Source organism: Neoroseomonas rubea (assembly GCF_016106015.1).
Taxonomy (GTDB): Bacteria; Pseudomonadota; Alphaproteobacteria; order Acetobacterales; family Acetobacteraceae; genus Neoroseomonas; species Neoroseomonas rubea.
Map to the genome: position 1 here is coordinate 1 of NZ_JACADQ010000002.1, position 57671 is coordinate 57671.

A 57671-nucleotide genomic window follows, 5' to 3' on the forward strand; every position below is an offset into this window, starting at 1 on the left:
CGCGCTCGCGCCGCTCGGCTTCGCCGCGGCGGTGCGCGACGGCGTCCCGATGCTGGCGCGCGGGGAGGACCTCGCCATGGACTTTGCCCGGCGTCGCAACCCGGAGGCGCTGGGCGGCGGCATGGGCCTCGCGCTCCGCCTCGCCGCGCCGGCGCCGGGCCTGCTGCTGGCGACCCGCGACTGGGCGGAGATGGACGAAGCGCTGGCCGCCGCCGCGGGGCAGCGGACCCTGGCGGAGACGCGCGAAGTTGCCGCCCTACTGCGTGGCGCGGGCGGCGGGGAGGATGGCGGCGGCCTCAGCCAGGCCATCATGCTGACGCCGGAACTCTATTTGCCGGACGGAGCGACGGTCCTCGGCCTCGATCCGTCGCGGCCGGCCGACCCGGCGCGGGAGGCGGCGGCGATGCGGGATCGGCTCGCAGCGCTGACCGCCGCCGACTTGCCTCCCATGCCGGCCTGGAGCTTCGCCATGCTGGCCGATCGGCGGGAGGGACCGGCGGTGATCACTCGCTTCGTGCTGCTGTTCGAGGCGCAGGAAGCCGCCGGCGCCGCCGCGGCGGCTATGCTCGCGCGGCTCGCGGCCATGGAGGCGGGGCCCCGCCGCCTTGGGCTTTCCAGCCTGCGGACGGTTGCGGAGCCGAGCGGGGTGGCCGAACTGCATCTCGCGGTGGTTGAGGCCCGGCTGCCCGCTAACGCCCCGCGCGCTCTGGCGCGGGAGGTGCTGGACCGGGTCTTCGGCCGCAAGCCGTCGCCCATGGCGATCGGACAGGTTCCGCGCGCGGTCGTCGCGGATCCGCCCTGACCCACGCATCACGATCCGGCGTGGTGCGGCGCAGCGGCGGCGGGTAGAGTGCCTTCATGAGCCGCCCCTTCGCGCCGCGCCGCCTCGCCTTCCTTGCCGTTGCCCTCCTCGGCGCCTGCGCCGCGGCGGAGGGCACGCCTGGCCAGGCGGGCTTCAGCCCCTCCCCGAGCAACGCCTTCGGCGCCTACCTGGCCGGGCGCTTCGCGACGTCGGAGACCGATACGCGCGTGGCCGCCGATGCAATGCTCGCGGTGCTGCGCGCCGACCCCGACCAGCCGGAGGTGATCCAGCGCGCCTTCATCGCGACGCTGCTCGACGGCCGGCCGGAAGCCGTGCGGCTGGCGCGCCGCCTGCCCGACAACCCGCTCGCCGCCATGCTGATCGCCGGCACCGACGCCCAGGCCGGGCGCTGGGACCGCGCGGAGACGCGCATCCGCGCCCTGCCGCGCCAGGGGGCCTCCCAGTTGCTGCAGCCGCTGCTGCTCGCCTGGACGCTGCATGGCAAGGGGCAGACGGATGCGGCGCTCGCCCTGCTGCGACCGCTCGCGGAAAGCGGGCGGCTGCGGACGCTCTATGCCATGCACGCCGCGCTGATCGCCGACCTCGCCGGCCGTTCGCGCGAAGCCGAGCGCTTCGTCCGCATCGCCATCGGCGATGGCACGCCGCCGACGCTGCGGCTGGTGCAGATCGCCGGCGGCATCCTCGCCCGCGGAGGCAAGGAGGAGGAGGCGCAGCGCCTGCTCGAGATGCTCGGCCGCGGGCAGGACGAGCTGATGCTGCCCGCCGGCGCCGCGGCGCGGCGGGATTTCTTCGCGACGCGCCCGGTCGCCTCCCCGGTTGAGGGCATGGCCGAGGCGCATCTCGCGCTTGCGGGCGCGCTGCGCGGGCAGGGGGCGGCCGAATTCTCGCTGGCCCTCACGCGCCTGTCCCTGCGGCTGCGGCCAGGATTCGCGCCCGCCATGCTGCTGGCCGCCGATGCACTGGTGGATGAGAGGCAATACGCCGCCGCGCTCGCCATGCTGGACCAGGTGCCGGCCGATGACCCGCTCGCCGCCACGGCCGGGCTGCGGCGCGCCACCGTGCTCGACCGGATGGACCGGGTCGAGGACGCGGCCGCGCAGCTGCGCCGCATCGCCGAGGCCCGGCCGGCGGCGTCGCAGCCGCATGCGCGCCTGGGCGACCTGTTCCGCGCCCGCAGCCGGTGGGACGAAGCGGTCACCGCCTATGACGAGGCTCTCCGCCGCATCGCGACCCCCGCCCCGGCGCAATGGCCGTTGTTCTACAGCCGCGGCATCGCGCTGGAGCGCGCTGGCCGCTGGCCGCTGGCCGAGGCGGATTTTCGCCGCGCGCTCGAGCTTAGCCCCGAACAGCCCTATGTGCTGAACTACCTCGGCTACACCTGGGTGGAGCGCGGCGAGAACCTGGCCGAGGCGCGCAGGATGCTGGAACGCGCCGTGGCACTCCGCCCGCAGGACGGCAACATCGCCGACAGCCTCGGATGGGCGCTGTTCAAGCTCAACGATCTGCCGGGCGCGATCCGCTGGCTGGAACGCGCCGTCGAGCTCGAACCCCGCAGCAGCGTCATCAACGACCACCTCGGCGATGCCTATTGGGCGGCGGGCCGCCGGCGGGAAGCGCAGTTCCAATGGCGCCGCGCGCTCGCCCTCGGGCCCGAGGGCGAGGAGGGGCCGAAGATCGAGGCCAAGCTGCGGGACGGCCTGCCGCAGAACCCGGTCGCGGAGAACCGCCGCTGAGCGCCTGGGCTGCCGAGGCCGCCCCGGCCAAGGTCAACCTTCACCTTCACGTCACGGGCCGCCGGCCGGACGGATATCACCTGCTCGACAGCCTGGTGGTCTTCGCCGGGGTGGGCGACGTGGTGCGGGCCGGCGGTGTCCGGGAGGGCTTTTCCGTCGCCGGGCCCGAAGCGGGCGCGCTAGCGGCCGAGGGCGACAATCTGGTGCTGCGCGCCGCCCGCGCGCTGGCGGAGGCGGCCGGCCTGTCCGCCCCCGTCGCCCTTGCGCTCGACAAGCACCTGCCGGTCGCATCCGGGATCGGCGGCGGCAGCGCGGATGCCGCCGCCGCGCTGCGGCTGCTGAACCGCGTCTGGGGCCTTGGCTGGCCGGAAGCGCGGCTCGCCGCGCTCGCCCTCCCGCTCGGCGCCGATGTGCCGGCCTGCGTCGCGAGCCGCCCCTGCCGCATGGGCGGGATCGGGGAGGCGCTGTCGCCCGCCCCCCGGCTGCCTGCCTTCGGCCTGGTGCTGGCCAATCCGCGCGTGGCGCTGGCGACGCCCGCGGTCTTCCGCGCGCGGTCCGGGGATTTTTCCGCCCCCGCCGCGCTGCCGCCCGGCTGGGAGGATGCGGCGGCGCTGGCGCGGGACCTCGGCGCGCTGCGCAACGACCTGGAGGCGCCGGCGGTCGCGCTATGCCCGCCGGTGGCCGGGGTGTTGGGTGCGCTCCGCGCCCTGCCGGGCTGCCTGCTGGCGCGCATGAGCGGGTCGGGGGCAACCTGTTTCGGCGTGTTCGCGGAGGTGGCAGCGGCCGAGGATGCGGCGCGCCTTCTTCCCCCTGCCTGGTGGCGCTGGGGCGGGGGGCTTCACGCAGCACCCGGCTGAAGGCTATGACGCGCGCGGATGGGGCGTCGCCAAGCGGTAAGGCAGCGGTTTTTGGTACCGCCATTCCCAGGTTCGAATCCTGGCGCCCCAACCACGCAGTCGCGGTGTCGCAGTGCGTCCAGGAAATCTGAGGCTTTCCTGGGTGGTCATGGAACAGGACCCATGGCCATGCTGGCGACCGAGCCGACCTTCCACCACAAAGCGCGCCACGGAGCGATTCGGCCAAACCGAGACGCTGACGAGGCTCCCTGCACGCAGCACCATAGCGGAGGTGATCCGCTACGCGCTGAACCACCGTGAAGGCCTGCTGCGATTCCTCGAAGAGCGCGCCCCAGCGAGCCCGACGCCAACCGCGTCGAGCGCGCTGCGCTGCCCCTGGCGCTCGGCCGCAAGAACGCGCTGTTCGCCGGCTGCGACGAGGGCGCCGAAGCCTGGGCTGCCATCGCCGCGCTGATCGAGTCCGCAAAGCTCAACGGCGTCGACCAGCAGCCATGCCTCAGCGACTTGCTGACCCGCCTCGCCGCAGGCTGGCAGCAAAGCCGCATCGATGAGTTGATGCCGTGGTGCTAGGCGAAGCTTGGCCAAGCCTGAACGGCCACGCGGACAAGGGCAGCAGAGCAACGCTTCCGCTCATCATGACGTAACGCGACATGCACCGCGACGGTTCGCGGCGCGGATCCGAAGAGTTCGACCACGGGATGCAGGCTCAGCTCCGCGCGACCCACTCACGGCTCGCGCAAAAGGCGCGAGTGGGCGATGTCGCGCGCAACCCTGCCCAAGGGCGTACGTTGACGCTTGCTTGAAATCCTGCAGCCGCTTCGGCCCACTCGTTGAGCCATCCTGCTCCGCCGACATCGGACAATGGACGCCGGCAACTCCTCGGAGGTGGCGCAATTGCGCAATGGGTGGGGTCGCCGGGATGAGAGGTCGAGGTCGTCGCGCAGCGCCCCGTAGCAACCATCCCGAGCGTGGCGCGTTCAGATGCCGATGACCGGACGGGAGACCAGCACGATGAAACCGCATCCTGGCCCGAAGGCGAAGTCGAATGACGGGGTCGTCGGAGGGCTCACGATCTTTCTGTCGGACACATACCTGCTCATGGGCAAGTCCCAGGCCTGCCATTGGAACGTCACAGGCCCGAACTTCTACAGCCTGCACACCCTGTTCGAGAAGCAGTACAACGACCTTTTTGCGGCGGTGGACGTGCTGGCCGAACGCCTCCGCGCGCTGGGCAGCCCCGCGCCGATGACGGTCGAGGGAATGCTGGCCAACGCGACGCTGGAAGAGCCCCCGCGGATCCCCGACGCGTCGGGCATGGTACGCATGCTCAGCGAGGATCACGAGACGCTCTCGATCGCGGCGGCCACGCTCGCGGCGAAGACCGAAGACGACCTCGCCACGCATGACCTTCTGGTGGCGCGCATCGCGGCGCATGACAAGGCCGCATGGATGCTGCGCAGCCATCTCGCCTGACCCGCTCCCTCCTTCGAGGAAGAGAACAAGATGTCGTCCAATGCCAACACCATCTCCGCCATCGGCGGAGCAGCGTCCGGGCTTGCCCGCACCGCGAAGGAGGCGGCCAGCACCGATATCGCCGCTCTGCGTGATCGGGTCGAGGCGCTGATGCGCGATCGCATCAGTCCGGCTCTGGCGGATGCCGCCGACCGGACGGAGGATGTCGCTCAAGGTGCAGTAGATTCGGTTCGCCGACAGGGTGGCGCGCTGTTGGCCGCCGTGCGTGTGCAACCGGTTGCTGCAATTGGCGCGGCGGCACTTGCTGGCCTCGCCTTGGGCCTGCTTCTGCGGCGCTGAGCTCCCCGCGCGATCGCAGGGTCGGCAGCACTGCTGTCGGCTTGCCCCGGCCGGCTGCTCATTGACCGGGTCCATCGGACAAATCCGTTGAGATCGCAGACCTGCTGATCGGAGCTCGGCGCCTCCGCCCGCAAGAGCTGATCTTGGAGCGAACGTCGCGCATCCGCGAAGTCGCGATGGGGAAGCATGCGGTCCGTCGCGACGCGGCGGAGGTTCGGCAGCCCCGACTTATGCGGAGATGGCTCGATGCCGCGGCCGACAGACGCGGTGATCGCTGCGATGCGTCGTTCAACCCAAGGAGATCCTCATGAACCCCATGATCGAGCGAGTGCGCGAGCACATGGCTGTTGTCGACAGCGATGGCGTGCGCATAGGAACTGTCGACCGCGTCGAGGGCGGGCGCATCAGGATTGGGCGGCGAGACGCCTCCCATCCTGACGATGGCGTTCACCAGTTCATCCCGCTGATTTCGATCGTGAGCGTCGACGAGGATACGGTGACGCTCGACGGCAAGGCGGACGCGATCCGCGAAGTGGAAGAATCCCGTGATGCGGATGTGCCGGACAAGATCGAGAAACCATCGACGTATTTTGCTGCGCCAATCGATGTTGTGACAGACAGCGAGTTGTCCGATGCGCAGAAGCACGACGCCCTTGGCACACTCGAGCAGGATGCGCGCCAGATGTCCGAGGCAACCGCCGAAGGCATGGCGGGTGGCGAACACAGCAACCTCGATGAGGTGCTGGACGCGAAGGCAAAGCTCGCGAGCCTGAACGAAGAAGCAACGCACCCTGATGATGCCCAGACCAATAAGCTGGTCTGGATGATCCAAGCGCATCCCTTTTCGAGCCTAGCGATGGCTCTTGTCGCGGGGATTGGCGTCGGTATGGCAGTCAAGCGCTGAACAGATGCGTGAGTGGCCACGATCAGGGTGAACGCGCGCGAAGGCGCAAACCGAGCGCACTCACTCTAGGGGCAGGAGCCTGGTCTGGCGGAGCAACTTGTTGCTGGCAGGACCGTTAGGCTCGTGCCACCAGAGCCCCGAAAGGAACATGGACCATGAACTTCGTCTTGAAGTGTGTGGGAGTTGCGGTCATCGCGGCGACGCCGTCGCTGGCGATCTCGCAGCCGGCGCCTCGGCCCGATCCGTCGACGATGCCGCAGGCAACGGTGCCGGCCCCAAGGACAGGAGCACCGATGGCGTCGGCGCAGGCGCGGCGTGCCAGCCAGATCATTGGCGCGAATGTCGTCAACGAGGAGAACAGGACCGTCGGTGAAGTCCACGACCTGATGATCATGCCGGAAGGCGGAGCCATCACCGCCGTGCTCTCGGTCGGTGGCTTCCTCGGCATGGGTGAGAGATACGTCGCCGTACCGCTCGCCGATCTGCAGTGGAGTGCTGAACGCAACCGTTGGACACTGCCAGGCGCGACGGTCGATACCTTGAAGGCAAGGGCTGCATTCACCTACCCGGAACGCGGCTGAGCATCGCTTCGGATGCCTGCGCCGGCGAGCCACCCGCTCGCCGGCGCGCCGTGGCTCTCCGCGACGCGCCGGTCCGTGAACGTGCGCTTCGCAAGATCGATCCCGACCGGGCTTCCATCATGAGGCGCATCGCGCCGCGATTTCGTCATCCTGCCGCGGCGCGTAAGCCAACATACTGCGAAGGGGCAGTACTCTCTACGCGTGTTGATCAGTATGGTGACCGTCCTAGCGCGGCTTGCCGGCCAGGGTGCGCGCACCCTGGCCGGCGGCACGACGCATACGCTGTTTCCGCCTCGTCCCTGCTGGCCTGGCCTGCAGCGATCGAGCAGCTTCGACCTAGCGAGCGAAAAGGGTCCTGACGGGGCCACCGCACGTTGCCGCCCGCGGAGCCTATCTTAGGGAGGAAACGGCACCAGTGGAACCGCCCTCGCGTCACCCAGGCGCGATGGCGAGGTCGATCTGCCGCACTGCGTCACCGCGATCGCGCCGTTGAACGGCTTCGCGTGCCAGGGTGATGTGCCTAAGGCGCGCATCGTGCATCGGCTGGGCCGCCATCGAGGGGACGACACTACGGCTCAGCATCCGGGTCGCCGCACGTTCCAGAAGTTCATTTGCCAGACCCAGGTTGCCCTCGTTTACGGCGGCCCGCGCCTGGTCCAGCCACTGCCGCGTGTCGACCCAATCGGCATCGCGCGCATCGGCCATGGCGCCTTCGCGGTTCTGCTCGGGAACTGCCGGAATGCCAGGATTGGCCTGCTGGCGCTGCATCTCGGTGATGGCGGCATCTCCCGTGGCCTTCGTCGGCGGCGTCTGCGCCGCGATCGGCAGAGCGACGGCCAGCGCACCCAGGGCGATAAATCCCCGCATTGTCATGGTCATCATGAATCTCCTTCGTGCGTGACGGCCCCTGCCTGCGGTGCGGATTGCGCCGCACCGCAGTGACGGATGTGATCAACGAGGCTGGACGTAGACGGTTGCGGCCTCGCTCGAGGCAGGGGGCGTCACGATCATCGTCGTCGTCGCCGGTGCCTGACGAACCACGACCTGATCCGGCGGCCGGTTGTTGACCGTGCATCCCCCGAGCAACAAGGTTCCGAGCGCCGCGACATGTGCCGCACGGATGGAGATGTGCATGTCAGGTTCTCCGTAGTGGCCGAACAGCGCCTGTCGATGTGCAGTCGGGCCATGGGTGGCTGTCCCGCTCGGGGTCGAGCGTACAATCAATGAACGCACCAGTGATTGACTGGTTGCCGGTATTTGCCTTTGAAACGCCTGCCAGGCCCGGACGGCGCGCATGACCTGCCCGCGACATGTGCGTCTGGGCTCTGGAAGATGGTGATTGCGCTCGGTCAGCTGAGGGGAACCTCCGCCAGCATCTTCGGGTCAAGTCGAAGCGCGCAGGCGGCGCGGGTTGATGGGTCACGTCTGCGGTGTGGCGACGGTCGCGAGCCGCCGCCGATGCCGCGCTCTACGACGAAATCACCGGATCGCGGTCTATATGATGAACCCTTGCCAGTCGCGCGCGTTAATCTGACGCATCACACGATCATGCTGGTGGCACCGAACGGGAACAGGAGATCATCGGGCCATGTCGGGACCCCCGCCCGTACTGCCGCCGCCCGCAGGCCCGATCCCGGATTTACGCACGCTTCTTGCCGTGGTGATGGGCACGGTCGTGGTCGCCACGCTCTATCTCGCGCGGGAAGTGCTGATTCCGGTTACGCTGGCAATGCTTCTTTCCTTTGTGCTGGCGCCGATTGTTGACGCACTTCGGCGGCTGCATGTGGGGCGCACACTCGCTGTATTGCTGGCCTCGTTCCTGGCGCTGAGCGCGGTTGTCGTCTTGAGTGTCGTGATCGGATTTCAGCTGGCCAACCTCGCGGACGGCTTCCCGCGTTATGCGACCGCGGTCGAACAGAAGGTGGATTCGGCGCGCACATTCGCACTGCGTCAGCTAGCGGGGGCTTTTGAGAATGTCGGAAGAGTGTTGGGCCCCCGCCCCGTTTCAGTAGGAACTGAAGGGCCAAGCAGCGTGGGCCCATCCATCCCTTCAGGGGAAGCGCCGCCACCCCTTCCAGTCGAGGTGAGGCAACCCCGCCCGTCTCCACTGGAGATGGCCGCACGATACCTCTCCCCTATCCTGAACCCCCTGGCAACCGCGACCATCGTGTTCGTTGTCGCCGTCTTCGTGTTGCTGCAGCGGGAGGATCTACGCGATCGCCTGATTCGGCTCGCGGGTGCAACTGACCTTCACCGCACCACCACCGCGCTTGACGATGCCGCGCGACGACTCAGTCGGTTCTTTCTGTTCCAGCTTGCACTGAACACGGGCTTCGGCGTCGTGATCGGGTTTGGCCTGTTCGTTCTCGGCGTCCCTGGCTGGTTGCTCTGGGGCACGCTCGCTGGACTCATGCGCTACGTGCCGTTCGTCGGCGGAATCCTCGCTGCTTTGTTTCCCCTTTTGCTTGCCGCCGCGGTGGATCCGGGCTGGGGCACCGTTCTTTGGACGGCGGCATTGTTCCTCGTCGGCGAAGCGTTCGTCGGACAAGTCGTCGAGCCCGTCGTCTTCGGCCACAGCACGGGCCTGTCACCCGCCTCCGTCATCGTCGCCGCGATCTTCTGGAGCTGGATCTGGGGGCCAATCGGGCTGATCCTTGCGATGCCTCTCACCCTATGTCTGGTCGTACTCGGGCGGCATGTGGAGCGGCTGGAGTTTCTCGATGTCATGCTGGGGGATCAACCCGCACTTTCGCCCCCCGAGAGTTTCTACCAGCGAATGCTGGCAGGTGACCCGGACGAGGCACTGGACCAGGCAGAACTGCTGCTGAAGGAGCGTTCCCTTTGCTCCTACTACGATGAGGTCGCGCTCAAGGGCTTGCAGCTGGCCGCCATCGATGCCGAGCGCGGCGTGCTCCCAAAAGAGCGGCTCGACCGGGTGGGAAGTGCTGCCCTCAGCGTGATTGCTGACCTATCCAAATACGATGATGCGCGTCGGACGGACGCGACAGAGAAGGACACGGACAAGGATACGGACCCCAACCAGACGCCCTCGCGAACAGGAGCGTCCCAGCCTGCGAAGACGGCACTGCCCGAAGCCTGGCAGGTGGAGCGTGCCATCCTCTGCGTATCTGGCCGAGGGCCATTGGACCAGGCCGCGGCAGCCATGCTCGCGCAACTCCTGAGCAACCGTGGAATCGGTGCGCTTGTGCTGCCTCATGCTGCGGTTGCGAGGGAGCAGGTCGGCTCGCTCGACACCGCTGGCGTTCAGATGGTCTGCATCTCGTACCTCGAGATCAGCGGCAGTCCCGCCCACTTGCGATATCTCATCCGCCGCCTGAGAGGGCGTCTGCCTGGTGCGCCGGTGCTGGTCGGTCTGTGGCCGGCGGGGGAAGCTGTGCTGTCGGACACGGCAATGCAAGCTGCGATCGGCGCCGACGTCTATACAACGTCGCTCCGCGACGCGGTCGAAGCCTGCGGTCGCGCTGCGCGCAAGTCTGCGACCGCCCTGCCGGCTTCGGTGTCCATTGCGAACCAGGATGCATGAAGGAGGCCGACGGCCGATCGCGACTCAGTTTATTTCGTACCGACACGACGGCCCTACGGCGCGTCAACGCCATTTGATCCTGCCAAGAAGTTGCCGCGGGCCAGCGCACGCTGAGCAAAGAGCGCGCGCAGGGTGTCGCTGAGAAGTTGGACGCCGGCATTGCCGCGGCTGAGACGACGACCGAACGGCAAATCACGTGAGAGAACGAGACGATGGTCGTGGAACGCCATCGGCCTGTCAGCGATCAGGTCACGAGCGAGATCCTGATGGAGGTGACCGTCGAAGTCCCTGAGACCGAAGAGGTACCGATCGTCGCGAAGCCGATCCGTCTTTGTGAGGACACCGTGGTGCGGACGGAGCGCGCGCAGCGTCTCGAGACGTTGAAGGCAAATCTCCGGCGCGACGAGGTGGAGATGCAGCATCCGAGCCGGAAGCCTGGAAGTCCGAAGCTTCGTCCCGCTGCAACCAAAGGCAAGAGAAAGTCCCACGACCCTTGATCGACGGAGGCAGGCACTGGCGCGGTTCGACATGCCCGCGCTCGCGTCTGGCTCCGTTCCCGCGTTCCGCTTGAACAACGGCCTGCGATGCAGCCCGGAGGCTTGTTGCTGATCCCTGCCCAGAGCAACGAACCTATTGCATCGAACCCGCCCGCGCCGGCGCTACGTCCACCCTTGCGATCATAGGCCGTGCGGCTCATCGCAGTCGGAAAAATGAGCTGCCGCTCATCATCCATGCCGAAACCCCCGGTGTGCCCGCACGTTACCGAGCAGACAGCGAAGCCTTGGCGCGTAACCGTCCGGGTCCGCGACCCTTCGCCGCGAGAGGAGCGGGTGATGCGACCATGCTTGTTGCTGAATCACGAGCCGCTGTCCGGAACATCGCTGGGCGAATGCCTCTGTCTCGCGCTTCGTGCGGCCTGTCGAAACCAGGTTGCGGGATGCCGCGTGGCTCATGCCGGCTCGATCGCAGTGGAACCGTGTAGTCGCGCCGGAACATTGCGCGGCTGAGCGTCATACCATGCACGCTGTAACCCAGCGGGCTGGACCGCCTACGTCAAAGGACATTCTCGCATCTCTGGAGACGCCGCATGCTCAACTTCCTTGCTTCCAGCGGAGCGCGGCTGACGAGCCCCGTCACGCTGGTGGATATCGGCGCAGCCGGCGGCGTGCAGAAGAAATGGTTGGCGCACCGGCGTAAAGTCCGGCCCGTTCTGTTCGAACCGAACCCCGAGGAAGCAGCGCGGCTACGGCCGCTTCTCGCATCATTCCCGGACGCGCTGGTGATCGAGCAGGGCCTCGCTGCGATTCCGGGCACCTACACGCTGACCGTTGCGCACTGGCCAGGCTGCACATCATTGCTGACGCCTGATCCAGCCGTCCTGCACGGCTATGAAGCCGCGCGTCTCTATGAGCCGGTCCAACGGGTCGCGGTCGAGTGTGTTCGGTACGATGACCTGCACAGGGCGGGGCAGGTACCGGCTCCCGACGTCATCAAGGTCGACGTGGAAGGCTATGAGCACCAGGTGCTGACAGGCTTCGGCGACCTGTTGCATGGCGTGATCGGCATCGAGGCCGAAGCGTGGCTTTATCCCGTCTTCAAGGGCCAGAAGCTGCTGCACGACGTCGTCGCGCTGGCTGCGGAGTACGGGCTTCGTCTTCGGCGGATCGAGCCGGTGGAGGCCTTCGAGGGCGATCTGGTCTGCGTCAATGCCTATTTCACGCGCGGCAAAGCAAGGCGACCGGAGCTCACGGCCCTGCAGGGCCCGAAATACGCGCTCATCGAACGGGTTTGGGGGCTCGGGCACAGGTGACCACATTGCCACAAGATGCTTCACCGGGCATCGCTGATGCCGACCCTGGCGCAATTGACGCTCGCCTGCCGCAACATGCCGCAGTCCCCGGGACGTTCCAGCGCCCCACACACCTGGAAGAGCTGCCATGCAAGACCGCGGCGCCGAGGCGGCGCAGGGCCGCCCATGCGCCTGACATCGGCAAGACGCAGATTCCACTCATTCACCCCAATCCTCCACGGCTTTCGGAGCTCGTCGATGGACTCGTGCAGATCGAGCGGAGCGGAATCTTCTCGAACTATGGGCCGATGAACACGCGCCTCGAGAAGGGGCTCGTCGAGCATGTCTTCGGAGGCGATGGCGCATGCGTGACGGTCTGCAATGCCACTGTGGGGCTGATGCTCGCGGTCAAGCAGGCCGTTGGATGGCGGCCTCGGGGGCGCTACGTCCTGATGCCGTCCTTCACCTTCGCGGCTGCTGCCCATGCAGCACTCTGGTGCGGACTGACGCCGCTTCTGTGCGACATCGACAGTGAGACCTGGCTGCCGGATCCCGGGGCCGAGGAGCGGTTGCTCGAACGGTATGGCCATAAGATTGCGCTCATCCTCCCGAATGCCAGCTTCGGGAACTCACTCGATCTCACACACTACGATCGGCTGTCGGCGGTGTACGATGTGCCAGTGGTCATCGATGCCGCTGCCTCCCTTGGCAGCCTTGACGCCAAGGGTCGGGCGTTTGGCGCGGGGTGTCGGCATCCGCTCGTCTACTCGATGCATGCGACCAAGAGCTTCGCCACTGGCGAGGCCGGGCTGATCTACTGCGCCGACCAAGAGCGTATCGCGACTCTTCGGGCGATGGGAAACTTTGGCTTTGGACAGCCACGCTCCGCGACGATGCCGGGCCTCAACAGCAAGCTCAGTGAGGTATCCGCGTTGCTTGGCGTGGCAAAGCTGCAAAAGTTCAAGGAAGTTGCCGCGCACCGGCACGCGGCATACGAACTCTATCGCACGCTGCTACCCCAGTTCACGTTCCAGCGGATGACAGGCCAGCGCACGGCGCACCAGTTCGTCTCGATCCTGTTGCCCCGGGCATTGGCTGGGCAGGTCCCAGACGTCATCGCGGAACTCGGTCGCGAAGGCATCGGGGCGGGTCGGTACTTTGTTCCCCACATTGCGGAGCAACCCTTCTTCCGAAGAGCCTGCGTGAGCGGCGACCTGCCGGTCACCAACGACATCAGCGGCCGGGTCATCGCGCTACCCATCTCGGACGTCATCAGACCGGCAGAAGTCGTTCTTGTCTGCGACACCTTGACCCGGATTTGCCGGGAGCGTGCGGGCGGGCAGACCGCCCGGCGGCCTAAGTCGCCCGCGGCGCAAACAACCGAGGCACCTCGATGAATGTGACGTCTCGTCATGTTACGATCACGCCGCAGTTAGAACTCGTCCAAGGCCCGCCGCCGCCTGATGCCGGTGTGCCGATCAGCCGGTTCGATACCCTGATTGTGGGTGGTGGCCCCGCTGGGCTTGCACCGCTCGTCTCGGCCTGCCGTACCGGTGGCCTCGACCGCATGCTGGCTGGAGGGCTTGCGGTTGTCGAACAGGGGCAGGCCATAGGCCCGGGGCAGATTGGAAGCTACGCGATCAACTCCGACAGCAGCGCAGATACCATCGTGAACTGCGTGCAGGGCAGTACGCACCCTGTCCTCGCTACCCTGGCCAACCATCCTACTACCATTGCGGTCGCGGCGTACGGGCGCGGGTCCGTGCCACTGCCGCTTGTCGGGGCCTTTATGGCGGTGGTTGGGAAGGCATTGCATGCCAAGCTGGCCGTGTCGCCCGGCTGCGCGGTTCGCCTCGACAGCAGGGCGATCCAAACGCAAAGGACAGCCGGCGGCGAATGGTGCACGACCATCGTTCAGGTCAGCGATGGGGCCCGCGCCAAGATCCTCTCACGCCTGGTAATCTTTGCAACGGGCGGCGTGCAGCCTCTCGCAAGGCTGGAGTTCGAGGATGCGGCAGGTGCGCCCCTGATGCCGCGCTATGCGAGGAAACTCCTGCAGTCGGGCGATGTCCTGGTGGCCGGAGGAACCGAGGCGATCGCTCGCCGTCTGGAAACTTGCCTTGATCCACGCATTGCCATCATCGGTAGCTCCAGCAGCGCCATCGCCAGCGCATGCGCGCTACTGAAGTCACGGTTAGGGCAGCGCCTTACCGCGGGCGCAGTTACCGTGCTGCATCGACGACCACTACGCATTTTCTACGCCTCTGCGGCCGCTGCCCTTGCGGAAGGCTATGACGAGTTTGGACCGGATGATATTTGCCCCGTCAGCGGCTTCGTCTTCCGGTTTGCGGGATTTCGCCTCGAATCACGCGAACTGGTGATGGCAGCACGCGGCATCGGTGGCCGACCCAGCGAACCGCGGCTGAGGCTGCATCATCTTGGTGTGGGATCCGACGACCTCGCACGATCGATCATCGACCGCGCCGACCTGGTGATCGCGGCCCTTGGCTATCGGCCGCGTGCGTTGCCTGTGGTTGCGGTTTCCGGCGAACCAATCCCGCTGCACGCAGAAGGTCCCGGATCGCAACCGTTGGTCGATGGACGGTGTCGCGTCCTCGACGCAGCTGGCGAGCCAATACCGGGCCTGCTGGGCGTCGGACTTGCAGTCGGCTTTGTCTCTCGCGAGGCGGTGGGCGGGGAGCCGAGCTTCTCTGGCCAGACCAATGGTCTGTGGCAGTGGCAAAACGATGTTGGTGCGATCATTGCGGAGTGCGTGGGCGCTCCGGCACATCCGAGCGCGCGCCTCGCAACCTCATAGCGGCGCCTTGATCGCATATCAGCGACAGTGCCTAGCGCGGTATCGCGTTCAGCAGACCAGGCGGGTTTTGCAGAGGTTCATCGTGCCTCGCCGGCACCCGCTGACGAGTGACGCTATTTCGCGCGGCGCTCCCCCTGTGATCCGGGGTGTCTGGCTCCTTCGGCTGCGGGTCTCTACCAAGAAATTCTCGCAACTCGAACATCATGAATTGAGCGAAACTCGTCCCAATTGCGCGTTTAAAAAATTACCACTTGCTCTCACCGGCTGATCAACTCGCGCTCAGAGCTCAGGATATTTGAAAGAGTCGCGCGATGAAAGAAGTCGTGCGTACCGCGTGCAGCCCGGAATCTCGAAGGCATCGACGTTCGTCTTCAATCGAATCAAATCTTTCGCAATTCGCTGAAAGCGGAAATACCCGATTCGCGAAATGAGGTAACCCTTAGTTGTCGATGGAGTTTTGAACGAAAGTCGCCGTCACGAATTGTGACGGATGGCGTTCAACTCGTGGGAACACATCGAATGTCGGCGCCGCCATTCCCAGGAAACAGCCTGTCTACGATCCTTTCGCAAGCCACTCCCACGCCAAATGTGCCGTATCGAATTCTGCCGCTGCCGCGGGCCCAGCGCCTTGCGCGAGCGCTGAAGCGCGGTTCGGACATTGCCGGCGCGATGACCTTGCTGTTCATCCTGCTCCCCCCGCTGCTCATCCTGATCTTCGTCGTCCGCCTCGATGGTGGGCCAGCCTTCTATCGGCATACCCGTGTCGGACTCGGCGGCCGGCCATTCCGCTGCGTCAAGTTCCGCACGATGGTCACCGCGGCCGATCAGCTTCTGGCGAGCCATCTCGCGACTGACGCCGAGGCCGCTCGTGAATGGTCCGCGCGTCGGAAGCTCGCTGACGACCCGCGCGTCACGCGTATCGGGAAGCTCCTGCGAGCGACCAGCCTCGATGAATTGCCGCAGCTTTTGAATGTCCTCCGCGGCGAGATGAGCCTCGTCGGGCCCCGCCCGGTAGTGCCCGAGGAACTGCAGCAGCACTACGGCATCCAGGGCGAGACCGCCTACCTCGCAACACGGCCTGGAATCACGGGTCTCTGGCAGATCAGCGGACGCAGCGACACCACCTACCAGCAGCGGGTAGCACTCGACATCCGCTATGTCACCGAGTGGTCGCTGCTTCTCGATGCCATGATCCTGCTGCGCACCATCCCAGCTGTCCTCGCGCGTCGCGGTGCGATGTGATGGATCCGCGGCCAGGAACAGGACGACCGCACAGGCCCGCTGCGACGTCCGTTGAAAACAAGCGCGCTCCGGCTGACGCGGATCGGATTCTCGGCGCGAAAATCCGCCGCCTGCGCCGCACTGCGGGGATGACGCTGAAGGACCTCGCCGCCATCGTCGGCGTCAGTTGCGTCCAGCTTCAGCGTTATGAAGTCGGCACGTCGCGAGTCGCTGCGAGCCGACTGCTGACCATTGCTGACGCACTCTGCGTGCGCGCGGACATCCTGCTCGGCCAGCCGAACACGATGCTCCCTGCTTGGCCGACGACCGGGCACCACGACGACCTCATGGCGCTGGTCCGGATGTTCAGCGACATCGTGGAACCCGCGCATCGGCAAGCCATCATGACGATCATCCGGGCTTTCGTAGTGCCGGCGCGCACGAACTCCGCGCGTCTCGGAGGCTACGAGCCCGTTGTGCCGATAAGCGGCGATGGCAGATTTCCGGTCGCCAGCAAATGAGTCCGATCGTCAGCGTCGTCGTGGCGAACTTCAACGGTGCAAGACATCTCGGCGATGCACTGCGCTCGATCCTCGCTCAGTCGCTTGTGCACATCGAAATCATTTTCGTCGATGACGCTTCGACGGACGGCAGCGTCGCGATAGCAGAGTCGTTTGCGCGTAATGATCCTCGGCTTCTGATCGTGCGCCTGCCGTCCAATGGCGGGCCTTCCGCCGCCCGAAACTGTGCGCTGGCCCTGGCACGGGGGCGCTGGGTGGCGGTTGTCGATAGCGACGACATCGTCCATCCGGACCGGCTGCGTCGCCTCGTCGCCGCCGCAGAGAGCGTCAATGCGGACATCATCGCTGACGACCTGCTGGTGTTCCGTGACGACCATCGTGCGCGGCCGCAGCGCCTGTTGCGCGGTGCCCTTGCCGCCTCGCCGGCCTGGATCGAGGCGCACCAATACATCAGGGCCAACTGCCTCTTTTCGCGAGCCGTACCGCTGGGCTACCTGAAGCCGCTGATCCGGCGCGAGGTCCTGGCTGCTTGGGGGATCCGCTACGCCGAGGACTTGCACATTGCAGAGGACTTCGACCTCGTTCTGCGACTGCTTGTCCGTGGTGCGCGGTTCCACGTCATCCCCGAGTTGCTGTACTTCTACCGCCGCCACACCGCTTCCATCTCCCACAGGCTGTCGCCGTCAGCGCTTCAGGCCATGGTCGTGGCGGATGGCCGATTTCGGGCATGGGCAGGCGCAGATGTCGTCGCTCCATTGCGTGAGGCCTTGGACACGCGGCTCGCCAGCATCCACACCGCGGCGGCAGCGGAACTTGCCATCGCCTGCATCAAGGAGCGCCGCCTCGTCGCTGCGCTGACGGTGCTTGCGCGGCAGCCTCGTGCCGTTCAGATCGTCAGCCGGCTATTGGCCCCGGCTTGCCTCATCGCTCGCTTCCGCCGCCGGGCTCGCGCCGGTGTCCCGCCGGCATTGCCTACTGATCGGCGTCCTGTGATCTGCGTGCTGTCACGTCAGCGCCTGACCGCGGGCGCGAGCGGGAGTTCCGCCTATCTGCTCAGCCTGTGTCGCGCCCTGCGCGAGGCGGGCTTCGCGCTCCATCTGGTCTGTCCGTCGCCTGGCACTCTCGGCCGAGTGCCATTGGTCCGCGTCGCGGGCGATCGCGAAGTCTTTGAGCGCGTGGCAATGCGCGGGACGTTTCGTATCGGCGGCATCTTCGTCGCGCGGGACCCGCGCATCGCTCTGCGTGCGATCCTCGGCATCGCGGACCGATTTGCCCGCCGGACCGGCATCACGCTGCTGTCAGCCCTTGCGCGGCCTGCCCCCTATGCGGTGGCAATGCCATGGACAGCGGCAGACTTCCTTTTCATTGCCACCGAAGCGCGTGGTGAAGCGAACATCATTCTGGCCGACTATGCGTTCCTGACACCCGGGATCCCGTATGCGCTAAGCCCCGGGGCGATCTCCGCGGTCGTCATGCACGACCTCATTTCCAGTCGCTCCGCCGCCTTTGGGGCGCTTGGCGCGCGTGACAGCGTCACTGCGCTCGCCGCGCCGGCTGAGGCGGAGATGCTTGCCGGCGCGCAGCTTGTCATCGCGATCCAGCACGACGAAGCGGCTGCGGCGCGACGGATGCTCCCGTCCGGCCAAGCTGTCATCGTCGCGCCGATGGCGGTCGAACCTGTCGATGCCGCGCAGCCGGGCGAGGGAGCCGGGCTCCTTTTCGTGGGCAGCGGCACGGCGCCCAATATCGACGGCCTGCGCTGGTTCTTCGCCGACGTCTGGCCGCGCATCCGCACAGTACGCCCCGATGCGCGAATCATGATCGCTGGCACGGTCTGTAACGCGCTTACGTCCAGTGAATGGCCGGCGGGCACGACACCGCTCGGTCGGGTTACTGACCTCTCCATGGTCTATCGCCGTGCCGATGTCGTCGTATCGCCCCTGCGGGTCGGCTCGGGCCTCAAGATCAAGCTCATCGAGGCGCTTGGCCACGGCAAGGCGATCGTCGCCACAACAGTTACTGCGCAGGGCGTGTCCAGCCTGCTGCGTGATGCCGTCGCCCTTGCCGATACGGCGGAGGATTTCGCGGTGGAGGTACTGCGTCTCCTGGAGGCGCGTGAACGCCGCGCAGCGCGCGCCGCGGCGGCGCTCGCGGTGGCGCGAGAGAGCTTCTCCGCCAAGGCGGCCTACGCCGACGTCATTGAGCACCTTCGCACACCGCCGTGCGCAACTGCGGGAACGAGCGCGTGGGCAGCCTGATCCACCTCGTCGCTAGGTCACAAGTGAGTAGGCAGGGAGCCAAGCCATGAACATCATGAATCGCGCTGCAGCCATACTCTCCGACGATCGCGCTCCTCGCGCGCTCAGCACAGCGGCGTCAAGACATCCCTTCGTCTCGATTGTCATTCCCGCGCTGAACGAGGAACGCTACATCGAAGCCTGCCTAGCCTCTCTGGTCGGCCAGTGGCCCGACGGAAGATACGAAATCCTTGTCCTTGATGGCGGCAGTACGGATCGGACGGCGGAGATCGTCGAGGCCTTCCGTGCAGGCCATGGATCCGTTGTCGCGTTGACCAATCCGCGCCGGAATCAGTCTGCGGCGATGAACCTGGCGGCGCAGTTGGCCTCGCCGCATGCAACAGTTCTGTTGCGCGCCGATGCGCATGCGCTCTACCCGCCGGATTTCGTTCGGCGATGTGTGGGGGCGCTGCTGCGGACTGGCGCGACATCGGTGGTTGTGCCGATGCGGACAGAAGCGAGGAGTGGCGCTGGACTGCAACGCGCAATCGCCGCGGCACAAGGCAGCCGGCTCGGTAATGGCGGTGCGCTGCATCGTATGGGTGGTGCTTCTGGCTTCGTCGAACACGGCCACCACGCTGCCTTCGACCGCGCCTTCTTCCGATCGATCGGCGGGTACGACGAGACCTTTACCCAGAACGAGGATGCCGAGTTCGATGTGCGCGCCGCCGCCGCTGGTGGTCGCATCTGGATGTGCGCCGAAGCGCTTGTCGTATATTTCCCGCGCGACAGTCTGGATGGACTGGCCCGCCAATACTTCCGCCATGGCTGCGGAAGGGCACGGACACTGCGGAAGCATCATCTGCGACCGCGGCCACGCCAGATGATCCCGGTCCTGGCACTGGGTGGCTGCGCCGCGGGCATCACTGCGGCGCCAATCGCTCCAATGGTTGCCGCGCTCGTTCTAATCTATCCGGCGTGTTGCATCGCCTGGGGCATGCTCCAGACGATACGGCGCCGCGATACACAGCTGATGGCGGCCGGGCTGGCCTTGATGACGATGCATCTCTGCTGGGCGCTCGGCTTCGTCGTGAGATACGTGCAGCCGCGGCCTGGCCCTGTTGCAAGCAGTCTCCCCGCACGATCGTCGGACTACGTCGCCGCGCCGATTCAGAAACACACGAATGCATCTCCGGCGCCTTCAGCACGTTGAGTCAGTATCTTGATCATGGCGGCGACGTGCGGCCCATGACACCGAGCGAAGGAGCAACCGCCCAATGCTGAACTTCCCCTTCGCTTCGCCGCAGGCGCCGAACCCGACGCCGTCGCCCATGATCGATGCTAGCCCCTTCTCTTGGCTGCCGGCAGGTGTGGCATTCCTGCGCCGGCGGCTCCTGGTCATCGCGGGCTGTGGGGGACTTGGGCTGATCATCGGTGTCGGCTACCTCATGAGCGCGACGCCGCAATACACAGCCGTTGCGACGCTCAGCATTGACACGCGTCGCGCCCATCCGGTTGGCGGCCAGCAATCGAGCGCGGACTGGCAGTCGGAGAGTGCCTATGTGGAGAGCCAGGTGGAGTTGATTCGTTCCCCGGCAACGCTCCGTGGCGTGGTGGAACGACTGCAGCTCGACAGTCACCCGGACTTCATGCCGCGGCCGGCAGGGCTCGTGGAGACGATGTTCCTGACTGCGAAGCTTTGGCTCACCGGCACCGGCGATACCCTGATCGATCCGGCTTCGCGCGGACGGGCGGTTGCCGGCACTAGCCTGTCGCGGAGGCTCGAAGTCTGGCGCATCGGGACGACGTCTGTCGTCGAGGTCCGCGTACGCACACCGGATCGCGAGCTTTCGGCGCGGATCGCCAACGCAGTCACCGAGGCCTACACGGCGCAGCAACTGGTCGCCATCTCGGAGACAACGCGCCGCGCGGGTGGCTGGCTGGAGACGCGCATCGTCGAGCTGCGCGGCCAAGCCGTCGCCGCAGACCGCGCGGTGCAAGAATACAAGGCGCGCAACAATATCGTGGATGTCGGTACCGGTGCCGGAATCGGGCTGCTCAACGAGCAGCAGCTCGGTGAATTGAATGTCCAGGTTGCAGCGGCGCGCGCCCGTCTCGCCGAGACACAGGCACGCTACCAGCGCGCGCGGGCGAGCACGGTCAACGGCGTGACTGAGGGCGTTGTCTCCGACCTGGGCCAAAACGCGGTCATGGCCAGGCTGCGGGAACAATACCTGGACGGGTCACGCCGCCTTGTTGAGTTGACGGCGCGGCAGGGTGCAAACCACGGCGCAGTCGTCCTCCAGCGCAACGAGGTGGCCGAGCTGCAGCGCAGCATTCAGAACGAGCTGGCGCGACTGACCGAGACATTCCGGGGCGACTACGAGGTCGCGCAAGCCAATCTGCAGGTGATTCAGGAGCGGCTTGCGGAGCAGATCGCGATCGCCGCGCAGACCAACATCGAGCGTAGCGAACTTCGGTCCCTACAAAGTTCGGCGGACGCCTATCGGCAGATCTACGAGACCTTCTTGCAGCGCTTCACCCAGGCGATGCAGGACCAGTCCTATCCCATCTCCGACGCACGGGTGGCCGCCGTGGCTCTTGCGCCGATCGAGCCCAGCCATCCGCGCGCCGCGATCGTGCTCGCGGTTGCGCTCGGGCTTGGATTGGCCTTTGGCATGACGGCGGCGGTGGTGCGGGAGGCCATGGACGGAACGGTGCGTACCATGGCGCAGTTGCGCCGCGCGACGGCGCTCGACTGCCTGGGCGTAGTTCCCCGGCACCACGCACTGACCTTTGCAAAGGGCTGGCGGTGGGGCCGGGCGCGACGCACGAGTGCATTGCGGGGCCAGCGGCTGGTGCCGACTGCCTTCCTGCAGGCGGTGCGCGATCCTGACTCCGGCATCGCCGAGGCGGTACACAGCGTGCGTGTCGCTGCCGCACGCCAGTCGGCCCGTGGACGCGATGTGCGGGTGATCGGCTGTGTGTCCGCAGTCGTGAAGGATGGAGCGAGCACCTTCGCGGCTAATCTGGCCTTTGCGCTAGCGGCGGAGGGTCAGCGCACTGTCCTTGTCGACTGGAACGCGACGTCCCCCGGCCTGACCGAAGCACTTGCGCCCCACCAGCGGATCGGGTTGCAGGATCTCGCATCCGGCGAGGCCAGCCTGACCGAAGCGGCGTGGACGGATCCCGAGACTGGTCTGCGCTTCATTGGCCAGTCGCATTCCTTCGGCAGGAGGCGGGAAGTGCTGACTGCCGCATCGGCGCGCGGAATCCTGGCGCGGTTGCGGGCGGGCCATGACGTCGTCATCCTGGATCTGCCCCCCCTGCTGGCGAGTGGCACGGCCGTGCGGCTCAGCGACCTCGTCGACGGTTTCGTGCTTGTCACCCGCTGGGGCAGCACGACTCAGTCAATGCTGGCGGAGGCATTGTCGCGCACCGCCGCCGCGGATGCGTTGTTCCTTGGCGTGGTGTTGAACGGGTGTGATCCGGCCCGGATGCGGCATTATCCGACCGAGGCGGCAGGGTCGGTGCAACTGGGCGCGCCGGCCCCCATGCCTGTTGCGTGACTATGCGTTAGCCGACTTGCGGGTCGGCACGCCGCCGAAAGCGTCGAATGTCGGCGGCGAGCGGTCCGGGTGCCAGCACGGTTAGCGAACCGACATAGAGTAGCGCGCCGCCGATGATCGCGAGGGTCATGGTCGGAACCGCGCCGATGCCTGGTAGCAGACTGCGCAGCGCGACGACGCCGCCGGCCATGACAACAGCGGCTGCGAGGGGAGGCCAGATGGCGGCGGCAAGTTCGCCTGGCTTGAGGCGCAGTTCGCGCATCGCGGTGGCGAGGTAGACGCCGTTCCCCGCGACCGTCGCGGCTGCGATGCCTGCGGCGACTCCGGTTAGACCGTAGCCCACGCCCATGAGCAGGCCTGCGAGCGTGAGCGTGGTGCCAATCAATGCAACGCGGAACTGCAGCCCCGAACGTCCGCGACCGAGCAGCACCGCCATCGACAGCCATCCAATCGCCTGCATCGTTGCCGCTGGCGCCAACAACATCAGCACGGGTGTAGTCCCAGCCCAGTGCGGACCCAACAGCAGGGCCACGGCGAGATCCGCCACCAAGGCGAGGCCCAGCATCATCGGCGTCGCGAGCGTCAGCATCATCCGTATTGTCGTTGTGAATAGCCGCGCTGCTGCCGGGCGGTCGGCTTCCAGCCGCACGATCGCGGGCAGGAAGGACACGAAGGCGGGCCCCACCAGCACCGCTTCCGGCATGCGGACGATCTGGACGGCAAGGGAATAGAGGCCCACCTGCTCGGCACCCAGGAATCGGCCGACGATCAGGCAATCTGCTGACCGCGAGACCAGCGCAAGCAGGTTTGTGCCAAGCATCGGCGTGCCATGGCGCAGGAGGTAGCCGAGCGCACCGCAACTCGGCCTTGCACGGAGCACTGCGCCGGCGAGAGAGAGCAGCGTGATCGTCTTGACTGTCCAGAACACCAGTTGCTGCGCCACCAGACTCCAGGCGCCCCATCCATCGAGCGCCCCATAGAGCGCGGCTGCCGCCCCGGCGGTCGTGGCCGCTATCTCGCCGACGGCAAAAATCCAGGTCGTCCCGGCTTTCTGCGCGCGTGCCGAAGGTACGCTGCAGAGTGCGCCCAGGACCAGCGTGGGGGCCAACCAGCGCAACAGCGGTGTGATGTCTTCGTGCGACAAGGCGTAGGCGATCCAGGGTGCCGCCACGAAGAGAAAGAGCGCGAGCAGGGTGCCATTGGCCAGCGCCGTCAGGAACATGGTCGCTTCCACTTCGCCGAGCGGGTCGGATGCGCGCACGACGGCATGCCCCATTCCGCCCTCTCCCATCATCATCACGACCAGCACCACGGGCATGGCGAGCGCGACGAGGCCGAATTCAGCCGGGCTCAACAGGCGTGCCAGCACTGGAAAGAGCAGAAACTGGATGATGAACCGGAACGCATTCGCAGCCGATAGCGCTAGCACGCCGAACGCGAGTCCTCGTGCCGAAAACGCAGGCGCGCGCGATCCCGGCGCGACCAGGCGATCCTCGTCTCGGTGATTGGGGGCAGCATCTCCTGGCACGCGCAATGTCCATGTTTCGCTGGCCGAGGGGTTCGGTACCACAGACTCAACCGCCACGATCGCCACAGGTTGCGCGCCGGGTAGAATGGATCGCGGCACGTTGATGAAGGGTCTGGCTCAGGACGCGCGAACAAAGTCTGGGCAACCAAACCCATCTTCCTGCCGTTACCTCTCACGACCGGCGATGGCGCGGGCCTGCGGATCCGGAGGGGCTGGAAACCACTATGACGATGACGCGACGGTACGCCGTGGTGTTCAAGGCCTTCTATTTCGACGATTTCGTCCGCCGCCGGCTGGCGCAGGTGGTGGCTGCTGCGCCGTCCGCTGACGTCTTTCTCATGATGGATGAGACGCGTCGTAGTGCTGGGCCGATCGACTTTGACCGAGTCATTCGCTTTCGCGAGTCGGATGTCGTGGCGCTCGGTTTCGCCGCCATCGCGAAGGGTTCGCTTCTCTGGTACAATGCCGATTATCCACTATACTATTTCCAGCACCTTTATCCAAGCTACGACTACATAGCTATGGTCGAATACGATGCTGTCCCGAATGCTGGGCTCGACGAACTGATACAGCAATGTCGTGCGCAAGATGTGGACTTCGTGGGCGAACCAATTTTGAAGCCATTAGATCGGTATTGGTGGACGCGTACGCTCTTGCGTTTTTACCCGCCCGCCGCAATCCGGCCAAGCCTGATCTGTGCCGCGGTGTTCTCAGCCCGAGCCGTGCGTCACCTTGCTGAGCGCCGTCTCGAACAGGGCCGCGCGTACGACCTGCCAGACGCGAAGGAGTGGCCGATCGGCGAGGCCTTCGTGGGCACTGAGCTCGCGCTGCATGGGTTCAACATGAGAGACTTGGCCTCCTTTGGTCAGCTCACACACTATGACTGGTGGCCGCCGACGCATGAATCCGAATTGCAGCGTCTCAGCGGCGAGGTCTTCGTCCACCCTGTCCTGACAGGGCGCCGCTACGTCATGTCTGTGTTCAAGAGTGGGTTCTTGTCGGGCCTGATCGTGACGGCGAAGATCTCGCTCGGCTGGCTGTCGCGTCGGTTGGGACAGGGAACGCCTGCCTTTGCCCGCCTATCATCCGCCAAACCGCAGGACCAGGCCGGATGGCGTGCTGTAGCATCCGGCGCCCTTCCAGACTCAGCGACGCGGGATGACGAAAAGCGCCTCCCCTAACGAGCGCCTGTTCAGCGCCGCGCAGGTCGTCCCACCAGATGGTCTGCCGCGCGCGATGCAGAGACCCATCGTGCCGGATCACGCCGGGGGGGCCGCACCGATCAGCCGAAGGAGCTCGTCCGGGATAGGCTCGCCCGCGATGTGATCGAACATTGCGTGAAGCTCCCCTCGCAGCCAAATCTCGAAGGCGCCGTCCGACGCCGGTGCAGTGCGCGCACGCGCCCGCGGCCGACCGTGTGGCGCTGTCGCATCGCGCTTCAGGCGGTCATGTCCCTTTTCGTCAGCCATGGCGTCATGGGAGGAACGTCCCGACGCGGCCGTCGCGGCAGGCAGCCTTGGCTTCGTCGTCGGTGACGCGCCGCTCATGAGAAGCGCGCCCTTCGCGCGCCGACTGCCTCCCGCGCCAAGGAGCAACACCTCGAGCCGACGTCGCGCACGGAAGACCCGGCATTTGGCGGTGCCGACGGCACAGCCCATGGCTACCGCGACCTCCTGGTAGCTGAGCCCCTGGACGGACACCATCACCAACGCCATGCGTTGGTCCGCCGGCAAACGGGCGAGGTGCGCGCGGAGTTCCTGCAGTGCAAGATTGTCTTCCTGATTGGGCGGGCGCGACAGCGCTTCAGGTGGGGCGTCGTCGACGTCTACCGTCTCCCGGGCTCGCCGCCGGTCCGAAAGGAACCGGTTGCGCAGGATGCGAGACATCCATGCGCCAAAATTCGTACCAGGCGTGAAGCTTGCTTTCGCAGCCAAAGCACTCGTGACTGCTGCCTGTACCAAGTCGTCGGCATCGGCGCGATTGCGGGTCAAGGCGAGGGCTTGCACCCGCAATCGTGGCAGAACGGCGACGAGGTCATCAGCAAACCGTTCCGGTTGCTGCGCTTCGGCAGGAAGGTTGGCGTTTCGCCGTAGGGCGGGGGCGTCGATATCAAATTGCATTTGAACCCAATGCGCGAACGTGGCGCATGGTTGCGTCGTCTATGGTCAGATCTGACATCGAGGTCTTCGGTGAGGGAGATGCGATCGGTGCTGACAAAGATCATCCACCGGGCCTTGGTGTCTCTAATGATTCGCGGTTCCTTGCGCCGCGGTCAGTCCTTGCCATGGTCGTGCGGCGCACGCGGCGCATCATCGGGAGACACGTGGCATTTCCAACTGGGCCCGCTGACCGTTACCGGCTCCCGCGCCAAGCCAAGACCCGTAAGGTGACGCGTTGCTCGCCGGCTGGCGAAGGCAACCGTTTCGTTCCTGGGGGAGCAAAGGTAGCTGACCTGGTAGAAGGAGGCGGGCCAGGCGCCCGAAACTCCGTGTACGCAAGTCGCCGGCGATCGGCTTCGGGCCACGCAACGTCCTGACAGCGCACCCGATCCCGGGCTTGGCGCGCTGTCATCATCCCTCGATGCAACTCCCGCGCTTGGTCGCCGTTGAACTCCGCAGGATCCGACTGCTGCGTGGTGCGCGCACCTTCAACATCCAACACGCCGTCCGTAGCCCACGATGCCGCTGACGACGTTGCCCGCACACTGAGGACTGCCGAAGCGCTTGCTCTATGCCGAGGACCATTCGTCCTCTGTTCGATCGTCGCCGCGCTGGCCCGAAGAGGACATGTCCATGACCGAACTCCGAATTCCCATCGTGAACCCTGCACTTCCTGGCGTCGCGCCTTGCGCGGGCTCGAGCGAGGGAACCGTTGGGAGTCCGCCCGGCACTGCAGCCGAGCGCGCGATCGCTCTGGCCGTCGGAACCAGCAATTCGGGGGCATACCGTGCGCAGTCGGATGGTCAAACAGGAAGCCCATCGGGCACATCCATCAGCCGAGGCATTGACCGAGCTATCGGGCCGACCTCCTGCATACACTGAACCGCACCCACAGCTTGCACGGGCAAGCCTAGAGGCGTGCCCTGCGCCAAGTGATCGACACCCACGGTCGCCGAGGTCGGTGACGAAACCGCGAAACCGGCGCGGCATACGGGCCGCGTGAGGCCGTGGTCTCTCCCGCGCTTCGGCATTACCGCACTCCCCTCGGGTAGGACCGTATCGTGCGCGATCAGCTCTTCAACTCCGCCCCCACGAAGCGCCTAGCATGGCTGGCTACGGTGCTGTGCGTCATCGGGCTGATCATAACTCTGAGTGGATCCTCGTGGGGTGCATGGATGTTCCTCCTGGCATGGGGATTGGTTGCCGCACCGTACGTTGACCTCTGCGCGCGCCTCGTGTTTCGCGCGCCGGGCATCTGGTTGGTACCGACCTTCGCTCTCCTCTCCGTGGTGTGGTCCCAAGCGTCTGGCGTCACGCTGCGGGCGGCTGTCCAACTCGCATTAACCGTTGGCATCGCCTCATTGGCAGCGGGCCTTTTGCGGCCACGTGCCTTTGTCTCGGCTATGTCTGTCAGCCTGCTGTTTGGCGCCGTGCTATCGCTTGCCTTCGGCCGCTATGGCGTCGATGGCATGACAGGCTCAACGGTCTTCCTGGGGATCTTTGCAAGCAAGAACACCATGGCACTGTTCATGTCGTTGCTCGCAATCTTCTCGGCTGCCGTGATCTTGGATCGCGGCCAGACCGTGCCCCTCAGGTTGATCGCCACGGTATCCTTCCTTCTCAGTATTCCGCTGCTTGTCCTCGCGCGCTCTGCTGGCGCGCTGCTGACGACCGTTGCGTCTCTTGGTGTTCTTGCCCTCATGGCTGCCGTTGCGTGCCTGAATACGCGCGAGCGCCTCGTTGTCGGCACAAGCCTTGGTGTTCTCGTCGTACCGGCAGTGGGGATCGTCCTGCTCCTTGCGATGAGTGGCGTGTTGGACGAGGTGATGACCGGCTTCGTGACCGAAGTACTGGGAAAGGACGCGACGATGACGGGTCGCACGCTTCTCTGGCGCACGGCATGGGCTGAGATCGGCAGGCATCCGATGCTTGGGGTCGGGTACTACGCCTTCTGGTTGCAGGGGAATCCACTTGTGGAGTCGATATGGCGTGATTTCGGGATCGGCTCTCGCATGGGATTCCACTTCCACAACACGGTGTTGGAGGTGGCGGTCGAGCTCGGCTGGTTCGGCGTAATCGCGTTGCTGCTCACCTCTTGCCTCGCCCTTCAGCGTGTCTATCGCTTGGCAATGGTCGACCAGACCCCGGCTACGGCTGCCTTTGTCGCGGTGCTCTTTTGCCTCGGGGCGCGAAGCTTTGCCGAAGTGGACGCGCCGTATCCATTCGCGATCGGGACCTTCCTGCTCTTCGTCATGGCCGCGTACGGAGCCGACTTTGCACGCGCCTCGCGAAGAAGCGCCATGGGTCCCTCGAAGGCACTGGTTCCGTCATACCCAACGACGTCGTGCTCTCCGCCGGGATGCGTCTGATGGTCGAACGTGAATCGGAACCGAAAGGCCAGGGCGTGACTTCACCTCACTGCGCCTGGGTGCTGTCTGGCGCTTATACGCCGCCGTCTCAGGACGATAAGCTAGGCCCGAGGACTGAATTTCAGGCCTATCTGACGCGGTTTGGCGGTCGGCTGTTCTCACTATCCTCGCTCGGGGGAACGGGTCGCCACATCCCTGGGCTGCTGCGGCGGCGCCTACCCCGTCTGCGCCTCGCGTCGCTGGTGCTGGCACGTGGAAGCGGCTTCGATGCAATCCTGGCATCAGGGGAGGATATCGGAATCCCGCTTGCCCTCCTTTCCCTTACGCGCCGCTCCCGCATCCCCATCCACATGATGTTCCATGGGCATCACCTCGAATCGCGAAAGCTACGACTTATCGCACCGATCCTGCAGCACCTGCGGCATGTTCACTTCCATTGCCTATCGGAATCTTTGCGTGTCCGGACTCAAGCAGTCCTGGGCATTCCGGATGAGCGATGCCACGCGACGGGATATGGAGTAGATACGCGGTACTACGCCGGAACTCCCTTCGTGCCTGACGGGCCAATCGCGAGCGCGGGTGCTGCCAATCGTGACTATGCGACGCTCGTCGATGCCGTGCGCGACCTTCCAGTCACTCTTCGCATCGCTGCCGATAGCACCTGGGTCCCGGTCGCGACGAAAGAGGCCTCGCCGCAATTGCCGCCGAATGTGGAGATGCGTTCCTACGGGAACTATGCGGGTCTCCGCGAGCTCTACCGGCGCGCCCGCCTCGTTGTCGTTCCCTTGCATCCTGCGCGGCATGCCTGCGGATATGCCGTCATCGCGGAAGCGATGGCGATGGGCCGGGCCGTGATCGCGACACTGACGGAAGTCCCGCCGGATTTCCTCGTTCCGGGCATCAGCGGCCTGTTCACCCAGCCGCATGACGTGGAGGGGTTACGCGCGACCATCCAGCGCCTGCTCGACGCTCCAGAGGAGGCTGCCGAAATGGGACGAAATGCGCGCACCGCGATGGAGCAGAGCCACAGTCTTGAAGCCTACTGCGATCGCCTGGAGAAGGTCGTCGCAAATTCGATCGGCAAATCAAGCTTCTCAACGGGACCTGTGAGTGACAGGAGCGGTTGAGGCGGCTGCATGCTGCTTTGGGCGTCGGATGCACAAAGCTGCAGCAAGCCGTTCGCCGTCCTGGCCCTCGTCCAGCCAGGCGCTGCGCTCGACCCGGGCGACCTGCGCCGCAGCCTCCGCATATGCGTCTGGTCGCAGCTCCGAGAAGTGTCGGAGCAGGTCGACCGCGAGTGGCTCCGCCAGCAACATGCCAGCGCCCTGCGTCGCCAGCCAACGCCCGGTCTCTACCGCCGCGAGCGCGATCGGCACAACGCCGTGGTAACCGCCCTCATAAAGTCGGTTCGGAAGCAACCAGCGGGAGTTCCCGTCAGCCTCAAAGAAGTCAATCGACCACACGAAGTGCACGGCGCCGTAGATGGCGGCAAGATCCTTCCGGCGATCATACGCGCCGAGGAAGCGCAGCCCTGGTGTCGTCGCGACAATGGAGTCGAAATCCGGGATGGCGGCATAGGATGGACGACCACGGAGATCCACCACGACCTTCCCGGGCAGCTGCCGCACCAGTGCAGCAAGAAGATCGAGACTACGCCGGCACCGCAGCACACCGAACAATCCGATGCGCCATGGCGGCCCCGTGGGCTTCAATGAGCGCGTCGGAAGCGAAGTAAGGTCACTTCGCAGGACCTTGTTCTCGACCAGGCAGATCGGAGGGAGGCGCTGACCATGCACTACGGCCAGATGCTCACGGACGAAGGCGGTTGAGCTGACGATCAGAAGATCGGTCGCGAGCAGCAGTCGCCGCTCCAGCCACCGCAACGCAAAACCGATCGGTGATCGCACGACCATCAGCCTATGGATATCGAGGCATTCATAGGCCAGCACCGCATCGGGTGCGTGCTGCTCGCGCGCGCTCCGGGCCAGTACCAGCATCTCCAGTTGCCGCGCGATGACGACTGTCGCGCCGACCATGTGCAGTTGAAGCCGGCGAAGCAGAAGTCGCGCACGAAGTACCGACCAGGCGCGATGGCCGAGTTTCGAATCCACCGTTCGCCCCAGGCTGATGGCGGGCCAGCCTCCGACCTCTGCCGGCGCTGCGCCGGTACGGTGATAGCCGATCACGACGGCAGCCGTGAGGTAGGGGCGCAGCATATCGAGCCGTCGCAGCACGGCGGGATCACCGAGGTCGTGTACGAGATATACAAGGCGCATGTACGACGGACGCATTACGCACGGCAAGGCGGCTGCGCGGCAAGCCTTACGCCGCAGATGTGGCGCCACGATCGCCGCATCTGCGCTACCCCGACGATCATTCCCACGGCCGCGGCAGTAGTGCTGGCTGCCAGCGCCACCACGACAGACAGGCCAATGTTCGGCTGTTCGACGTTCCAGGTAAAGCCGAGTACCAACCAGCGGGTGCAGGCTGCAGCGGCGATCATCGTAAGGAATGGCGCCACCGCGTGCGCCGTGTGGATCTGCAATGCTAGACCACTAGCATCATTGCGCGTCATCACCGCGAGCATCGCGACTCCTATGAGAATTTGTACGGCGACAGCAACTGCGCTGGCGAGCGCCCCGTAGTGGGCGCCGATGGCAACTAGCACTGCACCGATGATGATCATGAACGCAAAGCGGAGGAAGAGACCCCCGTTGCGGCCGCTGACCGACAGCAACGCCGCATGGACGCTGCCGATCGCTCGGCCATAGCCGCTGACTGCCAGCACCGCGGCGACCGGCGCGGCCGCGATCCAGGCAGGCCCGAGCATGATGCCAATCACCAAATCCGCACTCACAGCAAAGCCGGCCGCCAGCGCACCGCAGGTCGCGGATACAATGGTCAGCGCCTGGCGAAGCCCCGCTGTCCGTGCTGGCACCGTAGTCCGCGCGGCGAAGTCTGGTTGGAACAGTGAGGTGGCAAGTGTGGTGGAAAGACTTCCGAAGGCCGACTCAATCCTCTTGGCGAGGTTGAACAGAGCGAAGGGCAGCGGACCGGCGATTGCGCCCACCAGAAGCTGATCCAACTGATTGTTGGCCGCTGCGCAGAAGCGCACCGCGGAGGCAGCAAGCCCCTCCGGAAGCATCGCTCTCAGGCAGGCGCCATTCCATCGCGGCCTGCGCAGCGTGCCGGTACCGAGGACTGTTGCAAGGGCGCTGCCGATGGAGTGCCCCAGCGTGTAGGCTGCTAGGCCGAGCGTCGGCTGCCCGGCTGCGAGAATGAGGAGGCCGATCGTGGTGGCGCCGAGACTCCCGACCAGGCCCCTCGCCGCGAGACGCGCATACGCCCCGCGCCGAGCAAGCTCGGCTTGCGGTTGCAGCAGCGCGAGGTCGATCGGAATCCGCAGGCCAATAAGCAGGAGCAACAGCAGCTCAGCCCCTCCAGGCTCCAAGCCGGCCATGGAAAGCAGCGCCGTCAATGCGAAGCCATAGATCGGGAGCAGTAGGAGCCCACTCAGGAGGAACGCTGCCAGCGCCGCGGCCTGGCACCGTATCTGTCCCGACCGGCGACTTAGCAACGCCTCGTAGAGTCCGGGCAGGCCACATGCTTTCAGAAGCTCCGCTAACGATACAGCCAGGGCAAACCGCGCAATGATCTCCGGCCCAAGCACGCGCGCGAAGACGACGAAGACGGCGAGCGGCAGCACAATCGACGTGCCGCCGCTGAGAACTGACCACGCCGCGCCACGGGCATAGCCGCCGCCTCGGTTGAAATCAGTGCGCAACGGACAGGCGAGCGCTCGCTGCGTCGAGCGCGCTCCAATGCATGCTTTCGATACGGCCAAGTGACAAGCGGACTTCTTGTGCCAGGACCTCTGCCAGCATGCCGTGTGTTGATCGAGCAGCGCGGTCCGGCAGGGTACGGCGGCGTGAGCCGTGGAGATCGCGGGTGTAATGGGCCCTCGTCAGAACCCGGATCGAGGCGTGACTGATGGCTCGCCGTAGGTCGCACCGTCGTGGATCCTGCACGCGTCGCGGTCTGCTCGATCCATTGTGGTAGCGGCCGCAGTCCCCGGTGCTGTCTTCGGCGTTCGCGCAGCATGAGGGCACGGCAACTCGGTGGGCGGGGTGATCCTGATGTTCGACCTTCTGCGCGTGGCTGCTTGCGTCGGGGGGGGTGCCTGTGCACGGCGCCTCATTCTGCCGAAGGCGACGTTGACATGTGCAAGCATGGTCTGGAGGGTGCCGACGAGCGTGACCGGTGCAGCGGAGGCCACAGAGCCACCGGTCGCAGCGCCGATCATCCGGAAAAGCCGTTCCTGCGCAGAACTCGCCGTATGGTGCGGTCGCGATCACACAGGCCCGCAGTGAGGCAGGCCGCTTCGCGTTGCAGGCGACTGAAATGCAGCGCCAAGATATCCGCTGGCTGACCCGAGCATGACGCGCCACGCTGCTCCAAAGTGGGCTCGTGATGCGTTTTGCGCAGTACAGCGCACCAGCCCCTGCTGCTTCGACAGTGCCTTCCATGAGGCTCCCTGGCTTTGAGGCGACACAAGCCGCCGTCCGACGCATCTTCTGCCGCCCAGCGAGTCGAGGCAGCGAACAGCGATCTAGCGTTTCACCCCGCCAAGGGTTGCCGCCCCATCACTCGAAATTCCGCGCCCGTGCTTGTGCGATGGGCGATGCAAACATTCTGCGCGCCGGGCGTTGTGGCGGTGAATCGCTATCGGATGCGTGCTGGAACTCCGGCCGTATCGATCATCCGGGCTGGGAGGTTCAATCGTGCAGAGTATTCCGAGAATCAGCCCGCCTTCGTCGCAGCACACGCCTGTTCAGGGGCGTCGTCTGAAGCACCGTTCGCGGTAGACCGCACCATGACGGCGCTGCGTCCTGCGAGCATGCCACATGCGTCGGGCCGAGTATCGGACCACTCCGCGAATGACAGTACTGCATGTCGCGTCACGCCGGCGTCCGCTACGACTTCGATACGGTTCAGGATAGCGGAGATTACCCCAGGCGTGGCTGCCCGGGTGCTCGAGCGCTGCCGACAAGGCGCCAGGCGCCATGCTGGTGCGGTCAGAACCTACGCGACCGCCATGCGCGAGCAGCGATGGCTTCTCAACGGAATTCCGGTCGTATTCTCCCGCGACGGTGTGCTCCTCGACGGGATGCAGCGCATGCTTGCCTGTGTCGAGGCGCGCTGCGGCTTCGAGACCCTCATCGCCGATGGAATCGAGGACGACGCCGGCGTTCTCCTGCAACGCCATCACCGTGGAGCGCCGCCTCGACCATGTGCGGCACGCGGGAATGATCACGTGCGCGCCGTGGACGCGGCGCTGCGCACTTTGGTGCGCTGCGCGGCCGGAACCGTGGATGCGCAGCATGAGCCCGCCGTTGGTCGCGCTGCGCTTGACGGGGCGCTGCGCGCCCATCCCATGATCGGAAGGGCGGTTGGCGTGAGCCTCGCGATGACGGGCTGCCCCCTGCCGGAAGCTATTCGCAGTCCGCTGATCTGCATGGGGTATGCGATCGACCGCGCCAAGACGGACCGGCTACTTTCTGCCGTCAGCCGCCCTGAATGTTTCCGCCAGACAGAGCCGGGAGTAGTACTTCGCTGGTGGATCGGTGCGATGGGTGCCGGGCTTGGCGATCCGTCATCGCAGCCCTCCGAGGCTCGACTTCTGGCACTCGCGATCCGTGCGCTGGCCGCGACACTGAACGACACTCCACTCTTCGGATCAGCTTGGCCTGTGGGGGACGCCGCGCCGCGCTTCCCGCAGCTGGTTGGCGCGTCGGCAATGACGGCGGTGGAGCCCGTACTGCCAGCCGAGTCGGATCCATCCATGGATCTTGCACGGCGACAGGACGGGCCCTGGGTTGGGATCGAGAGGATCGGCCCCTTGCGTGCCGCGCGCTACCTTGCCCAATCCGCAGGCCGTCGCCGCATTAGCGGCAGGCGTGTGGCCACCCTTGCCCGAGACATGCTGGAGGGTAATTGGATCAGCAGCGTGCAGCCGATCTGCTTTGCTGCCAGCGGGCGCCTGCTCGATGGGCAGCACCGACTGCAGGCAATCATCGTCGCGGGCTGCGAGATGGAAATGCCAGTTCTGCGGGGCCTTCGGGAGGAGGCGCGCGCGACCTACGACATCCATGCCAGACGCGGCGTGGTTGTCGGCGATGCGTTCGAGTGCTTCGGGGACCGCGCCCTTGCTGCGGCGATGGCGAACCTGCTGTGGCGCCATGAACAGCGTACGCCATCCACCCGTGCGAAGAAGGCATCCTCGGCGGACGTGATCGCGATCATCGCGGCGCATCCAAGGCTGATGCTGCTGCGAAGCTTCGCGCGAAGGATGACTGATTTCGGACGCCCATCGGTCATCGGGTATGCGGCATACACGATGGAGCGCGACGATGATGCGCTGGCGCGCCGGTTCCTGGGGATGTTCGAGACTGGAGCCGACCTAACTCCAGGTCATCCGATTCTTGCGCTACGCAACGCGCTGCAAAAGCATCGCATCGCTCGGATCACACAGGAGGCCGAGCTCAAGGTGTTGCTCGACGGCTGGGAGCATTTCAAGACCTGGTCCGCCTCTCCGCGAGGAGAGCGCCGCCTACGGCAGAGGAGTGCCACGGCATGAGGCAGTCGATCGTCATCGAGCTCATGGGCCGCTTCATCGGCGTCGCGATAGCCGACGCGGGCTCCGGATACGGCTTTGTCGCAGTGGACGAACGAGTGCGCGACCTTGCGCTCCGGCGCTGGCCAACTCTTGGGAGCCTTCGTTCTGCTGCGCGCAGAGCTTTGCAGAAGCAGCCGGCCCAAGCGGATCATCCGCGTGGCCAGTGGGCGCAGGAAACGAGGGGCGAATTGGGTCCTTCATCTCCGGATATCGCTGCATGAGCGACGATCCGAGAGTCGGCGCTGCCGGGGACGGGTTGCATTCCGATGTAGCCGAACGACGTCGGCAACGAAACCCAAACGGTCATTTGGCGTTCTGTCGGCAGGTCCGGAGTCAGGAAGCCTCCGTCATGGGGGTCGAGCCGTGCGGTTCTCCGGATTGCGCAAAAGACCAAAAGGGCCGCCTTCGTGGCGGGTCTTCGAAAGCTACGCCGGAGTGTCCGTCCGGAGAGGAACACACGACCGATGCCATGCCGCTCCGAACCGAATCTCTCGCAGGATCGCACGCCGGCCAGCGGAGATGTTGGGTGCGTACCACGCACGCCGACGGCGTGGGTGCGACGCCCGAGACTTGTCGCGAGGCTTGGTATTGCGCTCGTCTTGCTGACACAGGGTGCGTGCAGCAGCTTCATCCCGGCGAGCGGACCGCGCCTTGTCGACGTGCAGGCGGGCGCCCGGTCACGGAGTGGTAATCCCGGGCCGATCGAGAGCCCGTCGCTAGGCTACACGCTCATCACACTCGACCCCGCCAATGTCGCGAGACTGGCGGCCGAACCGACGGGCAGGCGTTTCAGCGATCTGTCCTCGAATGCGGGCGCGACAGATGTGCGCATCGGCATCGGTGACATCATCGGCACCACGATCTTCGAGGCGCAACGCGGCGGGCTGTATCTTCCCGCCGAGCCGGGCGCGCGGCCCGGGAACTTCGTGCAGTTGCCGGCGCAGCAGGTGAATCGGGAAGGCACGATCACGGTGCCCTTCGGCGGCACGGTGCGCGCCGTTGGACTGACGCCCGCGCAGCTTGAGCGCACGATCGCCGAGCGCATCAGCAGCCGGGCGCTCGAACCACAGGTGATTGTGACTATTCAGGAGCGGAGGTCCAACGCCGTCAGCGTGACGGGCGACGTCACGACCTCAGTCCGCTTCGGCATGGACCCGGGCGGCGAGAGGTTGCTCAGCGCCATCGCCCGCGCCGGCGGTCCGCGCTTCCCTGCGCACGAGACCATGGTGACGCTGCAGCGCGGCGCGGTCAGTGAGCGGACCTTGCTGGCCGACGTGCTGTTCGATCCGCGGCAGAACGTGCAGTTACGTCAGGGTGATTCCATCATCATCACCCGGGAGCCGCGCCACTTCCTTGCGCTCGGCGCCGTCGGACAGAGCGCAAGCATCACGCAGTTGAACCGTCGGTTCCCGTTCGAAGACCGGCGGCTGTCCCTGGCGGATGCCGTCGCCCGCGCAGGCGGCCTGCAGGACGACCGTGCCAATCCGGAGGCGGTCTTCCTGTTCCGCTACGAGAACGCGGAGACGCTGCGTCGCATGGGCCTCGAGCCCCCCGCCGGCGCGCCGGTCGAGGTGCCGACGGTCTATCGGGCCGACTTCACCAACCCCACGACGCTGTTCCTGACGCAGCAGTTTCCAATGCGCGACAACGACCTGATCTTCGTCTCGAATTCTCCCTTCACCGACTACCAGAAGTTCATCGCCATCATCCTGCCTTTCACGCAGGCTGGCGCCCAGGCGCGGGCGATCGGCGGTTGAACGCCCCGCACCAGGATCAGGCGGAACGCGAGCGCACCCGCAGTGCGGCGGACGCCTTCCTCGCGCTGCGGGATTCACAGGCGCGGCCGGCATTGCCCCAACTCCGGCAGGCCGGGGCGAAGTTGCGGATTCCCCATGGCCAGGCCGCGTTCGCGCGTCGCCTTGCGGTCGGGATGATGCGCCTGTCGCCGGCGATGACGGATGCCGGCTGGCGTCGGCTCAATGCCGGACTCTACCTGATGTCGCGCCGGCGCTTCGCTACGCTCTGCACGGGCGATCGGCTCCAGGTGGATCTGCTCGACTTCATAGGCTCGCGGTTGTTCCACTTCGGAGTCTGGGAGCCGAATATCACGGCGGTGATCATGGACACGCTGCGGCCTGGCGACGTGTTCTGCGATGTCGGTGCCAATATCGGCTACTATACGGTTCTGGCGTCGCGGCTCGTCGGCCCCGGTGGCCACGTCGTGGCGGTCGAGCCCTCGCCCGCCGCGCTGCGCGTCCTGCGCGACAACATCGCGCTGAACGGGCTGACCAATGTTCGCGTCGTCCCCGCGGCGGTTGCGGCCGAGCGCGGCCGCCTCGCCTTGTACGCACCGAGCTTCGGCAATGCCGGAACCACCAGCACCGTAGCTCGGGACGGACGGAGCCTGCAGGCCGAGGTCGACGCCCTTCGGCTGGCGCAGATCCTGACGCGGGACGAACTGGCGCGGCTCCGGCTGGTGAAGATCGACGTGGAGGGCGGCGAGGGCGCAGTGCTCGCGAGCATCCTTCAGGATCTCGCGGCTTTTTCCTTCGGCACGGACGTCCTGGCCGAGCTCTCGGTCGATGCTGCGCTGCCCGGCGCGGCGGATGCCAATGACCTGGTCGCGCGCTTCAATGCTGCCGGGTTCCGCAGCAGTGCGATCGCGAACTCGTACGAGATCCGGTCCTACCTCGAGTTCCGAGCGCCCATGCCGCCGCAGGACCTACGGCTTCCGATCACGGCGCAGATGGACGTGTTGTTCTCCCGTCGGTCTCGCGCCGGCGGGGAGTGACGGACTGCACGTCATGCACGCGCGGTGGATTCTTTTCGCTCTGGTAGGCAGCCTCGTGTCTGGGGGGCTGTCGGCGCAGAGTGTGCCCGCGTCCCGCCCGGGGCTGCACGCGACCTTCGCGGAGGAGTTCGACCGGTTCGCCGCTTCCGCCAGCGGCCTGATCGACGGCCGTGGCGCCTGGCGCACCACCTATATCGGCGGCGACCGAACGCTGCCCGGCAACCACGAGGCGCAGTGGTACATGGATGACGGCCCCGGCGGCCCCTTCCGCCTGCGCGACGGCGTGCTGGAGATCAGCGCCGCGCCCGCCGCCGGCCTGCCGCACGGCATGACGCATCGTTCCGGCATGATCATGGGGCATCGTCTGCTGAACCAGCAGTACGGGTATTTCGAGATGCGCGCGCAGTTGCCCCGTGGGCGCGGCCTGTGGCCGGCCTTCTGGCTCCTGCCGAGCGACGGGGCCTGGCCGCCGGAAATCGACGTGATGGAGATGCTCGGGCATGAGCGCGGCAGATACTACGCTGCCGTTCATGCCCGCCCGGATGGGCGCCAGGTGGACGAGGTGACGGCTATCCCCGCGCCGGACCTTTCGGCCGGCTTCCATGTCTTCGCCGTCGCCTGGCGGCCGGACGTGATCCGATTCTACCTCGACGATGTCCAGGTGCATGAGACGACGACGCCAGGCGACATGCACCGGCCTATGTACCTCCTCGCGAACCTGGCGGTAGGCGGTGAGGGGTCCTGGCCGGGTGCTGCGGCGCGCGATGTCTCGGGCGTGTATCGGATCGACTGGATCCGGGTCTGGCAGTTTGACGACCTCCGCGGCGAGCGCTGACCGGGGCACGACTCGACGAAAAGGACTCGGTTCGCCGCTGGTCAGTTTAGCCGAGGCGCTCCCGCACGACGCCTCGTGACCCCAGACCGCCCGAAGCTGGCCTGATGTGACGCGGAGGACGCGCCGCCGTCACGGCGTTGCAGCGTGAGATGCGCTCGCGGTCGGAGACGATCAGGCAAGTTCGAGACATGCGATGCCAACCCCTGCGTCGCGACCGGCCGGCAGGCCGGTGACGGTTCGGCCAATACTTCCAACCGATCCCCCGCATCGGACAGGTCACGCAGGGGCTAATCTTCAAATTCAAGCGGCAGGGCCGCGAAATTAGATTATCTGATGAAACAAACTAACGCTTCAGTTATGCGACTCTTGTTTTGAGTCAGCAATCAGTAAAAAATTCTGAATAGGAAAACTACGGGGGTGTGTCTTAGAAATTTTGTTGCTAGTGAAATTAATCAATGGTTTTCGGATGGGAAAATCCTCCGAAATTATTGCTGCCTTGGGGTGTTGTTGCGCGCGCTTCCTGCTGCGTGGAGGGGCTCCCCGCACCTAAACTCATCGCTGGAAGAGTTTCACCATGCCAATTGGCGCGACGATCGACACCTCAGCCTTCACGCTCACCTTTGCTGACGAATTCAATACCCTCAGCAGTTCAGCCGACGGCTCCACGGGGCTGTGGAAGACCAGCTACGCCTGGGGGAACCGAACGCTCGGTAGCAACGGCGAGCAGCAATACTACTCTGACAGTTCCGTTGGGATCGATCCCTTCACGGTTAGCAACGGCGTACTAGACATCACGGCAGCACCAGGCCCGAATCCCCTGAACCTGCCTTACGTTTCCGGAGCGATCACGACCGAGACATCTTTCAGCCAGTTGTATGGCTACTTCGAGATGCGGGCCGAAATGCCTGCCGGGCAGGGCCTCTGGCCGGCTTTCTGGCTCTTGCCGGCCGATCTCGGCTGGCCACCGGAACTCGACATCGTCGAGGTGCTCGGCCATGACCCGACGACGCTCTATTTCTCGACCCACTCGACCGTCCAGGCGACCGAGGGCACCACGCTGAAGGTCGCGGACGTCTCGGAAGGCTTCCATACGTACGGCGCGATGTGGGGGCCGGAGCAGGTCACCATGTACATCGACGGGATCGAAGTCGCCTCCATGGCGACCCCGGCCGACATGCACGAAGAGATGTATATGCTGGTGAACCTGGCGGTCGGCGGCTACTGGCCTGGCCTGCCGGATTCGACGACGCCGTTCCCGGCGCACATGCTGGTCGACTATGTGCATGCCTACGCCTATCCGGGCACGGCGGGCGGGTCCGTGACGGTCACGGACCCGTCCGAGAACATCGGTGCCGTCAACTTGGCGCCGACGATTGCGGCGCCTGCTGCGGTGCAGGTCGCGCCGGCCGGTGCGACGCCCCTGGCCGGTGTCTCGGTCGGCGACAGCTGGCCGGGTGGTAACTTCACGGTCACTGTCAGCGACGGGCAGGGCGTGCTGCGCACCGATGCGAACGCGGGTGTCTTCGGCACAGGCCAGGGAACCCAATCGCTGACGCTGACCGGCGGCCTCGGCGCCATCAACGCGGCCCTCGCGACGCTCACCTACGAGGCGAACGGCAGCGGGCAGGAATGGATCTGGGTCGCGGCCACGGACCCGCAGGGTCTCCGGGGCCTGACGCCGATCGTTGCCAACGCATCTGCGACATCCGGCGGCGAAACTCCGCCCCCACCGGTGCCGCAGGATCCCGCACCGGCGACGCCGCAGGCAAACGCGGCGCCGGTCGTTGCCACGCCGGAGACGCTCAGCATCGCGGCCGGCGCCACGCAGGCGGTGGCCGGCGTCCAGTTCACGGATTCCGATACCAATGGGATCTTCACCGCCGTGGTCAGCGCCGCGACCGGTGCCATCCGCACCAGCGCTACGACTACCGCGACCGAGGCCGGCCAAGGCACGGCCGCGCTGACGCTGACCGGTAGCGTGGCGGCGATCAACGCCGAACTGGCGACACTGAGCTACCAGGCCGGCACGAGCCCCGGCACCGAATGGCTCTGGGTCGCGGCGAATGATCCGGATGGCGCCCAGGGCGTCCGCCCGATCATCGTGACCGTCACGCCGGCGGCGCAAACGGCGGAAAGCCCCGGTCCGAACGTCCTGTCCGGCGGTCTGGCCAACGATACGCTGCACGGCGGCGCGGGCGATGACGTTTTGTCCGGCGGAGATGGCAATGACCGGCTGCTTGGTAAGGCCGGCGGCGACATCCTGATAGGCGGGGCCGGCATGGACGTTCTTCGCGGTGGTGCCGGCGCCGATCTCTTCCGGTTCACCGACCCGTTCGACAGCAGCGCGCCGGTTACGACGAGCGACCGCATCGTGGACTTCGCTCCAGAAGAACGTGATCGCATCGACATCTCGTTGATCGACGCGAACGCCACGCTGGACGACGATCAGGCCTTCTCGTTCCTCGGCGCCGGCGCGTTCACCGGAGCGGGACAGCTCCGCAGCCAGACCGTCGCGGACAACACCCTTGTCTTCGGCAATACGGACACGGATCCTGCAACCGCTGAATTCTCCCTGAGGCTGAGCGGCAGCCTTGCGCTGACCGCAGCGGATTTCGTCCTGTAGCGCGAAGGGCTGCCCGATCAGAGCCCTGCTGGCACCGCGGCGCTGGTGCAGGCATTTTCCTGATCAGGGCCGTGGCAGTTCGATGGCGACGACCGATGGCGGATGCGCGGCGGAAGGGGTCATCCGTCGCGTCACGCTATGCCGAACGTCACCCTGCTGCGCTGTGCGTCGGTTCGAAGCATGCCGCCGTAGCGCCGTGGCATCGAACAGTGGCGCAGAGGTCTGGAGACGCTGGCGCAGACAAGAAGCGCCAGCGTCCGCCGGCTCGGAAAGCGTTGCGGTCAGGCGGCCACCTTCAGCGCGTCATCATTGACCTCATCGGTCGCGACCTGGCTCAGCAATCGATCGGCTGCCTTCTCCTCGTTCAGTGTCAGCTGCAGAAGCTTCGCTGCCTCACCGTAGCCAAGGCCCTTGGACCAACTGACCAGGGCGCCATACCTCGCCATCTCGTAGTGCTCGACGGCCTGGCCACAGGCAATCAGACCTGCGTCCCGCACGGCGTTCGGTGCCGGCGCGTCCCCCAGCAGTTCCTCGACCTCGCCGATCAATCCCTCGATCGCCTCGCAGGTCTTTCCGCGTGCACGTTGCCCGATCGCCTCGAAGACTTCCTGCAGTCTCTCGACGTGCTGTTGCGTCTGCTCGCGGTGATCGGTGAAGGCCTGCTTCAGATGCTCGTTCTGCGCCGCACGAGCCATCTTCGGCAACGCCTTCAGCAGCTGCCGCTCTGCGAAATACATGTCACGCAGAGTGGCGACAAACAGGTCGCCCATTGAATTCGTCGTCATGTCATCTTCCTCTCTCCAGGGGGTCAGGGAGCTTCGTGCGACCCGCAAGCGTTTGCGGTGGTTCTGAGCGTCCGGCGCGTTTCACGCCTTCTCCTGACGAGGTGACGCTTAAGGCTGCTGGTATCGGCAGGGATCGCCAGGTCGGTCGGAGATATCAGCGATGAGCGTGCGCCGGTGGTGGGGCCGTGTGCCGGATCAGACGTGAATTGCCGCGGCGCGCGAGGATGTGTCGCTCCCCCCCCCCCCGCCTCAGGAGGGCTCGTCACGGAGTTGCCCGCCGAAGGCAGCGGCCGCACTGGCGACGAAGGCGCCGATGAGCATCGCCAATGCCCCGAACAGGGAGATCTTCGCTGCAGCCTTTCTTGCAGTCTCGGCGACCTCGCGCGCCTCCACAACAGCTCGCTTGGCGCGGTCGATGGTCTGATCCACCCTTTGCCGCGCGTCATCTTGGGGAATGCCGGCGCGCGTCGCGACAATCTGAGAGAGGTAGGCGCGGTCTTCGACCGGCACGTCGCCGGCGCCGAGTCCGTTGGTGAGGATGCGCATGATTTCGGGAGCCACATCCGCCGCGCTTGCATCCCTTGGCGCCGCGCCAGGCTGGGCGGGGCGGAGTAGACCATCGAGGTCGTACTGGCTGATTGGACCCATCGCGGCCGCCGCCGCGTTCACGGCGCCTTCCGACACCGCACCCGCACCACGTGCGCCTGCGCCGATGATCGCACCCACGACCGAACTCAGCAGCGCCAAGCCGATCATCGTGGCCAAGGCCCAGGCAAGCAGCCCGTGGACCGTGTCGCGAAAGAAGACCTCATCCCGATGAATGCCGGTCCAGCGGGTGCGAAGGCGGCCCGCCACATAGCCCCCGACTCCCGAGGACAGCCACTGCACCACAATCAGCCAGATAACCGTACCGACAGCCAGGGAGGTTACGGACGCGCCATGCCCCGCCCAGGGTGAGACGGACGAAAGGCCGAGCCCCGCGCCAATCATCATAAGGACCAGCGTGGCCGTGACCGAAGTCAGTCCACCAGCGACGATGGCCGACCAAGAGACGGCGGATACCGGACTCTCGACGGTGGCGCCGGCGTTATCCTCGGAGAAGACTTGAGCGGGCCTCATCGCCATACCAGCGCGAGGAGGATGATGATTGGGATCGGGATGCCGATCATCCAGAGAAGAATGCTTCGTCCCATGTGGGCCTCCTGTCTTGGGGTCGGTCGAAACCGATGCTGAACCGCGCGCAGCGTTCCCGCTGGCCGCGCGCAAACAAATGGCGCGGCCTGATGAGCGGGCGGTTACCTCCGCGGCGAGTCATTCTCGGGCCGCGCACCGCTGATATTGGTGCCTGCCACGTCATCGACCGCACGGCTCGCCATGGTTCCGGGCGGGTTGCTTGCCATGCCGTTGGGCGTCGTCGTGCCGTCAGTTGCCCTGGCGCTGCTGTAGCCGCGCCAACCGGCGGCGCGGTAGTCAGCCTCACGCTGAGCGATATCCACGGTCGCGTGACGTGCGATGATGCTCGCTGCCTGTGCCATGCGCGTTTCGTCGGTACGGACCGTTACGATCGACCCACCGCGACTGACGCCTTCGGCATAGATATGGGCTTCCTTCTCATCGACACCCGAGCCGGTGAGCGATCCGATGAGGCCTCCCGCTGCAGCGCCTGCGCCGGCACCTGTCAGGAGGGCAACAAGCCACCCGGCGGCAACGATCGGACCGACGCCCGGAATCGCCAAGGCGCCGATGCCTGCAAGCAATCCGGCACCACCACCGACGATGGTACCGATCGACGCACCGACCGTCGCAACGCTCTCGGGCGCCGCGCTCACGGTCATCGGATCCGCGGAGTTCTTGCCGATGATGCTGACGTCGTTATCCGTGAATCCCGCGGATTCCAGATCGCGGACAGCGTCTGCAGCCTGCGTGTAGCTGTCGAATAGCCAGGTTCGCGTGCGCATCGTCATGTTCGAATCCTTTTGGGTGTGATGCGGGGAGCCGTTGTCGGCAATGGCCTGCGAGCAGGCTCCCCGCTCTGCTCCAACGTGACGCCGGCCTTAGCGAGGAGTCGCCGGAGTGCTGGCAGGCGGAACCGCGGTCGCACCTCTGGCGCTGGCAGCGCTGCTCTGACGCGGAAGTGTTGCGACGCCTGGACCGGCGGCGATACGGCCGCGGAAGTCCATCGCGAGGTCGATGGCCGACCCGTTGCGCATGCCACGTGCACGCCAGAACCCGGCGTCATCCCTGACCAAGCCCTGGATCGCGGTGAAGCCTGCTTCCTCGAAGCGTGCCTTCGCCTGCCCCTCGGTGAAGCTGTTGGCGCCAGCTTCGAGAACGCGGGCGTCAACGACGGCCGCTGCCGCGGCGTCAGCACGAGGTGCTGAACTGGGCGGACTCGTGGTCGCTGAGGGTCTGCTCGCGACAGGCGGTGTGGTCGCCGGCGGCATTGCCGAGGGCGCTGGCGTGGTTGGCTGCGTCGACGGCGTCTGCGCCGCCGCGCCGGCAGCCAGTGCGCTGAGAAACAAGAGACCGAGAGCTCCGTATCGCATGACGGTTCCTCCAATGAAGGTTGAACAGACCGCTGCGCGAAGATGGCGGCAGTCATGGAGGTGAACGGCGTCGATGGGACGAAGTTGCCTGATGCGCGACAGCGAATCTTTTGCCGCAACGCGTTGCGAAGCGTTTCGAATGAAGTCTCAAGCACTTTGCGGTGTGTGGGCTGCCCAATCGCGGGCCGCAAAAGCGCCCATGCTCTTCCCATGTCGCGATGGGGCGCATTGGACGACACCGCTCCGTCTCCGAGCCCAAGGCGCGCTCGCATAGGTAGCGTCAGCGAGTTCGGTCGCACCAACGAGCGCCATCGCGGCGACGTCCGGTCATGGGCGCTACGCCACGCGTCGCCTCTGCAGCCTCTTCCGCCTTGCCGATGGCGATCACTGTTGTGCGACCATCGCTGTCGTCCTTCACGTCCGGGCAACCTCCGAACGCATTGCAGCGTTTCACCCTTGCCAAATTCGGCATTGAGGACCCGCACCCATGCCTGGACCACGCAGTTCCAAGCCTGCCAATGAGACATCGCAACGCTCTCGTGGCATGCGGGGGGAAATCCATCAGATCTCGGGCGGCGATGTTCCCGCGCTCACCACCCAACAGGGCATGCCCGTCGCCGATGATCAGAACTCCCTGCGCATCGGCGTTCGTGGTCCCGTGCTGCTCGAGGACGCGCATCTCCGCGAGAAGATTTTTCACTTTGACCACGAACGCATTCCCGAGCGCGTGGTGCATGCCCGCGGCTTCGGTGCGCACGGCTTCTTCGAGACATATGAACCGCTCACGGAGATCACGCGTGCCGACATCTTCGCACGCAGGGGCGAACGCACGCCGGCCTTCGCGCGCTTTTCCACCGTTGTCGGCAACAAGGGATCGCCGGACCTCGCACGCGATGTGCGCGGCTTCGCGGTCAAGCTCTATACGAAGGAGGGCAACTGGGACATCGTCGGCAACAACATTCCGGTCTTCTTCATCCAGGACGCGATCAAGTTTCCCGACCTTGTCCATGCCGCGAAGCAGGAACCCGATCGTGGCTTCCCGCAGGCAGCCACGGCCCATGACAACTTCTGGGACTTCGCGTCGCTTACGCCGGAATCCACGCACATGCTCATGTGGATCATGTCGGATCGCACCATTCCGCGCTCACTCCGCTTCATGGAGGGCTTCGGTGTCCACACATTCCGCCTGATCAACGCCGAAGGCCGCTCCACTTTCGTGAAGTTCCACTGGAAGCCCAAGCGGGGCATGCAGTCGGTGGTGTGGGACGAGGCTGTGAAGCTGAACGGAGCAGATGCCGATTTTCACCGTCGCGACATGTGGGCGGCGATCCAGGCGGGTGATTTTCCCGAATGGGAACTGGGCCTGCAATTGTTCGACGATGCCTTCGCCGAAAGTTTCGAATTCGATGTGCTGGACGCGACCAAGCTGATTCCGGAGGAGCTGGTTCCCATCCGCCGTGTCGGCCGCCTCGTCCTCGATCGCGTGGTGGACAACTTCTTCGCCGAGACCGAGCAGGTCGCCTTCATGACGCAGAACATCGTGCCCGGCGTGGACTTCACCAATGATCCGCTGCTGCAGGGGCGCAACTTCTCCTACCTCGACACCCAGTTGAAGCGGCTCGGTGGGCCAAACTTCGTTCACCTGCCGATCAACGCGCCGAAATGTCCCTTCGCTCACTTCCAGCAGGACGGGCACATGGCGTTCCGCAACCCGAAGGGGCGCGTCAACTACGAGCCCAATTCCTGGGGTGGTGCCGCGGGTGGTCCACGCGAGTCGCCGCAGCATGGTTTCATCACCTATCCAGCCGAGGAAGCGGGCGGCAAGTTGCGGGTGCGCCCGGAACTCTTCGCCGACCATTTCAGTCAGGCGCGGCAATTCTACATCAGCCAGACCGAGGTCGAGCAGCACCACATCCGCGACGCCTTCGCCTTCGAGCTCGGCAAGGTGGAAGTCTCGGCGATCCGTCTGCGCGTGATCGGGCTGCTACTGAATGTGGATGCGGAGCTCGGGACCGCGGTCGCCGGTAGGCTCGGCATCGTGGCGTTGCCTCCGGCCGCAGAGCCGGCCCGCGCACCGCGCACCGATATGCGGCCATCCCCGTCGCTGAGTCTCCTGTCAAATCCACCGCTGAACTTCGGCGGCCGCAAGGTTGGCGCGCTGGTGACCGACGGCAGCGACGCGCTTCTGCTGAAGGCGTTGCGCGCGGAACTGGAGGCGGAAGGCGCCACGCTTGAGCTCGTGGCGCCGCTCATCACCGGCATCGTGGCGAGCGACGGCCGTCTTGTCGCAGCGCACCATGCCCTCGTCGCGGGGCCCTCCGTGCTATTCGATGCCGTGGCCGTCTTGCCATCCGTCGCTGGCGCTGCAGAGCTTGCCCTGCTGTCAGCTGCCCGCAGCTTCGTCGCGGACGCCTTCGCGCATTGCAAGTTCATCGCGCATGTCGAGGCGGCCGACGTGATCTTCGACAAGGCCGGCATTTCGACATCCGATGGCGGCTGCTTCGCACTCCGCGGAGCAGCCGACGCCGGTCCATTCGTCGCGCGCTGCAGGGCGCTGCGCTTCTGGGAACGCGAATCGGCGCTCGCACCACCGCCCACCGTCTCCAACGGCCGCGCTGCGCGGGACAGGAAGCGTGCGTGACGTCCGTCTGAGCGCGCCCTGGCACGTCCCGCACGGGTGTTGCTGACGTGGCCGGTTCGTCCGCCGACCGAGGCCGTGCCGGGTCCAACCGCGCCGCCTTGCATGCGATCGATGCCATCGAGCCGCTCAAGCTGCGTACGGGCACGCCCGTCTGGCTGGGCGACGGCGCGCGGGGTATGTCGGCGGCTCCGCTCAGGGCTGACTTGAAGGTGGATGTGGCCGTCATCGGTGGAGGCATCAGCGGAGCACTAGCGACCGACGCGCTTCTGCAGGCAGGGCTGAGTGTCGCTGTGTTCGATCGGCTTGGCTTTGTCCGGGGATCGACGCCGGCGAGCACAGCCATGCTCCAGTTCGAGATCGACCAGCCTCTGATCACGCTTGGCCGTCGCATCGGGCATGCGCGGGCCGCCCGTGCCTGGTGGCGTTCGGCAAGCGGTGTGACCCGGCTTCGTTCGCGCATCGCAGACCTGGGCCTGCGGTGCGACTTCCGTGAACGCCACACGGCCTACCTGCCGGGCAACCTCCTGGACCTTGCCGGCTTGCGCAGCGAGGCAGCGGCACGTGAGCGCATAGGCCTGCGTTCAAACCTGATCGATCGTCACGCGCTGATGAGTCTGACGGGCATCGACAAGCCTGGCGCGATCTGGTCGGCAGGCTCGGCGGAGGTCAATCCGGTCAAGCTGGCGCGCGGACTGTGGCGGTCTGCGGCGAAGCGCGGTGCGATGCTTCATGCGCCCGTCGAGATCATCGACGTCGCCCCGGGCGAGCGATGGGTCACCCTGACCACGGATGCGGATTGTAGCATTTCCGCAGGCCATGTGGTTCTCGCGACCGGGTATTCTTTAACGAAGCTGTTCAAGCTGCCGGGCTACAGGATCATCTCGACCTGGGCCATGGCAACGGCGCCGCAGCCGAAGGCCTTGTGGCCGAGCCGTTGCCTGATCTGGGAGGCGTCCGACCCATACCTCTATTGCCGTACGACGCGCGATGGCCGCGTCCTGGCGGGTGGAGAGGACGCGGCGTTCGAGGATGACGCGAGGCGCGACGCGTTGATCGCGACGAAAGTGGCGCGCATCGGTCGAACGCTACGTGGCCTCCTGCCGCAGCTCGACATCGCGCCGGCCTTCGCCTGGGCGGGGTGCTTTGGGGAAAGTGCATCAGGCTTGCCTGCTATCGGCCAGGTTCCTGGTGCGCCGCGTTGCTATGCCGTGATGGGCTTCGGCGGGAACGGGATAACCTTCAGTGCCATCGCAGCGGAGATGATTCAGCGCGCCATCCTGGGGCTGCCGGATCCCGACACGGATCTGTTCCGCCTTGCTTGAGCCAACACCCTTGAATCAACGGAGGTACCATCCAAATACCATCCAGTCAGATGGATGGCGGATGGGAATGGCCGATAACGTTCATACGCTCCGCCCCAAGCCAGGCAGCGATTCGGAAAAGATCACCATCAACCTGGGATATATCGACCTGGGCCATATCGATCTGCTGGTCCAGGACGGCTTCTACTCGAACCGGACGGACTTCATCCGAACCGCGATCCGCAACCAAATCGAACGTCATGCAGACGCGACGAAGCAGGCGCTCGTCAGAAGGCGCCTGGCTCTTGGGCTGAGGCACTTTGGCCGGGCGGATCTGGAAGCGCTTCGCGCGGCCGGCGAGCAAGTCGACATCCGGGTGCTCGGCCTCGCCACCATTGCGACCGATGTCACACCTGAACTTGCCCGCGCCACGATCGCCTCGATCTCTGTCCTTGGCGCACTCCAGGCAACGGCCGAGGTGAAGGCGGCGCTGGCCGACCGCGTCATCTGATCGGTCTAGTCTGTCCGTCCGCGAAGATCCGCCGCGCCCAAGGGGCGGCACCAGCCGACGCATGACGCCAATATCCCGCAAGCGGGTGCGGAACCAGCCGCCTGGCGAGCTGGGCTGCCGGTGTCTGCGCATTGAAAGTCTTTGCCATGAACGAGACGATGTCCAACCAGATGCGCGAGGCGACACGGCTCACCCGCGAAGGTAGGCTGGCTGAGGCCACCGCAGTGCTGCAGCGCGCGTTGCGTGGCGACGGAGAGGCCGAGACCGCGGCAACGACGCCGCGCCGCGATACGACGGCTGCATCGGGACGCCCGGCCGCCATCATCGATGTCGATCCGGATACCGGCGAGACGATGGCTTTCGCGTCGACCGATCGATCCGGCCCTCCATCCGGCGGTTATCCCCTGAAGGCGACGCCGTCCGCACTTCCCGATGCGCTGCGCCGGTTCCTTGGCCAATCCCGGCAAGGCAGGCGGTCGCGCGCGACTGAGACGCTGCCGGATGGCGCAAGCTTCGAGACCCGATCGTTCACCAATCATGCCGGCAGCCTTGGCTACAAGATCTATGTTCCGAGCACCGGCAGGGGCGAGGCGATGCCGCTGATCGTCATGCTGCATGGCTGTACCCAGACACCCGACGATTTCGCCGCCGGCACGCGCATGAACATGCTGGCCGAGGAGTATCGCTGCGTGATCGCCTATCCCGACCAGGCGCATTCGGCCAACGCGCAGAAGTGCTGGAACTGGTTCAGCCCCGGAGACCAGCGGCGTGATCAGGGCGAACCCGCGCTCATCGCCGGCATCACCCATCAGACCATGCACGAACATGCCGTGGACAGGCGGCGCGTCTACGTCGCAGGGCTTTCTGCCGGTGGCGCCGCGGCGGCCATCATGGGTGCGGCCTATCCAGATGTGTTTGCCGCGGTGGGGGTGCATTCTGGGCTCGCCTGCGGTGCAGCCCGGGACGTTCCCTCCGCTTTCGCCGCGATGCGCCGGGGCGCGCCGGGATCGGTCACGACTGGTGAACGGCGTCTCGTTCCGACGATCGTCTTCCACGCCGACAAGGACAGTACGGTGAACCCGCGCAACGGCGACGAGGTCATTGCCCAATCCGCGGGTGCTTGCGGGCTGCGGACCGAGGTCGAGCGTGGGCAGGTGCCGGGTGGACGAGCCTATACCCTGACCGTCCATATCGACGCTGCGGGAAAGAGGGTGCTCGAGCAATGGCTGGTCCATGGCGCCGGCCATGCCTGGTCTGGCGGGAGCACGTCCGGATCATACACGGACCCGGACGGCCCTGACGCATCGCGCGAAATGCTGCGCTTTTTCCTGAGGCATTCCCTGGACCGCGCGTGAGCCGAGCTGTGTTTAAAGGCGGGAGAGGCTTCCAACGAGGTCGCCGTTGAAGTTGCCCCGCATCCGGGGGCGGCTTGGCATGGGCACCTCCCGTGCTTCGAATTCGATCGGTAAGAGGTCGTGACCCGGCAACGGTATCCGTGGCTGCAGGGTGCGCGCAGCCAGCAGATGTCGGGAACGATCAGAGAAATCCTTCGAGAGCCTCGACGAATCCCTGCTCATCCTCCCAGGGACTCATGTGCCCGGCACCAATTACAGTTCGCAGTTCGATGCGTGCGTTCAGCGCACCAATCTCCGCCACATCTTCTTCGGAGACAACACCGCCACGCCCTGCGATGACCAGACGCGTCGGCAAGGTCAGGTGCGGCAGGTCGGCGTGGATGTCTTCTGTATGGAAGCCGGCATGGCTGGCGATCACTGCATGACGATCACAACGACGCAGCCATTCAAGCCGAGTTCGAAGATGCTTCTCGGACCAGCCCGGCACGAAGGGCTTCAGCACCGATGGGTCCGTGCTCTGGTGAGCGAGCGCAAGCGAGTCGAGGAAACAGCTGAGGTCCGTCGGGTAGAGGCGGCGACCAGGGCCGCTCATCGGCGGATCAATCAACACCGCACGTACAACCTCGCAGATGCCCTGCCGTGCAAGCCGAATGGCAATCCGCGCCCCCATGGAGTGACCCATCAGTGCCGGTGCCAAGAGTCCGATGGTGGCTACGAGCGCCTCGATATCTGCCGCGTAGCTATCGAGATCATATGCAAGATGCGCCCCGCCCTCGCTCAGGCCTCGCCCGCGCAAGTCGGGGATGATCGTGCGGTAGCGGACACCGAGGCGCTCGCCAACAAACGCCCAGGTCTGTGCGGGACTGGTGATGCCGGGCGGCAGAAGCAGCGCCGGGAGGTCTGGTGCGCCGTATTGCAGGTAGCTCTGCCGGATGCCGTCGGCCGTCAGGGTTTGACGGGTCATGCGTAGCCCGGAGGCGGCGTGAACCCACCGATCACCTCGCTCACATGTCTGCCGAAGGCGATCGTGCGGTGGTCGTGCAGATAAGGGCCGATGATCTGCAGGCCCACGGGCAGGCCACCAGGCGTGCGGCCTGCGGGCACAACTGTCGCGGGCAGGTTCGGCAGGCTGGCTATGCCGGCCCAGAAGAGCTGGTCATTGTAGTTCTCCTGCCGCCCATTGATGGTGACCGTCCGTGCCCAGCGCGGTCTGTCCTGATCATGCGGAAAGGCAGCAGAGGCGGCCACCGGACACAGCAATACGTCGACCGTCTCGAAAAGCCTGGCGAAGGCATCGCGGATCCGCAGGCGCTCCTCGCTGGCCTGGAACCAGGCACGATGGGACTGGGTGGCGGCGCGCGCCACGCGTGCGCGATAGCTGCCATCCTCTGGGCCGAGAGCGGCGGCCTCCTGCTCGAGCGCCCGGTAATCGGCCTCCGGCAGAAGAGCGCCGCTCGCTCCGCGCAGGACGCGCAGATAGGTATCGTGGAACGCAGCCAGATCCCAGTCCAGCCGCGCTGCGCGATCCACCCTCGCTCCTGCCGAGGCGATGGCGGTGATGGCGCTCTCCAGGCACGCGATCACCGCGTCATCCACGGCGCAGACCGGCGAGTTGAGCAACATGCCGACACGGTAATCGCTGAGGCGGGTCTGCGACGGGCGTGGCAAGCAGACCTGCCATCCCGTCGCATCCTGCGGCTCCGGAGAGACCAGGAGGTCCATGGCGAGGGCGAGATCCTCGGCGCTGCGCGCCAGGGGGCCACACACCAGCACATCGAGCGGCGTACGCGCGACAGGGATCCCGTGTCCCGCCTGTGGCACGATTCCGAAGCTCGGCTTGTGGCCGAACACGCCGCAGTAGTGCGCAGGATTGCGAATGGACGCCCCGATGTCGCTGCCGAGTTCCAGGGCCGACATCCCCGCTGCCAGTGCCGCCGCTGCCCCACCCGACGACCCGCCTGGCGTCCTGCCCTGGTCCCAGGGGTTTCGTGTGACGCCATGGATGGCATTGAACGTCTGCCAGTCGGATAGCAGGTAGGGCACATTGGTCTTGCCGATCAGCACTGCTCCGGCACTGAGCAGTGACTGCACCGATCGCGCCGTGCGCGCGGCAATGTTGCTGCGCAATCCCGGATCGCCCCAGCTCGTCGGCAGACCGGCTACATCGAAGGCTTCCTTGACGGTGATGGGTACGCCGTGCAGTGGGCCTCTTATCTCGCCTCTTGCCAGCGCCTCATCCGCCGCGACGGCATGACGGCGCGCACCTTCGCGATCCTGAACGACGATCGCGTTGAGCGAAGGATTGAAGCGGTCAATGCGGCGGAGATGCAGGTCCAGCAGTTCGACCGCCGAGATCTGCCGCGCACGGAGCGCGGCAGCCATATCGGTGGCCGAGCGGAGTACCCACTCCTTCTCCGGCATCAACCTCTCCGGACATTAAAGAACAGCGGGAAGCCCCTCGGGATGTCGAGGACGTCGCGCCGATACGCCGTCGGCTGCAGGAAGATGCCTAGCGGAACATAGGGCACGTCGCGGAAGGCAACCTCCTGAAGCGCCGCGCAGGCCGCGCGCTGCGTCGCCGGATCCGTGGCATCGAGGAAGGCGGTGCGATGCCGTTCAATGTCGCTGCTGTCCGGCCAGCCCATCAGGCCCCGATCGCCGATGCCGCGGATGAACTTATTGTCCGCCGGCGCAGCGGTGCTGGCCGCGGTGGTGAAGGTGCAGAACGCGCTCCAACCGCCCTGCTCGACTGGCTGACGGCTGTTCCAACGCTGTGCCAGCGTGCCCCAATCCAGGGCCTGGTAGTCCACGTTGAAGCCGATCCGGCGAAGCAGGTCGCCCGTCACGAGGCTCATCGCGTTGATGGCGGCGAAATCGGTCGGCGCCATGAAGACGACGCGTTCGCCACGATAGCCCGCGGCCTGGAGCTGACGTCTGGCCTCATCGATGCTGCGCGGACTGGTCAGGGCCTGCATGCCGGCGTCGTTCGCCATCGGCCCCGGTGTGATGAAGCCGATATTGTCGCGCCACATGGCGCGATCTTCCCCGGCGACCGCGCGCATGACCTCCGCCTGGTCTACGGCCGCCAGTATCGCGCGGCGGATCGCCGGGTTGTTGAAGGGCGGCTGCACGTGGTTGAGCCGCAGGAAGGCGATGAAGCCTGCCTCGTCCTGGATCGATACCCGCACATTGCGATGCCGGCGGAGCACAGGCAGGAGGTCCGGCAGAGGCTGCTCCCACCAGTCGACCTCACCCGACTGCAGTGCTGCGGCAGCGGTGGCGGGATCCGGCATGGTGCGCCATTCGACGCGGTCGAGGTGCGCAATCTTCGGACCCGCGAGGAAGCTCGGCGTTCCGCTCGACCGCGGCACATACCCCTCGAAGCGCGCGTAGACATTGAGCGCGCCGGGCACGCGCTCAGAGGTGACGAAGCGGAAGGGGCCGCTCCCGACCATCTCGGTCAGTGGGCGCATCGGATCGCTGCTCGCAAGCCGCTCGGGCATGATGCAGGGAATATTGGTGCCCGGCTTGCCGAGCAGGTCGGGCAGCGTCGGGAAGGGCTTCTTCAGGCGCAGTACGACGACGCGGTCGGATTCGGCACGAATCTCGTCGACCGCGTCCATGAGGTCGTAGGCGTAGGTGTCGCGCTTGCCCCAGCGGTTCAGGCTCGCCACGACGTCGCGTGCGCGCACCGGTTCGCCATCGTGGAAGCGAAGCCCCTCACGCAGCGTGATGCGCCACAGTTTGCCGTCATTCTCGACGACGTGCCCTTCCGCCATCTGCGGCCGCGAGACGAAATCGGCATCCCAGCCGTAGAGCGTGTCGAACACCATCAAGGCGTGGGCGCGCGTGACGAAGGCTGGGGTCGCGATGGGGTCCAGGATTGCCAGGTCCGCCTGCGGCACGAAGCGGAGAATACGCGACCCCTGCGCGCCGGCTATCGCGGGCCCTGCCAGCACGCCTGCCGCAACATGGAAAGCTTGGCGTCGATTGAGCATCTGGGATGTCCTTTGCAAGCCAGCGTGTGGTCGCGTTCGGATCGGGTCGGGAAGATCGCCCACGCGAAGAATTCCGTTCAAGTGGTCGCCCAACCAGGAGAAGGTTGGCGTGACCGGGCATGGCGCGCAACCTTGATCGGCGTGCCAAGGAATTCCCGAACCATCGACCTGACGGGATGGATGGCGCTGAACGCTCCCTTCACCGCTTCCTGCATTCCGGCAGCTTCATTCACGCGACTACCGGCACAACGAAGGCCGCGCCGGACACCACGGCGGTCTGCTGCGCACGATCGCACCGGCGCATGGCGTGCCGGGTTCAGCCGCCGCGAGCCAAGCCTGAACGCTGAGGCAGCAGGGGGCTAGTGGATGATGTAGCCGCCATCGACAACGAGGTCGTGCCCGACCACGAACCCGCCCTCGAGCGTTGCAAGGACGGCGATGACCTCGGCCACCTCGCGCGGCGTACCGAAGCGCCCCACGGGCACGCGCGAGGCCATCGTCTCCATCTTGCCCGGCTGCTTCCCGTAGGAATCGAGATTGAAGGCGGTGGCAATCGGCCCCGGACTTACCGAGTTGACCAGGATCCCTTCGCGCGACAATTCGAAGGCCATGCACCGCGTCAGATGGATCAACGCGGCCTTCGCCGTGCCATACAGAGCGTTCTCCTCAGAGGCTACGCTGCCCATCTGGCTCGCGACATGGATGATGCGCCCGCCACCCTGGCTGCGCATGGCAGGCAGGACCGCCTGGCTCGCGAAAAAGGCGGCGGCCAGGTTGACCTCCATGAGCGTGGTGAAATCCTCCCGCGTGAAGGTCCCGAAGGCCTTGCGACAGCGGATGCCGGCGTTGTTCACCAGCACATCCACGCGGCCAAGGCGTCCTAGCGAGACGGCAATCATCCGCTCCGCCTCTCCAGGCACGGAGAGATCGAAGATGCCGAAGGCCACGTCGGGCGCGCCGCGTCGCCGGCACTCGGCCTCGGCGGCGGAGAGTTCCTCCGGCTTGCCCTCCGCGGCGAGGAAGATGGAGAAGCCCTTCTCCGAGAGCGCAAGAGAGGTCTCGTAGCCAATGCCGCGCGACGCGCCTGTCACCAGCGCCACCTTGGGATTCGGTGTCATGCCTGTCTCCGCCTTCAATCACGCAGTGCGAGCGCGGTGCCCGGGGACCAGCGCAACCCGACACGGCCGCCGATGGTGAAGCGCTCTGCTGCGCCCGTGTTTCCGGCCTCCGAGATCAACACCAGCCCGCCATCCAGGCGAACGGAACGGCGCAGTGTCGGGCCCATGTAGATCTCGTCCTCCAGTACGCCGCCGAGGAAGCCCTGAGCGGGTTCGACAACCTCGACCCTCTCGTAGCGGAGGGAGACGAGCACATCCTGCCCGGGCAGCGCCCCCTCCGGCGCACGGACCGGCACATGCGTCCCGCCCGGGATCTCGGCGGTTGTGGGGTCCTGCCCGATCCGCGCCTCAATGAAGTTCGAATGGCCGATGAACTCGGCAACGAAGCGGCGGGAGGGATTCTCGTACACATCGCGCGGCGTGCCGATCTGCAGGATGCGCCCGCCGCTCATGACCGCGAGACGATCGGACATCGAGATCGCCTCTCCCTGGTCGTGTGTGACGAAGATGAAGGTGCTGCCGGTCGCGCGATGGATGCGCCTCAGTTCCTCCTGCATCTGTAGCCGGAGCTGCAGGTCGAGTGCCGAGAGGGGTTCGTCCAGCAGTAGCACTTCCGGCTCGTTGACCAGGGCACGTGCCAGGGCGACGCGCTGGCGTTGCCCGCCGGAAAGCTGGTCCACGCCGCGATCGCCGTAGCCTCCGAGGCGAACGAGGCCGAGCGCTTCCTCGACCTTGCGCGCGATCTCGGCCCTTGGCAGTCGCTTCATCTCGAGTCCGAAGGCGACGTTGCGCGCGACCGAGAGGTGGGGAAAGAGCGCACCATGCTGGAAGATCATGTTGGTGCGCCGCCGGTGGGGCGGGTCGCCCAGCGCATCGCGCCCACCGATCAGCAACTCCCCCGAGGTGGGTGTCTCGAAGCCACCTATGATCCGGAGCAGCGTCGTCTTGCCGCAGCCGGACGGTCCCAGGAGGGAGAAGAACTCCCCCCTGGCGACGTCGAGGTCCGCCGCGTCGAGCGCGACAACCTCGCCGAAACGCTTGGTGATGCCGCGGATCGAAACCGCGATCGTGCCGGACTGCACGGGATCAGGCACTCTTTACCCGGCTCCAGGCTTCTATCCACATATTCATGTTGGTCGGGAACTTCAGCAGGTAGTGCTTCACCGAGCCGTCGAAGATCCCGTAGCCGAAGGTCCGTCGCTCCTCGGCCGTCAATCCGGTCTCCGCGAGCTTCGAGGCCGAGATATAGCCGACCGCCTTGGTGAGCTGGCTGGAATAGCGCGCCCCGAGGATGGCGTTGATCAGCCGCGCGGCTGCCGCGGGCTGCTTCGCATCTTTCGGAATGTAGCCGGCGAGCACGAGCGACAGGACGCCTTCCTTCGGGAAGGCGCCGTTGATCGGAAAGCCGCGATTCTGAAGGTCCACGCGCATCGGGACGATGCCGTAGCCCACGACGATCTCGCCGCTCGCGAGCAGGGACGATCCCTGCGCGAAGGTGGTGAAGAAGGTCCGTACATGGCGCTTGCGCGAGATCAGGAAGCGGACGACGTCATTCAGCTGCGCACGATCCATCTTCTCAGGTTCGGCGTGGCCCATGTACAGGCCGGCCGCCATCAGCATCTGATGCGCGACGTCCCACCACCCGATGCGCCCGCTGTACTTGTCCTCGAATAGCGGCGCCCAGGATTGGGTGAACGGGTCATTTTCCGGCACGACGTTGCGGTTGTACAGGACGCTGTCGAAGCCCCAGTAGAGCGGCAGCATGTAGGTGTTGCCGCCCCGCACCTCGATGCCTGCCGCGCGCGATTCGTCGGTGAGATGCGCGAGGTTCGGAATGAGGGAGAGGTCGATCGGCCGCACCTTCTCGTCGCCGGGCCGCGCGCCCATGACGACTGGACGCGAGAAGTCGAAGGTGCTCGAGACGAGGTCCCAGCGCGAGGTGCCGCCCGGCGCGGCCACGCGAGAAACAACGTCCGTGGAGGACTGCCAAGGGCCATCCGTCAGGCGGACATTGGCTTCCTGCTCC

44 protein-coding genes, 1 tRNA gene and 2 pseudogenes (1 of these 47 running past the window's edge) are annotated in these 57671 nt (G+C 65.9%); 32 read left to right on the forward strand and 15 right to left on the reverse strand.

The features are described 5' to 3' along the window. The 9 genes and pseudogenes from HW577_RS00415 to HW577_RS00455 form a co-directional block, all read left to right on the forward strand. Nucleotides 1-802 (forward strand): hypothetical protein (locus HW577_RS00415; protein WP_198374069.1); only part of this gene is annotated, 802 nt, incomplete at its 5' end. A gap of 56 nt (nucleotides 803-858) precedes the next feature. After that, nucleotides 859-2556: a tetratricopeptide repeat protein gene (locus tag HW577_RS00420; RefSeq protein WP_198374070.1), complete on the forward strand. Its 1698-nt coding sequence runs from the start codon at nucleotides 859-861 to the stop codon at nucleotides 2554-2556. After that, nucleotides 2553-3413: a 4-(cytidine 5'-diphospho)-2-C-methyl-D-erythritol kinase gene (locus tag HW577_RS00425; RefSeq protein WP_232474571.1), complete on the forward strand. Its 861-nt coding sequence runs from the start codon at nucleotides 2553-2555 to the stop codon at nucleotides 3411-3413. The genes HW577_RS00420 and HW577_RS00425 overlap by 4 nt, the downstream gene beginning before the upstream one ends. Nucleotides 3414-3432: 19 nt before the next feature. Further along, nucleotides 3433-3507: transfer RNA gene (locus HW577_RS00430), tRNA-Gln, on the forward strand. Between the two features lie 135 nt (nucleotides 3508-3642). Further along, nucleotides 3643-3983: pseudogene (locus tag HW577_RS00435) on the forward strand (IS66 family transposase); the annotation flags it as partial. A gap of 441 nt (nucleotides 3984-4424) precedes the next feature. Continuing rightward, nucleotides 4425-4886 (forward strand): Dps family protein, encoded by a 462-nt coding sequence (locus HW577_RS00440; protein ID WP_198374072.1) that lies wholly within the window; start codon nucleotides 4425-4427, stop codon nucleotides 4884-4886. A gap of 30 nt (nucleotides 4887-4916) precedes the next feature. Next, nucleotides 4917-5225, forward strand: coding sequence for a hypothetical protein (locus HW577_RS00445; RefSeq protein ID WP_198374073.1), 309 nt, complete (start codon nucleotides 4917-4919; stop codon nucleotides 5223-5225). Nucleotides 5226-5532: 307 nt separating this feature from the next. Continuing rightward, a complete protein-coding gene (locus HW577_RS00450; RefSeq protein ID WP_198374074.1) occupies nucleotides 5533-6129 on the forward strand; it encodes a DUF2171 domain-containing protein in 597 nt (198 codons plus the stop codon). A 155-nt stretch (nucleotides 6130-6284) separates the two neighbouring features. Beyond that, on the forward strand, nucleotides 6285-6710 hold the full coding sequence (locus HW577_RS00455; RefSeq protein WP_198374075.1) for a PRC-barrel domain-containing protein: 426 nt from the start codon (nucleotides 6285-6287) through the stop codon (nucleotides 6708-6710). A gap of 432 nt (nucleotides 6711-7142) precedes the next feature. Here the strand turns inward: HW577_RS00455 and HW577_RS00460 are convergent, their stop codons facing one another. Then, nucleotides 7143-7589, reverse strand: coding sequence for a hypothetical protein (locus HW577_RS00460; RefSeq protein ID WP_198374076.1), 447 nt, complete (start codon nucleotides 7587-7589; stop codon nucleotides 7143-7145). Between the two features lie 72 nt (nucleotides 7590-7661). After that, nucleotides 7662-7844 carry a hypothetical protein gene (locus HW577_RS00465; protein ID WP_198374077.1) on the reverse strand — a complete coding sequence of 61 codons (183 nt, stop codon included), beginning with the start codon at nucleotides 7842-7844 and terminating at the stop codon, nucleotides 7662-7664. Between the two features lie 454 nt (nucleotides 7845-8298). Here HW577_RS00465 and HW577_RS00470 point away from each other — a divergent pair, with 454 nt between their 5' ends. From HW577_RS00470 to HW577_RS00515, 10 genes are all read left to right on the forward strand, one after another. After that, nucleotides 8299-10254, forward strand: a complete 1956-nt coding sequence (locus HW577_RS00470) for an AI-2E family transporter (RefSeq protein ID WP_198374078.1) — start codon at nucleotides 8299-8301, stop codon at nucleotides 10252-10254. A 212-nt stretch (nucleotides 10255-10466) separates the two neighbouring features. Continuing rightward, nucleotides 10467-10751 carry a DUF2382 domain-containing protein gene (locus HW577_RS27115; RefSeq protein ID WP_198374079.1) on the forward strand — a complete coding sequence of 95 codons (285 nt, stop codon included), beginning with the start codon at nucleotides 10467-10469 and terminating at the stop codon, nucleotides 10749-10751. A gap of 590 nt (nucleotides 10752-11341) precedes the next feature. Continuing rightward, nucleotides 11342-12064: an FkbM family methyltransferase gene (locus HW577_RS00480; RefSeq protein WP_198374080.1), complete on the forward strand. Its 723-nt coding sequence runs from the start codon at nucleotides 11342-11344 to the stop codon at nucleotides 12062-12064. After that, entirely contained in the window at nucleotides 12061-13440 is a 1380-nt protein-coding gene (locus HW577_RS00485; protein ID WP_198374081.1) for a DegT/DnrJ/EryC1/StrS family aminotransferase, read from the forward strand. Before HW577_RS00480 ends, HW577_RS00485 begins: the two co-directional genes overlap by 4 nt. Next, a complete protein-coding gene (locus tag HW577_RS00490) occupies nucleotides 13437-14861 on the forward strand; it encodes an aminotransferase DegT (protein WP_198374082.1) in 1425 nt (474 codons plus the stop codon). The genes HW577_RS00485 and HW577_RS00490 overlap by 4 nt, the downstream gene beginning before the upstream one ends. A 519-nt stretch (nucleotides 14862-15380) precedes the next feature. Continuing rightward, on the forward strand, nucleotides 15381-16103 hold the full coding sequence (locus tag HW577_RS00495; protein WP_198374083.1) for a sugar transferase: 723 nt from the start codon (nucleotides 15381-15383) through the stop codon (nucleotides 16101-16103). Further along, entirely contained in the window at nucleotides 16103-16603 is a 501-nt protein-coding gene (locus HW577_RS00500) for a helix-turn-helix domain-containing protein (RefSeq protein ID WP_269769478.1), read from the forward strand. The genes HW577_RS00495 and HW577_RS00500 overlap by 1 nt, the downstream gene beginning before the upstream one ends. Next, the gene (locus tag HW577_RS00505; protein ID WP_198374085.1) at nucleotides 16600-18861 is read left to right on the forward strand and encodes a glycosyltransferase; all 2262 of its coding nucleotides are present in this window, start codon (nucleotides 16600-16602) and stop codon (nucleotides 18859-18861) included. Before HW577_RS00500 ends, HW577_RS00505 begins: the two co-directional genes overlap by 4 nt. Before the next feature lie 46 nt (nucleotides 18862-18907). Then, entirely contained in the window at nucleotides 18908-20053 is a 1146-nt protein-coding gene (locus HW577_RS00510; protein ID WP_198374086.1) for a glycosyltransferase family 2 protein, read from the forward strand. Between the two features lie 64 nt (nucleotides 20054-20117). Further along, on the forward strand, nucleotides 20118-22409 hold the full coding sequence (locus tag HW577_RS00515) for a GNVR domain-containing protein (protein ID WP_198374087.1): 2292 nt from the start codon (nucleotides 20118-20120) through the stop codon (nucleotides 22407-22409). Between the two features lie 7 nt (nucleotides 22410-22416). On the opposite strand, the gene HW577_RS00520 is transcribed toward HW577_RS00515, so the two are convergent. After that, nucleotides 22417-23838 (reverse strand): oligosaccharide flippase family protein, encoded by a 1422-nt coding sequence (locus HW577_RS00520; RefSeq protein WP_198374088.1) that lies wholly within the window; start codon nucleotides 23836-23838, stop codon nucleotides 22417-22419. Between the two features lie 323 nt (nucleotides 23839-24161). Here HW577_RS00520 and HW577_RS00525 point away from each other — a divergent pair, with 323 nt between their 5' ends. After that, complete coding sequence (locus HW577_RS00525; RefSeq protein WP_198374089.1) at nucleotides 24162-25118, forward strand: hypothetical protein; 957 nt, start codon at nucleotides 24162-24164, stop codon at nucleotides 25116-25118. 402 nt (nucleotides 25119-25520) lie between these two features. On the opposite strand, the pseudogene HW577_RS26360 reads toward HW577_RS00525, so the two are convergent. Further along, a pseudogene (locus HW577_RS26360) lies at nucleotides 25521-25958 on the reverse strand (sigma-70 family RNA polymerase sigma factor); the annotation flags it as partial. A 1199-nt stretch (nucleotides 25959-27157) separates the two neighbouring features. On the opposite strand from HW577_RS26360, the gene HW577_RS27015 reads away from it, so the two are divergent. Beyond that, nucleotides 27158-28465: an O-antigen ligase family protein gene (locus HW577_RS27015; RefSeq protein WP_198374091.1), complete on the forward strand. Its 1308-nt coding sequence runs from the start codon at nucleotides 27158-27160 to the stop codon at nucleotides 28463-28465. Further along, nucleotides 28465-29592 carry a glycosyltransferase family 4 protein gene (locus tag HW577_RS00540; RefSeq protein ID WP_198374092.1) on the forward strand — a complete coding sequence of 376 codons (1128 nt, stop codon included), beginning with the start codon at nucleotides 28465-28467 and terminating at the stop codon, nucleotides 29590-29592. Before HW577_RS27015 ends, HW577_RS00540 begins: the two co-directional genes overlap by 1 nt. On the opposite strand, the gene HW577_RS00545 is transcribed toward HW577_RS00540, so the two are convergent. Together HW577_RS00545 and HW577_RS00550 are read right to left on the reverse strand one after the other, a co-directional pair. Continuing rightward, on the reverse strand, nucleotides 29560-30699 hold the full coding sequence (locus tag HW577_RS00545; protein ID WP_198374093.1) for a glycosyl transferase family 1: 1140 nt from the start codon (nucleotides 30697-30699) through the stop codon (nucleotides 29560-29562). The two genes, HW577_RS00540 and HW577_RS00545, sit on opposite strands and share 33 nt — an antisense overlap. Before the next feature lie 56 nt (nucleotides 30700-30755). Beyond that, complete coding sequence (locus tag HW577_RS00550; RefSeq protein ID WP_198374094.1) at nucleotides 30756-32249, reverse strand: oligosaccharide flippase family protein; 1494 nt, start codon at nucleotides 32247-32249, stop codon at nucleotides 30756-30758. Nucleotides 32250-33560: 1311 nt separating this feature from the next. Here HW577_RS00550 and HW577_RS00555 point away from each other — a divergent pair. The 6 genes from HW577_RS00555 to HW577_RS26825 all read left to right on the forward strand — a co-directional run bounded on the left by HW577_RS00555 (nucleotide 33561) and on the right by HW577_RS26825 (nucleotide 41390). Further along, nucleotides 33561-35102 (forward strand): hypothetical protein, encoded by a 1542-nt coding sequence (locus HW577_RS00555; RefSeq protein ID WP_198374095.1) that lies wholly within the window; start codon nucleotides 33561-33563, stop codon nucleotides 35100-35102. Continuing rightward, nucleotides 35099-35362 carry a hypothetical protein gene (locus HW577_RS00560; RefSeq protein WP_198374096.1) on the forward strand — a complete coding sequence of 88 codons (264 nt, stop codon included), beginning with the start codon at nucleotides 35099-35101 and terminating at the stop codon, nucleotides 35360-35362. Before HW577_RS00555 ends, HW577_RS00560 begins: the two co-directional genes overlap by 4 nt. A gap of 378 nt (nucleotides 35363-35740) precedes the next feature. Beyond that, the gene (locus HW577_RS00565; protein WP_198374097.1) at nucleotides 35741-36898 is read left to right on the forward strand and encodes a polysaccharide biosynthesis/export family protein; all 1158 of its coding nucleotides are present in this window, start codon (nucleotides 35741-35743) and stop codon (nucleotides 36896-36898) included. Next, entirely contained in the window at nucleotides 36895-37932 is a 1038-nt protein-coding gene (locus HW577_RS00570) for an FkbM family methyltransferase (RefSeq protein WP_198374098.1), read from the forward strand. The genes HW577_RS00565 and HW577_RS00570 overlap by 4 nt, the downstream gene beginning before the upstream one ends. A gap of 82 nt (nucleotides 37933-38014) precedes the next feature. Next, the gene (locus tag HW577_RS27020) at nucleotides 38015-38767 is read left to right on the forward strand and encodes a glycoside hydrolase family 16 protein (RefSeq protein ID WP_198374099.1); all 753 of its coding nucleotides are present in this window, start codon (nucleotides 38015-38017) and stop codon (nucleotides 38765-38767) included. A gap of 574 nt (nucleotides 38768-39341) precedes the next feature. Then, nucleotides 39342-41390, forward strand: a complete 2049-nt coding sequence (locus tag HW577_RS26825; protein ID WP_269769479.1) for a family 16 glycosylhydrolase — start codon at nucleotides 39342-39344, stop codon at nucleotides 41388-41390. A gap of 281 nt (nucleotides 41391-41671) precedes the next feature. On the opposite strand, the gene HW577_RS00585 is transcribed toward HW577_RS26825, so the two are convergent. The 3 genes from HW577_RS00585 to HW577_RS00595 all read right to left on the reverse strand — a co-directional run bounded on the left by HW577_RS00585 (nucleotide 41672) and on the right by HW577_RS00595 (nucleotide 44139). After that, the gene (locus tag HW577_RS00585) at nucleotides 41672-42175 is read right to left on the reverse strand and encodes a YciE/YciF ferroxidase family protein (protein ID WP_198374100.1); all 504 of its coding nucleotides are present in this window, start codon (nucleotides 42173-42175) and stop codon (nucleotides 41672-41674) included. 249 nt (nucleotides 42176-42424) lie between these two features. Next, complete coding sequence (locus tag HW577_RS00590; RefSeq protein ID WP_232474570.1) at nucleotides 42425-43300, reverse strand: hypothetical protein; 876 nt, start codon at nucleotides 43298-43300, stop codon at nucleotides 42425-42427. A 170-nt stretch (nucleotides 43301-43470) separates the two neighbouring features. After that, on the reverse strand, nucleotides 43471-44139 hold the full coding sequence (locus tag HW577_RS00595) for a hypothetical protein (protein WP_198374101.1): 669 nt from the start codon (nucleotides 44137-44139) through the stop codon (nucleotides 43471-43473). A 1069-nt stretch (nucleotides 44140-45208) separates the two neighbouring features. Between HW577_RS00595 and HW577_RS00600 the strand changes: the two genes are divergently transcribed. The 4 genes from HW577_RS00600 (at nucleotide 45209) to HW577_RS00615 (ending at nucleotide 50529) form a co-directional block, all read left to right on the forward strand. Continuing rightward, on the forward strand, nucleotides 45209-47362 hold the full coding sequence (locus tag HW577_RS00600; protein WP_198374102.1) for a catalase: 2154 nt from the start codon (nucleotides 45209-45211) through the stop codon (nucleotides 47360-47362). A gap of 47 nt (nucleotides 47363-47409) precedes the next feature. Then, the gene (locus HW577_RS00605) at nucleotides 47410-48684 is read left to right on the forward strand and encodes an NAD(P)/FAD-dependent oxidoreductase (protein WP_198374103.1); all 1275 of its coding nucleotides are present in this window, start codon (nucleotides 47410-47412) and stop codon (nucleotides 48682-48684) included. Nucleotides 48685-48751: 67 nt separating this feature from the next. Next, nucleotides 48752-49174, forward strand: coding sequence for a CopG family transcriptional regulator (locus HW577_RS00610; RefSeq protein ID WP_198374104.1), 423 nt, complete (start codon nucleotides 48752-48754; stop codon nucleotides 49172-49174). A gap of 146 nt (nucleotides 49175-49320) precedes the next feature. Continuing rightward, nucleotides 49321-50529, forward strand: a complete 1209-nt coding sequence (locus tag HW577_RS00615; RefSeq protein WP_198374105.1) for an extracellular catalytic domain type 1 short-chain-length polyhydroxyalkanoate depolymerase — start codon at nucleotides 49321-49323, stop codon at nucleotides 50527-50529. A gap of 181 nt (nucleotides 50530-50710) precedes the next feature. Here HW577_RS00615 and HW577_RS00620 read toward each other — a convergent pair whose 3' ends face one another. From HW577_RS00620 to HW577_RS00645, 6 genes are all read right to left on the reverse strand, one after another. Continuing rightward, complete coding sequence (locus HW577_RS00620) at nucleotides 50711-51493, reverse strand: alpha/beta fold hydrolase (protein WP_198374106.1); 783 nt, start codon at nucleotides 51491-51493, stop codon at nucleotides 50711-50713. Then, nucleotides 51490-52950: an amidase gene (locus tag HW577_RS00625; protein ID WP_198374107.1), complete on the reverse strand. Its 1461-nt coding sequence runs from the start codon at nucleotides 52948-52950 to the stop codon at nucleotides 51490-51492. The genes HW577_RS00620 and HW577_RS00625 overlap by 4 nt, the downstream gene beginning before the upstream one ends. Beyond that, nucleotides 52950-54527, reverse strand: a complete 1578-nt coding sequence (locus tag HW577_RS00630; protein WP_198374132.1) for an ABC transporter substrate-binding protein — start codon at nucleotides 54525-54527, stop codon at nucleotides 52950-52952. The genes HW577_RS00625 and HW577_RS00630 overlap by 1 nt, the downstream gene beginning before the upstream one ends. Before the next feature lie 359 nt (nucleotides 54528-54886). Further along, the gene (locus HW577_RS00635) at nucleotides 54887-55645 is read right to left on the reverse strand and encodes an SDR family NAD(P)-dependent oxidoreductase (RefSeq protein WP_198374108.1); all 759 of its coding nucleotides are present in this window, start codon (nucleotides 55643-55645) and stop codon (nucleotides 54887-54889) included. 14 nt (nucleotides 55646-55659) lie between these two features. After that, nucleotides 55660-56739 carry an ABC transporter ATP-binding protein gene (locus HW577_RS27025; RefSeq protein ID WP_198374109.1) on the reverse strand — a complete coding sequence of 360 codons (1080 nt, stop codon included), beginning with the start codon at nucleotides 56737-56739 and terminating at the stop codon, nucleotides 55660-55662. Next, nucleotides 56732-57671 carry the 3' portion of an ABC transporter substrate-binding protein gene (locus HW577_RS00645; protein WP_198374110.1) on the reverse strand. 176 nt of this gene lie beyond the right edge of the window, so only the last 940 of its 1116 coding nucleotides appear in the window; the start codon falls outside the window, past its right edge — the gene reads right to left on this strand; its stop codon occupies nucleotides 56732-56734. The genes HW577_RS27025 and HW577_RS00645 overlap by 8 nt, the downstream gene beginning before the upstream one ends.

What these genes read in the sequence shown, in the direction of transcription:
- HW577_RS00630 (WP_198374132.1), bottom strand. Translation starts at nt 54,527, where the DNA reads ATGCTCAATCGACGCCAAGCTTTCCATGTTGCGGCAGGCGTGCTGGCA.
- HW577_RS00560 (WP_198374096.1), top strand. Translation starts at nt 35,099, where the DNA reads ATGAGGCAGTCGATCGTCATCGAGCTCATGGGCCGCTTCATCGGCGTC.
- HW577_RS00595 (WP_198374101.1), bottom strand. Translation starts at nt 44,139, where the DNA reads ATGACGATGCGCACGCGAACCTGGCTATTCGACAGCTACACGCAGGCT.
- HW577_RS00610 (WP_198374104.1), top strand. Translation starts at nt 48,752, where the DNA reads ATGGCCGATAACGTTCATACGCTCCGCCCCAAGCCAGGCAGCGATTCG.
- HW577_RS00495 (WP_198374083.1), top strand. Translation starts at nt 15,381, where the DNA reads ATGTCGGCGCCGCCATTCCCAGGAAACAGCCTGTCTACGATCCTTTCG.
- HW577_RS00480 (WP_198374080.1), top strand. Translation starts at nt 11,342, where the DNA reads ATGCTCAACTTCCTTGCTTCCAGCGGAGCGCGGCTGACGAGCCCCGTC.
- HW577_RS00590 (WP_232474570.1), bottom strand. Translation starts at nt 43,300, where the DNA reads ATGGCGATGAGGCCCGCTCAAGTCTTCTCCGAGGATAACGCCGGCGCC.
- HW577_RS00420 (WP_198374070.1), top strand. Translation starts at nt 859, where the DNA reads ATGAGCCGCCCCTTCGCGCCGCGCCGCCTCGCCTTCCTTGCCGTTGCC.
- HW577_RS00635 (WP_198374108.1), bottom strand. Translation starts at nt 55,645, where the DNA reads ATGACACCGAATCCCAAGGTGGCGCTGGTGACAGGCGCGTCGCGCGGC.
- HW577_RS00490 (WP_198374082.1), top strand. Translation starts at nt 13,437, where the DNA reads ATGAATGTGACGTCTCGTCATGTTACGATCACGCCGCAGTTAGAACTC.
- HW577_RS00455 (WP_198374075.1), top strand. Translation starts at nt 6,285, where the DNA reads ATGAACTTCGTCTTGAAGTGTGTGGGAGTTGCGGTCATCGCGGCGACG.
- HW577_RS00600 (WP_198374102.1), top strand. Translation starts at nt 45,209, where the DNA reads ATGCCTGGACCACGCAGTTCCAAGCCTGCCAATGAGACATCGCAACGC.
- HW577_RS00440 (WP_198374072.1), top strand. Translation starts at nt 4,425, where the DNA reads ATGAAACCGCATCCTGGCCCGAAGGCGAAGTCGAATGACGGGGTCGTC.
- HW577_RS00585 (WP_198374100.1), bottom strand. Translation starts at nt 42,175, where the DNA reads ATGACGACGAATTCAATGGGCGACCTGTTTGTCGCCACTCTGCGTGAC.
- HW577_RS00445 (WP_198374073.1), top strand. Translation starts at nt 4,917, where the DNA reads ATGTCGTCCAATGCCAACACCATCTCCGCCATCGGCGGAGCAGCGTCC.
- HW577_RS00505 (WP_198374085.1), top strand. Translation starts at nt 16,600, where the DNA reads ATGAGTCCGATCGTCAGCGTCGTCGTGGCGAACTTCAACGGTGCAAGA.
- HW577_RS00515 (WP_198374087.1), top strand. Translation starts at nt 20,118, where the DNA reads ATGCTGAACTTCCCCTTCGCTTCGCCGCAGGCGCCGAACCCGACGCCG.
- HW577_RS00500 (WP_269769478.1), top strand. Translation starts at nt 16,103, where the DNA reads ATGGATCCGCGGCCAGGAACAGGACGACCGCACAGGCCCGCTGCGACG.
- HW577_RS00555 (WP_198374095.1), top strand. Translation starts at nt 33,561, where the DNA reads ATGCGCGAGCAGCGATGGCTTCTCAACGGAATTCCGGTCGTATTCTCC.
- HW577_RS00470 (WP_198374078.1), top strand. Translation starts at nt 8,299, where the DNA reads ATGTCGGGACCCCCGCCCGTACTGCCGCCGCCCGCAGGCCCGATCCCG.
- HW577_RS00450 (WP_198374074.1), top strand. Translation starts at nt 5,533, where the DNA reads ATGAACCCCATGATCGAGCGAGTGCGCGAGCACATGGCTGTTGTCGAC.
- HW577_RS00510 (WP_198374086.1), top strand. Translation starts at nt 18,908, where the DNA reads ATGAACATCATGAATCGCGCTGCAGCCATACTCTCCGACGATCGCGCT.
- HW577_RS00460 (WP_198374076.1), bottom strand. Translation starts at nt 7,589, where the DNA reads ATGACCATGACAATGCGGGGATTTATCGCCCTGGGTGCGCTGGCCGTC.
- HW577_RS27115 (WP_198374079.1), top strand. Translation starts at nt 10,467, where the DNA reads ATGGTCGTGGAACGCCATCGGCCTGTCAGCGATCAGGTCACGAGCGAG.
- HW577_RS00465 (WP_198374077.1), bottom strand. Translation starts at nt 7,844, where the DNA reads ATGCACATCTCCATCCGTGCGGCACATGTCGCGGCGCTCGGAACCTTG.
- HW577_RS00525 (WP_198374089.1), top strand. Translation starts at nt 24,162, where the DNA reads ATGACGATGACGCGACGGTACGCCGTGGTGTTCAAGGCCTTCTATTTC.
- HW577_RS26825 (WP_269769479.1), top strand. Translation starts at nt 39,342, where the DNA reads ATGCCAATTGGCGCGACGATCGACACCTCAGCCTTCACGCTCACCTTT.
- HW577_RS00625 (WP_198374107.1), bottom strand. Translation starts at nt 52,950, where the DNA reads ATGCCGGAGAAGGAGTGGGTACTCCGCTCGGCCACCGATATGGCTGCC.
- HW577_RS00615 (WP_198374105.1), top strand. Translation starts at nt 49,321, where the DNA reads ATGAACGAGACGATGTCCAACCAGATGCGCGAGGCGACACGGCTCACC.
- HW577_RS00540 (WP_198374092.1), top strand. Translation starts at nt 28,465, where the DNA reads ATGGTCGAACGTGAATCGGAACCGAAAGGCCAGGGCGTGACTTCACCT.
- HW577_RS00620 (WP_198374106.1), bottom strand. Translation starts at nt 51,493, where the DNA reads ATGACCCGTCAAACCCTGACGGCCGACGGCATCCGGCAGAGCTACCTG.